Origin of the sequence: Salinibacterium sp. SWN248, from assembly GCF_015864575.1 — a bacterium.
Taxonomy (GTDB): domain Bacteria; phylum Actinomycetota; class Actinomycetes; order Actinomycetales; family Microbacteriaceae; genus Rhodoglobus.
Genome location: NZ_JADYWW010000001.1, coordinates 1,136,901 through 1,193,525 on the forward strand (window position 1 = coordinate 1,136,901; position 56,625 = coordinate 1,193,525).

General features: G+C 61.4%; 55 protein-coding genes and 2 tRNA genes (2 of these 57 running past the window's edge). 35 read left to right on the plus strand and 22 right to left on the minus strand.

Going from position 1 to position 56,625, the window contains the following annotated elements:
* On the plus strand, positions 1–1,009 hold the 3' portion of the coding sequence (locus I6E73_RS05375) for a phosphomannomutase/phosphoglucomutase (protein ID WP_197123679.1). 416 nt of this gene lie to the left of the window's left edge; 1,009 of the gene's 1,425 nt are visible here — the last part of the coding sequence; its start codon lies beyond the left edge, outside the window; its stop codon occupies positions 1,007–1,009.
* Here I6E73_RS05375 and I6E73_RS05380 read toward each other — a convergent pair.
* Positions 1,006–1,866: an RDD family protein gene (locus I6E73_RS05380; protein ID WP_197106174.1), complete on the minus strand. Its 861-nt coding sequence runs from the start codon at positions 1,864–1,866 to the stop codon at positions 1,006–1,008. The genes I6E73_RS05375 and I6E73_RS05380 overlap by 4 nt on opposite strands.
* A gap of 16 nt (positions 1,867–1,882) precedes the next feature.
* Here I6E73_RS05380 and I6E73_RS05385 point away from each other — a divergent pair, with 16 nt between their 5' ends.
* The gene (locus tag I6E73_RS05385; RefSeq protein ID WP_197125155.1) at positions 1,883–2,878 is read left to right on the plus strand and encodes a stage II sporulation protein M; all 996 of its coding nucleotides are present in this window, start codon (positions 1,883–1,885) and stop codon (positions 2,876–2,878) included.
* Between the two features lie 91 nt (positions 2,879–2,969).
* Here the strand turns inward: I6E73_RS05385 and I6E73_RS05390 are convergent, their stop codons facing one another.
* The 5 genes from I6E73_RS05390 to I6E73_RS05410 are packed head-to-tail and all read right to left on the minus strand — an operon-like array spanning position 2,970 to position 8,382.
* The gene (locus I6E73_RS05390; protein WP_197123680.1) at positions 2,970–4,262 is read right to left on the minus strand and encodes a DUF58 domain-containing protein; all 1,293 of its coding nucleotides are present in this window, start codon (positions 4,260–4,262) and stop codon (positions 2,970–2,972) included.
* Positions 4,263–4,264: 2 nt separating this feature from the next.
* Entirely contained in the window at positions 4,265–5,221 is a 957-nt protein-coding gene (locus tag I6E73_RS05395; RefSeq protein ID WP_197106172.1) for a MoxR family ATPase, read from the minus strand.
* Between the two features lie 43 nt (positions 5,222–5,264).
* A complete protein-coding gene (locus I6E73_RS05400) occupies positions 5,265–6,464 on the minus strand; it encodes a DUF4350 domain-containing protein (protein ID WP_197123682.1) in 1,200 nt (399 codons plus the stop codon).
* Entirely contained in the window at positions 6,461–7,159 is a 699-nt protein-coding gene (locus I6E73_RS05405) for a DUF4129 domain-containing protein (RefSeq protein ID WP_197123684.1), read from the minus strand. The genes I6E73_RS05400 and I6E73_RS05405 overlap by 4 nt, the downstream gene beginning before the upstream one ends.
* Positions 7,156–8,382: a hypothetical protein gene (locus I6E73_RS05410; RefSeq protein WP_307784232.1), complete on the minus strand. Its 1,227-nt coding sequence runs from the start codon at positions 8,380–8,382 to the stop codon at positions 7,156–7,158. Before I6E73_RS05410 ends, I6E73_RS05405 begins: the two co-directional genes overlap by 4 nt.
* A 120-nt stretch (positions 8,383–8,502) precedes the next feature.
* On the opposite strand from I6E73_RS05410, the gene mtrA reads away from it, so the two are divergent.
* The 6 genes from mtrA (at position 8,503) to secA (ending at position 17,011) form a co-directional block, all read left to right on the plus strand.
* Complete coding sequence (gene mtrA, locus I6E73_RS05415) at positions 8,503–9,183, plus strand: MtrAB system response regulator MtrA (RefSeq protein WP_197106170.1); 681 nt, start codon at positions 8,503–8,505, stop codon at positions 9,181–9,183.
* A gap of 5 nt (positions 9,184–9,188) precedes the next feature.
* Complete coding sequence (mtrB, locus tag I6E73_RS05420; RefSeq protein ID WP_197123686.1) at positions 9,189–10,802, plus strand: MtrAB system histidine kinase MtrB; 1,614 nt, start codon at positions 9,189–9,191, stop codon at positions 10,800–10,802.
* The gene (locus I6E73_RS05425) at positions 10,795–12,471 is read left to right on the plus strand and encodes an LpqB family beta-propeller domain-containing protein (RefSeq protein WP_197123688.1); all 1,677 of its coding nucleotides are present in this window, start codon (positions 10,795–10,797) and stop codon (positions 12,469–12,471) included. Before mtrB ends, I6E73_RS05425 begins: the two co-directional genes overlap by 8 nt.
* Positions 12,472–12,533: 62 nt before the next feature.
* Entirely contained in the window at positions 12,534–13,304 is a 771-nt protein-coding gene (locus tag I6E73_RS05430) for a ComF family protein (RefSeq protein WP_197123690.1), read from the plus strand.
* Between the two features lie 45 nt (positions 13,305–13,349).
* On the plus strand, positions 13,350–14,048 hold the full coding sequence (hpf, locus tag I6E73_RS05435; protein WP_197106166.1) for a ribosome hibernation-promoting factor, HPF/YfiA family: 699 nt from the start codon (positions 13,350–13,352) through the stop codon (positions 14,046–14,048).
* Between the two features lie 161 nt (positions 14,049–14,209).
* On the plus strand, positions 14,210–17,011 hold the full coding sequence (gene secA, locus I6E73_RS05440; protein WP_197106165.1) for a preprotein translocase subunit SecA: 2,802 nt from the start codon (positions 14,210–14,212) through the stop codon (positions 17,009–17,011).
* A 100-nt stretch (positions 17,012–17,111) separates the two neighbouring features.
* On the opposite strand, the gene I6E73_RS05445 is transcribed toward secA, so the two are convergent.
* Complete coding sequence (locus tag I6E73_RS05445; protein ID WP_197109623.1) at positions 17,112–17,600, minus strand: Rv3235 family protein; 489 nt, start codon at positions 17,598–17,600, stop codon at positions 17,112–17,114.
* Between the two features lie 150 nt (positions 17,601–17,750).
* On the opposite strand from I6E73_RS05445, the gene I6E73_RS05450 reads away from it, so the two are divergent.
* The gene (locus I6E73_RS05450; RefSeq protein WP_197123692.1) at positions 17,751–18,350 is read left to right on the plus strand and encodes a hypothetical protein; all 600 of its coding nucleotides are present in this window, start codon (positions 17,751–17,753) and stop codon (positions 18,348–18,350) included.
* 6 nt (positions 18,351–18,356) lie between these two features.
* Here the strand turns inward: I6E73_RS05450 and I6E73_RS05455 are convergent, their stop codons facing one another.
* On the minus strand, positions 18,357–18,638 hold the full coding sequence (locus I6E73_RS05455; RefSeq protein WP_100388489.1) for a helix-turn-helix domain-containing protein: 282 nt from the start codon (positions 18,636–18,638) through the stop codon (positions 18,357–18,359).
* Between the two features lie 119 nt (positions 18,639–18,757).
* On the opposite strand from I6E73_RS05455, the gene I6E73_RS05460 reads away from it, so the two are divergent.
* From I6E73_RS05460 to I6E73_RS05470, 3 genes are read left to right on the plus strand one after another with little or no spacing between them, the layout of a single operon-like run.
* On the plus strand, positions 18,758–19,405 hold the full coding sequence (locus I6E73_RS05460) for an SAF domain-containing protein (protein ID WP_231600566.1): 648 nt from the start codon (positions 18,758–18,760) through the stop codon (positions 19,403–19,405).
* A 1-nt stretch (position 19,406) separates the two neighbouring features.
* Positions 19,407–20,639, plus strand: a complete 1,233-nt coding sequence (locus tag I6E73_RS05465; protein WP_197123694.1) for a regulator — start codon at positions 19,407–19,409, stop codon at positions 20,637–20,639.
* Between the two features lie 9 nt (positions 20,640–20,648).
* Entirely contained in the window at positions 20,649–22,148 is a 1,500-nt protein-coding gene (locus I6E73_RS05470) for a sensor histidine kinase (RefSeq protein ID WP_197123696.1), read from the plus strand.
* Between the two features lie 138 nt (positions 22,149–22,286).
* Here the strand turns inward: I6E73_RS05470 and I6E73_RS05475 are convergent, their stop codons facing one another.
* Positions 22,287–22,535, minus strand: coding sequence for a WhiB family transcriptional regulator (locus I6E73_RS05475; protein WP_009772809.1), 249 nt, complete (start codon positions 22,533–22,535; stop codon positions 22,287–22,289).
* 184 nt (positions 22,536–22,719) lie between these two features.
* On the opposite strand from I6E73_RS05475, the gene I6E73_RS05480 reads away from it, so the two are divergent.
* Positions 22,720–23,139, plus strand: a complete 420-nt coding sequence (locus tag I6E73_RS05480) for a hypothetical protein (protein ID WP_197109626.1) — start codon at positions 22,720–22,722, stop codon at positions 23,137–23,139.
* Here I6E73_RS05480 and bcp read toward each other — a convergent pair.
* Positions 23,136–23,615: a thioredoxin-dependent thiol peroxidase gene (gene bcp / locus I6E73_RS05485; protein WP_197123699.1), complete on the minus strand. Its 480-nt coding sequence runs from the start codon at positions 23,613–23,615 to the stop codon at positions 23,136–23,138. The two genes, I6E73_RS05480 and bcp, sit on opposite strands and share 4 nt — an antisense overlap.
* A 71-nt stretch (positions 23,616–23,686) precedes the next feature.
* Here bcp and I6E73_RS05490 point away from each other — a divergent pair.
* Together I6E73_RS05490 and I6E73_RS05495 are read left to right on the plus strand one after the other, a co-directional pair.
* Positions 23,687–23,759, plus strand: a tRNA-Lys gene (locus I6E73_RS05490).
* 598 nt (positions 23,760–24,357) lie between these two features.
* A complete protein-coding gene (locus I6E73_RS05495; protein WP_197123701.1) occupies positions 24,358–26,136 on the plus strand; it encodes a hypothetical protein in 1,779 nt (592 codons plus the stop codon).
* A gap of 38 nt (positions 26,137–26,174) precedes the next feature.
* Here the strand turns inward: I6E73_RS05495 and I6E73_RS05500 are convergent, their stop codons facing one another.
* Positions 26,175–26,825 (minus strand): M23 family metallopeptidase, encoded by a 651-nt coding sequence (locus I6E73_RS05500; protein ID WP_231600568.1) that lies wholly within the window; start codon positions 26,823–26,825, stop codon positions 26,175–26,177.
* 288 nt (positions 26,826–27,113) lie between these two features.
* On the opposite strand from I6E73_RS05500, the gene I6E73_RS05505 reads away from it, so the two are divergent.
* Positions 27,114–27,863: a gamma-glutamyl-gamma-aminobutyrate hydrolase family protein gene (locus I6E73_RS05505; protein ID WP_197123703.1), complete on the plus strand. Its 750-nt coding sequence runs from the start codon at positions 27,114–27,116 to the stop codon at positions 27,861–27,863.
* Between the two features lie 62 nt (positions 27,864–27,925).
* Here the strand turns inward: I6E73_RS05505 and I6E73_RS05510 are convergent, their stop codons facing one another.
* Positions 27,926–28,117, minus strand: a complete 192-nt coding sequence (locus tag I6E73_RS05510) for a hypothetical protein (RefSeq protein ID WP_197106156.1) — start codon at positions 28,115–28,117, stop codon at positions 27,926–27,928.
* 160 nt (positions 28,118–28,277) lie between these two features.
* Between I6E73_RS05510 and I6E73_RS05515 the strand changes: the two genes are divergently transcribed.
* From I6E73_RS05515 to I6E73_RS05525, 3 genes are all read left to right on the plus strand, one after another.
* A complete protein-coding gene (locus tag I6E73_RS05515) occupies positions 28,278–28,832 on the plus strand; it encodes a TetR/AcrR family transcriptional regulator (RefSeq protein ID WP_197123705.1) in 555 nt (184 codons plus the stop codon).
* Positions 28,833–28,905: 73 nt separating this feature from the next.
* Positions 28,906–31,809: an MMPL family transporter gene (locus I6E73_RS05520; protein WP_197123707.1), complete on the plus strand. Its 2,904-nt coding sequence runs from the start codon at positions 28,906–28,908 to the stop codon at positions 31,807–31,809.
* The gene (locus I6E73_RS05525) at positions 31,806–33,545 is read left to right on the plus strand and encodes a YhgE/Pip family protein (protein WP_197123709.1); all 1,740 of its coding nucleotides are present in this window, start codon (positions 31,806–31,808) and stop codon (positions 33,543–33,545) included. The genes I6E73_RS05520 and I6E73_RS05525 overlap by 4 nt, the downstream gene beginning before the upstream one ends.
* A gap of 31 nt (positions 33,546–33,576) precedes the next feature.
* Here I6E73_RS05525 and I6E73_RS05530 read toward each other — a convergent pair whose 3' ends face one another.
* A complete protein-coding gene (locus I6E73_RS05530; protein WP_197123711.1) occupies positions 33,577–34,413 on the minus strand; it encodes a hypothetical protein in 837 nt (278 codons plus the stop codon).
* A gap of 200 nt (positions 34,414–34,613) precedes the next feature.
* Between I6E73_RS05530 and otsA the strand changes: the two genes are divergently transcribed.
* From otsA to ilvC, 6 genes are read left to right on the plus strand one after another with little or no spacing between them, the layout of a single operon-like run.
* A complete protein-coding gene (otsA, locus tag I6E73_RS05535) occupies positions 34,614–36,128 on the plus strand; it encodes an alpha,alpha-trehalose-phosphate synthase (UDP-forming) (RefSeq protein ID WP_197123713.1) in 1,515 nt (504 codons plus the stop codon).
* Positions 36,125–36,922: a trehalose-phosphatase gene (gene otsB, locus I6E73_RS05540; protein ID WP_307784233.1), complete on the plus strand. Its 798-nt coding sequence runs from the start codon at positions 36,125–36,127 to the stop codon at positions 36,920–36,922. The genes otsA and otsB overlap by 4 nt, the downstream gene beginning before the upstream one ends.
* 27 nt (positions 36,923–36,949) lie before the next feature.
* Positions 36,950–38,653, plus strand: coding sequence for a dihydroxy-acid dehydratase (gene ilvD, locus I6E73_RS05545; protein ID WP_197123723.1), 1,704 nt, complete (start codon positions 36,950–36,952; stop codon positions 38,651–38,653).
* A gap of 34 nt (positions 38,654–38,687) precedes the next feature.
* On the plus strand, positions 38,688–40,472 hold the full coding sequence (locus tag I6E73_RS05550) for an acetolactate synthase large subunit (RefSeq protein WP_197109633.1): 1,785 nt from the start codon (positions 38,688–38,690) through the stop codon (positions 40,470–40,472).
* A gap of 4 nt (positions 40,473–40,476) precedes the next feature.
* A complete protein-coding gene (gene ilvN, locus I6E73_RS05555; RefSeq protein WP_197106147.1) occupies positions 40,477–40,983 on the plus strand; it encodes an acetolactate synthase small subunit in 507 nt (168 codons plus the stop codon).
* 29 nt (positions 40,984–41,012) lie between these two features.
* Positions 41,013–42,038 (plus strand): ketol-acid reductoisomerase, encoded by a 1,026-nt coding sequence (gene ilvC / locus I6E73_RS05560; RefSeq protein ID WP_197106146.1) that lies wholly within the window; start codon positions 41,013–41,015, stop codon positions 42,036–42,038.
* Positions 42,039–42,145: 107 nt separating this feature from the next.
* Here ilvC and I6E73_RS05565 read toward each other — a convergent pair whose 3' ends face one another.
* Positions 42,146–42,910, minus strand: coding sequence for a DUF1353 domain-containing protein (locus I6E73_RS05565; RefSeq protein ID WP_197123725.1), 765 nt, complete (start codon positions 42,908–42,910; stop codon positions 42,146–42,148).
* A gap of 46 nt (positions 42,911–42,956) precedes the next feature.
* Between I6E73_RS05565 and I6E73_RS05570 the strand changes: the two genes are divergently transcribed.
* Complete coding sequence (locus I6E73_RS05570; RefSeq protein WP_197123727.1) at positions 42,957–43,676, plus strand: Pr6Pr family membrane protein; 720 nt, start codon at positions 42,957–42,959, stop codon at positions 43,674–43,676.
* A gap of 9 nt (positions 43,677–43,685) precedes the next feature.
* On the opposite strand, the gene I6E73_RS05575 is transcribed toward I6E73_RS05570, so the two are convergent.
* The 3 genes from I6E73_RS05575 to I6E73_RS05585 all read right to left on the minus strand — a co-directional run bounded on the left by I6E73_RS05575 (position 43,686) and on the right by I6E73_RS05585 (position 45,563).
* Positions 43,686–44,474, minus strand: a complete 789-nt coding sequence (locus I6E73_RS05575) for a HesA/MoeB/ThiF family protein (protein ID WP_197123729.1) — start codon at positions 44,472–44,474, stop codon at positions 43,686–43,688.
* 115 nt (positions 44,475–44,589) lie between these two features.
* Positions 44,590–45,111 (minus strand): META domain-containing protein, encoded by a 522-nt coding sequence (locus I6E73_RS05580; RefSeq protein ID WP_197123731.1) that lies wholly within the window; start codon positions 45,109–45,111, stop codon positions 44,590–44,592.
* Positions 45,112–45,173: 62 nt separating this feature from the next.
* Positions 45,174–45,563: a DoxX family membrane protein gene (locus I6E73_RS05585; RefSeq protein WP_197123734.1), complete on the minus strand. Its 390-nt coding sequence runs from the start codon at positions 45,561–45,563 to the stop codon at positions 45,174–45,176.
* A 135-nt stretch (positions 45,564–45,698) separates the two neighbouring features.
* Between I6E73_RS05585 and serA the strand changes: the two genes are divergently transcribed.
* Entirely contained in the window at positions 45,699–47,291 is a 1,593-nt protein-coding gene (serA, locus tag I6E73_RS05590; RefSeq protein WP_197106140.1) for a phosphoglycerate dehydrogenase, read from the plus strand.
* A 93-nt stretch (positions 47,292–47,384) separates the two neighbouring features.
* Here the strand turns inward: serA and I6E73_RS05595 are convergent, their stop codons facing one another.
* On the minus strand, positions 47,385–47,642 hold the full coding sequence (locus tag I6E73_RS05595; RefSeq protein ID WP_197106139.1) for a DUF6458 family protein: 258 nt from the start codon (positions 47,640–47,642) through the stop codon (positions 47,385–47,387).
* A 133-nt stretch (positions 47,643–47,775) separates the two neighbouring features.
* Between I6E73_RS05595 and I6E73_RS05600 the strand changes: the two genes are divergently transcribed.
* The 5 genes from I6E73_RS05600 to I6E73_RS05620 all read left to right on the plus strand — a co-directional run bounded on the left by I6E73_RS05600 (position 47,776) and on the right by I6E73_RS05620 (position 53,252).
* Positions 47,776–48,822 (plus strand): 3-isopropylmalate dehydrogenase, encoded by a 1,047-nt coding sequence (locus I6E73_RS05600; RefSeq protein WP_197123736.1) that lies wholly within the window; start codon positions 47,776–47,778, stop codon positions 48,820–48,822.
* Between the two features lie 39 nt (positions 48,823–48,861).
* Positions 48,862–49,968 (plus strand): branched-chain amino acid aminotransferase, encoded by a 1,107-nt coding sequence (locus I6E73_RS05605; protein WP_197123738.1) that lies wholly within the window; start codon positions 48,862–48,864, stop codon positions 49,966–49,968.
* Positions 49,965–50,735, plus strand: a complete 771-nt coding sequence (locus I6E73_RS05610) for a fumarylacetoacetate hydrolase family protein (protein ID WP_197123739.1) — start codon at positions 49,965–49,967, stop codon at positions 50,733–50,735. Before I6E73_RS05605 ends, I6E73_RS05610 begins: the two co-directional genes overlap by 4 nt.
* A 76-nt stretch (positions 50,736–50,811) precedes the next feature.
* Complete coding sequence (gltX, locus tag I6E73_RS05615; protein WP_374189158.1) at positions 50,812–52,302, plus strand: glutamate--tRNA ligase; 1,491 nt, start codon at positions 50,812–50,814, stop codon at positions 52,300–52,302.
* Entirely contained in the window at positions 52,299–53,252 is a 954-nt protein-coding gene (locus I6E73_RS05620; protein WP_197123744.1) for an NAD(P)/FAD-dependent oxidoreductase, read from the plus strand. The genes gltX and I6E73_RS05620 overlap by 4 nt, the downstream gene beginning before the upstream one ends.
* 3 nt (positions 53,253–53,255) lie before the next feature.
* On the opposite strand, the gene I6E73_RS05625 is transcribed toward I6E73_RS05620, so the two are convergent.
* Together I6E73_RS05625 and I6E73_RS05630 are read right to left on the minus strand one after the other, a co-directional pair.
* The gene (locus I6E73_RS05625) at positions 53,256–53,693 is read right to left on the minus strand and encodes a hypothetical protein (protein WP_197123746.1); all 438 of its coding nucleotides are present in this window, start codon (positions 53,691–53,693) and stop codon (positions 53,256–53,258) included.
* Positions 53,690–54,241 (minus strand): PadR family transcriptional regulator, encoded by a 552-nt coding sequence (locus tag I6E73_RS05630; RefSeq protein WP_197123748.1) that lies wholly within the window; start codon positions 54,239–54,241, stop codon positions 53,690–53,692. Before I6E73_RS05630 ends, I6E73_RS05625 begins: the two co-directional genes overlap by 4 nt.
* A gap of 102 nt (positions 54,242–54,343) precedes the next feature.
* Here I6E73_RS05630 and I6E73_RS05635 point away from each other — a divergent pair.
* A tRNA-Gln gene (locus I6E73_RS05635) sits at positions 54,344–54,415 on the plus strand.
* A gap of 127 nt (positions 54,416–54,542) precedes the next feature.
* Here I6E73_RS05635 and I6E73_RS05640 read toward each other — a convergent pair.
* Positions 54,543–55,112, minus strand: a complete 570-nt coding sequence (locus I6E73_RS05640) for a hypothetical protein (protein ID WP_197123750.1) — start codon at positions 55,110–55,112, stop codon at positions 54,543–54,545.
* 10 nt (positions 55,113–55,122) lie between these two features.
* Positions 55,123–55,584 (minus strand): SRPBCC family protein, encoded by a 462-nt coding sequence (locus I6E73_RS05645; protein ID WP_197123752.1) that lies wholly within the window; start codon positions 55,582–55,584, stop codon positions 55,123–55,125.
* 321 nt (positions 55,585–55,905) lie between these two features.
* Between I6E73_RS05645 and I6E73_RS05650 the strand changes: the two genes are divergently transcribed.
* Complete coding sequence (locus I6E73_RS05650; protein WP_197123754.1) at positions 55,906–56,187, plus strand: hypothetical protein; 282 nt, start codon at positions 55,906–55,908, stop codon at positions 56,185–56,187.
* A gap of 77 nt (positions 56,188–56,264) precedes the next feature.
* Positions 56,265–56,625, plus strand: the 5' portion of a protein-coding gene (locus tag I6E73_RS05655; RefSeq protein ID WP_197123756.1) for a MarR family winged helix-turn-helix transcriptional regulator. The gene runs 116 nt beyond the window's last position; the window shows 361 of its 477 coding nt (coding positions 1–361); it begins with the start codon at positions 56,265–56,267; its stop codon lies beyond the right edge, outside the window.

Here is a 56,625-nt window from a genome sequence, read left to right on the forward strand (position 1 = left end):
GTACCTCGCAACAGGGATCGACGCGGTTTCCGCGGTCGGCGCCCAGCGAGAGCTCGATGTGCTTGGCGACTACGCCAGCTACTTGCGTGAACTCGTTGATCTCAGCGGCATCCGCCCCATTCGTGTCGTAGTAGATGCCGGTAACGGCATGGGCGGCATGACAGTTCCGGCTGTGCTCTCGACCGCTGCCGGTTTGCCGGCGCTGCCCATCGAGATCATCCCGATGTATTTCGAACTCGACGGCACCTTCCCGAACCACGAAGCCAACCCGCTTGAGCCCGCCAACATCGTTGACCTGCAAAAAGCGGTGCTCGAACACGGTGCGGATCTCGGGCTCGCGTTCGATGGCGACGCCGACCGCTGCTTCGTGGTCGACGAGCGCGGAAATCCCATGAGTCCCAGTGCTGTTGCCGCGGTCGTGGCCCTGCGGGAAATTCAACGGGTGCGCGCATTGCAGCCGGAGGGCGACATCCGTGTTATCCACAATCTGATCACTTCGCGCATCGTCGCCGAAACGATCGAAGCCGCTGGGGCGATCCCGGTGCGCACCCATGTTGGCCATTCGCTCATCAAGGACCAGATGGCGGTGACCGGCGCGATCTTTGGTGGAGAACACTCGGCGCACTACTACTTCCGCGATTTTTGGGGCGCCGATAACGGGATGCTCGCCGCGATGCATTTGCTTGCCGAGTTTGGTTCGCAGCAGGAGCCCCTCTCGGTGCTCTCCGATCGCTATTCGCCCTATGCGGCGAGCGGCGAAATCAATTCGGTGGTGGACGACGTTCCGGCAGCCACTGCCCGCATCCGTGTGGCCTTCGAGGGTGAGGCCGAGTTCGATGATCTTGATGGCCTCACCGTCACCGGCACCACGGCGGCGGGCGAACCCTTCTGGTGGTTCAACGTGCGTCCTTCGAACACTGAGCCATTGCTGCGACTCAACGCCGAAGCCGGCGATCAGGCAACGCTTGAGATCGTTCGCGATCGCGCGCTTGCGTTGATTCGCGCTTAGCCGCGGTCGCTTGGAAAGCCGCGCGGAACACCCGTCAGCGCGGGGGAGAGGGCGGCAAGCCGTGCTTTCTCGCTGGCAAGCGCGACAGTCTCGCGCTCTCGCCGCACAGCGCTAACGGCGCTGAGCAGCACTTCTGGCTCCACGGCGGGTAGCGGAGACACGTAGGCGGACGCCTCGTGCGCAAGGTTCAGGGCGTGCTGGTGGCGCGTCATCGGCGTATAGCCGGGCGCAGCGACCAGAAAGTGCGAGATGCGCCGGGCCAGAGCATCCGGCATCTTGGCAACATCGGCGGTGCGAGCCCAGTCAGCCAACTGGCCGGGCAGCTGCACCACAGGGTTCGAGAACTTCGACACGCGTTCGTACTGGGCGTAGGTGCCCGCCACAAGGTCGCCGAGGCGCTGTGCGCGAGTGTTGAGCAGCGCCACGATGGCGGCCAAGCCACCCGCGGTCATGAAGATCTCGAGCACACCGATCAGAGCGCGGATGAAGGCATGGCGAAAGCCGATCGCACCGCCATCGTTGCGAACGATGCGGGCTCCGATCGCAAGCTTGCCGAGGGACTTGCCGCGGCTGAGTGTTTCGACGGCGGTGGGGATGACCACGAGGCAGATCACGGTCGCGCTGACGGTAAGCGCCGTGGCGATTGCTTGGTCGAGACCGGCAGCGGTCGCGAAGGCAAATGCGCCGATCAGGAGGCCAATGAGAGCGGCCGCGTAGACCAGAAAATCGATCATGGTACCGGCCGCACGCAAGACAAAACTGGTCGAATGCAGCTCCAACGCAACGGCTTCACCCGTGATGAGCTCATCGGGTTCGTCACCATACGCAAATGTGTTGGTCGTTTGTGGGCTCGGCATGACATCATTTAAGCAGATGGATCTCGACTCTTACTCAGCCGCGCACCGCGAAGAATGGGATCGCCTTGCCGATTTGGGCAAGCAACGACGACTTTCCGGCACTGATGTCGACGAATTGATCGATCTTTACCAGTCCGGCGCCACTCAGCTGTCAGCGATGAAGACGAGTTCGGGCCAGTCTGCGCAGGCTGATCGGCTCTCGCTCACCCTCAGCCGGGCGCGCCTGCGATTCACCGGGGCCTCGGCAAACCTGCTCAGCCAGCTCCCACAATTCTTTGTTGTTCAACTTCCGGCGGCGCTCTACCGGGTGCGCTGGATGTCGCTCATCCTCGCCGCCGCAACCTTCCTTGTTGGTTTCCTTTTCGCGTGGTGGGCAATTTCAAACCCGCAAGTTCTTGCAAACTTCGGAACGCCGGCAGAGCGTGAAGCTCTCGCTCAAGATGACTTCGTCGGGTACTACTCCGAATACTCCGGCGGATCATTCACCGGGTTCGTCTGGACCAACAACGCGTGGATTGCCGCACAATCTGTCGCGTTCGGAATCATCGGCCTCTACGTTCCCTACCTGCTGTTCAACACGGCCCAGCAGCTGGGATTCACCGCGGCAATCATGAACGAGTTCGATCGACTTGACGTGTTCTTTCTCTACATCGCTCCGCACGGCCAGCTTGAGCTCTACGCCATCTTCGTGGCAGGCGCGACCGGAATGATGATCTTCTGGTCGTGGGTCGCCCCAGGGGCACGCACGCGGGCTCAATCGCTCGCACACGCTGGTCGCTCGCTCTTCACGATCGTCGTTGGGCTCATCCTTGCGCTGCTCGTGTCCGGAGTGATCGAGGGCTATGTCACGCGCCAGGACTGGCCGTGGCCCATCAAGATCGGCATCGGCACTGTCGCGCTCGCCGGATTCTTGGCATACCAGTGGATCCTCGGTGGGCGCAGCGCTCGCGCAGGCAACACGGGAGACCTCAGCGAGTTCGACGCGGGGGCTACCCACATCGTCGCCAACTAACGACCAGCCGTACTAACGCCCAGCCGCGCTGTGGCAGCACTGGCGCAGCTCAGATGAGCTCGTAGAGAGGCTCTGCCGTGGTCTCGTGCCGCTACAGCTTTCCGGCGGCCTTGAGCGCGATGTAGTGGTCGGCAAGAGCCAGCGGCAGTTCACTGGGGCGTCTCGAGACGACGGATGCTCCGAGCTGGTTGATCGCGGCGGCAACTCGCGACTGATCGAGGAGAGCGCGCTCGGCCGCCCCGGCGAGATAGACGGCGTCGCGCGTGGAGCGGTCGAGCGTGGCATCCGCAATGGATGGATCGGTGACGGAAGCCACCACAACAGTGTGTTTCGCGGTGAGCTGGGGGAGCATGGCGAGCAGACCGAGGCTTCCGCCCGGCGATTCGGCTGTTGTGGCGAGAACGACGAGCGCGCGTTGGGTGGTGGCCTGACGCACAAGGCCCGGCACCGAGTTCCAATCCATCTCAATGAGTTCCGGCTGCACCGGCGCCATGCTGTTGACCATTTTCGAGAGCAGGTCGGGTCCGCTGGCACCCTGCACTCGTGCGCGAACGCGGCGGTCGTAGATCATGAAGTCGACGTGATCACCGGCACTTGACGCGAGAGCGGCGAGCAGCAACGCTGATTCGAACGCGGTATCGATGCGGGGCTCGTCTTCGATTCGGGCGGCTGAGGTGCGACCGCTGTCGACGACGATGACAACGCGGCGATCACGTTCGGGGCGCCACGTGCGCACCACAAGTTCAGAACGGCGGGCGGTGGCACGCCAGTCAATGGAGCGAACGTCGTCGCCGCGCACGTAGTCGCGCAGGCTGTCGAATTCGGTGCCTTGACCACGGATCATGACGCTCGTTGCGCCATCGAGTTCTCGCAGGCGAGCGAGCCGTGATGGCAAGTGCTTGCGAGAGTTAAACGGGGGAAGCACGGTGAAAGAGCTCGGCACGCTCACCGTGATTTGACGCGCAATCAGTCGCAGCGGGCCGTACGACCGCACCGTGACGTGCGCGGCTTCGCGGGTTCCTCGCCGCACTGGAGTGAGCACGGTGCTGAGTTCTCGACGTTCGCGCGACGGCACGGTCAGCGGAACCCGGTTGGTGTGAGCGCCGGCGGATGGCTGCCAGCCGTCGCGCACGACGGTGCGCAGTCGGCGGCGGGTCGGGTTGGTGATGCGCAGGGTTGAGCTCGTGGTTTCGCCGAGGCGCACCCGGTCGGGCGCGATGCGTTCGAAACGCAGCGACCGCACCGACACCGCCAGCAGCAAATCGATGGCACCGACGACGATGACGAAAAGCAGCCACAGCGTGAGTACAAAGGGCTCGCCAGTCAGGACGATCGGCACAATGCCGAGCGCCAGTAGAGCGACGAACCATCCAGAAAGCGCCATCGTTAGATCGGAACCTGCACTTGCTGCACGATCGATCGCAAAATCACGTCAGACGAAACGCCTTCAAGCTCGGCCTCTGGACGGAGCTGGATGCGGTGGCGAAGCACCGGCAACACCATGCTCTGGATGTGGTCGGGCGTGATCGCGTCGGCGCCGGTGAGCCACGCCCAGGCCTTGGCTGCCGAGATGAGCGCGATCGCACCACGAGGGCTGACGCCGAGCTTCACGGAGGGGCTCTGACGAGTGGCGCGAGCGAGGTCGACGGCGTAGGCAATCACGTCAGGGCTTGCACCGACTTTTGCTACGGCATCCTGAGCGGCGGCGAGCATGGTCGCATCGAGCACGGGGGTCACTCCGGCGGCGGCGAGATCGCGCGGGTTGAAGCCGGCAGCGTGGCGAGTGAGCACTTCGATTTCAGTGTCACGTTCTGGCAGATCGAGCACGAGCTTCAGCAGGAAGCGGTCGAGCTGAGCTTCGGGCAGTGTGTAGGTGCCTTCGTATTCGATGGGGTTCATCGTGGCCGCGACCATGAAAGGTACGGGCAACTTGAGTGTCTTTCCATCGACCGAGACTTGGCGTTCTTCCATCGCTTCAAGCAACGATGACTGAGTCTTCGGGGGTGTGCGGTTGATCTCATCCGCGAGCAGAATGTTGGTGAAGACGGGGCCTTCGCGAAACTCGAACTCGCCAGCCTTGGCGTCGTAGACGAGAGAACCGGTGACGTCACCCGGCATGAGGTCAGGCGTGAACTGCACGCGCTTGGTGTCAAGCTGCAGGGCACGACTGAGGGTGCGCACGAGAAGGGTCTTGGCAACGCCGGGAACACCCTCGAGCAGCACGTGGCCGCCCGTGAGCAGTGCAATGGTGAGGCCGGTAACAGCCGCATCCTGACCAACGACCGCCTTGCCTACTTCGGTGCGGAGTTGAGTGAATGCGTGCCGCAGTTGCTCGTCAGTCATATCTCGATTCTTCTCTATCTCTGGCTCGGTGGGGCTGAGGTTGTTAGGCGGGGCGGATGACAGCGTGAACTCGATCTTCGAGAGCAAGCAATTCATCGGAAAGGGTGATGAGTTCGTGGTCGGAGGCGGGCTCGCGATCGATGAGCAACTGTCGCAACGGCTCGATCGGCTGACCAACAAGAGGTGATACTCGGTTGATGACATCGTTGACGGATGCCGTAGTCGGCATGCCGCACAGTACGGCGAGACGGCGAATTGTTCCGATGCGCAGCGAATCGAGGGTGTGGAGTCTCGCTGTGGAGCGCTCATAGAGCCGCGCCCGCCCCTGCATCGTTTCGCTTGAGCGCACGGTCACGGGCAGTTTTTCGATCACGAGCGGGCCGAATCTGCGACCACGCCAGAGTGCGCCAGCCAGAAGTGTCAGCATCGTAAGCCAGACACCGGGCAAGACCCACCCGGGGGCGAGTTCAGCGGGCGTCTTGGCGTCACCGGAGTTGGCGAGGTCGAGGAAGCTTGGCGTGTACCAGACGAGCGTTTCGTGCTCGCCGAGGAGCCGCAGAGCGAAGGCCGCGTTGTCGGCTGCCGTGATGTCGCCATTGCTGAGCGCATCAGTGGCGCCAAGGATCCGAAGTTCAGTATCACCGCGGTCGAGCACGATCAGCCCGTAGCCATCGTCGTCGTTTCCGTAGCAGGCCGTGATTTCGGCGCTCGGCTCGATCACGCGGTAATTGCTCGGGCCGGCCGTGATATCGGGGGCCTGCGCGACGAGCGGTGCTGAACAGGATGCCGTAACAGCATCCGAATTTTGGCCGGCGTGGGCGACTTCTGGTGCCACCCGCAGAAGTTCGGTGAGGGTCGGATCGGCGAAGACGACGGTCGCCGCGAGTCCGGTTGCCGCGGCTACCTGGTCTTCGCTGAGGTACGCCTCGAAGTTAGTGAAGAACAGCGTGCTGTCGTCGGAAGAGTCGAGCGCCGCGCGAGTGTCATCGAGCGTCGTCGTAACCAGCACGTCGACGCCCTGATCGCGCAATACTTCGGCGAGCGCCTGCGTTCCTGCTTCATAGGCACTGGTGGGGTCGAGCGGTGGGCCTTCGACTGCTGTCCCTGCGAGATTGAGACTCGCGATCGCGACGAGAACCACGAGAATCGAGCCGGCAACCCAGTAGAGGGCGCGCTTGGCTGTGGTGCCGACGCGGGGGGTGAGCACCGTCGTTTCTGACGCGGTTGCTTGTGCGGCGCTCACAGGGTTGCCTCGGCGAGATCAGGTTTGGCCGCACGCACGCGTGCTTCCAGCGTGCGCAGTTCGTCGTACTGTTCTCGTGTTGCTGGTTTGCGCATGTAGCGCACGAGGTCGAAGACGTCGGCACTGTGGCCTAGCTCGCGGGCGAGCTCGGGCAGCGCGCGACTAGCGCGGCTGGCGAAGCCGTGACCGGTGGTGCCGGGCGTCATACTCACGAGAGTGCGTTCCGAGAGCCCGCGGGCGATCGAACGGAACATGTCAGCGATCGCTTCGGCAAAGTCTTCGCGCGCAGCAGCCTGCTCTGCGGATGCCCGCAATTGGGCTGCCGTGCGGTAGTCGGCCTCACCGAAGATGCCCTCTTCGTGGCGGCTCTTGCGGTTGAGGCGGGGGAGTCCGTAGACCACGATCGCAGCGATAATGGCGATCGCGACAAGAGCCAGCAGCACGATCAACACGATGGTCGGGATGCCCGTTCCTTCGCCAATGGTGAGGCTCGCTAACCAATCGCTAAACGCCTTCGAGACTCGGTCGAAGAGTGTGGGGCGGGCTGCCTGATACGGAGCTTTCGAAAGCTCGTCGATCAACCAATTCGTGGCCTGCTCCGAGTCGGGATCGACCGGAACCTCGCTAGAAACCGCGCGCGCCGAGCTGGATAACAGCAAGGCGGGCACGGTGACCGAGAGCGTTGCTAGCGTCATGAAGCCGTGTAAGGAGACGCGTCAGGTGCGCGTCGAGGCGAGCTGTCGAGGGTGAGGTACGGGTCGGGCACCGAGAAGTCGCCAGCGTTCCGAGCCTCGACGAAACGAGTGAGTTCCAGGTCGAACCCTTCTTTTCGCATCCGCATGTCGATGTACAACAGGGCGGGGGCTGCTGATTGGATGACGATCGTGACAGCGCTGATCACGATTGAAACGACGATCGTCACGATGTAGAGCGCGATGAAAGCGACAACGGCGGCATCTTCGTCGCCGGTTGGATTGAGGAGGCCAACGCCGAGACCGCCGATGAAGCTCAGCGGGGCGGTAACCACACTCGACACCGTGTTCACGATGACCATGATGAGCAGCAAGATGCCGAAGGTGCGCCAGAAGCTTCCCTTGACGAGCGACCATGAGCGACGAATCGCTTGGCCGAGCGGCAAGCGCTCGATCATGAGCGCACTCGGAACGAACGCGAAGAAGGTACCGAGCCAGGCTGCGAGGAAGACACTCGCGGCGATGCCGAACAGCGTCACGAGCACTCCAATGACGATGCCAGCCGTGTCACCCCACGTGAACAGCAGCACAGCAATGCCCGCGATGAGAGCGATTCCGATAATGGCGGCGGCAGCAACAAGGGCTGACCAGCCAACGAGAGCCCAAATGCGGCCCTTCGCGGCTGCCCACAGCCCGCGCAGGCGCAGTCGTTCACCGACAGCACCGCGTGCCACCTCGAGCGAGACGATTCCCTGAAGGAGTGCGCCACCGATCAGGGAGAGGACGACGGCAAAGAGTGCCGACAAAATTGTTCCGGCGGTGGCGCCAGCTTCGATGGCAGCGGCATCCGCATCGCTCGCGCTGAGCGTGCGTTCGACGCCGGCAAAGGTCACGACGCCCACGAGTACGAGCGAAGCGATCATGACGATGCTCATGATCAGCAGGGCGAACCCAAATGTGGGGCGGGGGTTGCGGCGAAGCACCATGAGCGATGCCGAAAGAATGGCGCCGAGTCCCAGGGGGGCCAAGGGGATAAGCCCGGGCTTGGGTGGTGGGGTCCACGAGGGAGCTGGAGCACCATACTGGGGCGCTCCCGGCGCGCCGTGAGGGGCTGCGGATGTCGTTCCCGGTGCGTACGCCGCAGACGGGGCAGGGGGTGCAAGCGGCTGGGAACCGTCGACAGGGTTACTGCTATCTGGCGATTGCCACGGACTGTTATCGCTCACGTCTCACCCTCGAATGTTGAACTGCATCTATTCAATCTCACTCATGTTTTCACACTCGACTACTCTTATGCGAAAGCTTCTCACTCTGTTAGCCCGAGAGCTAGAAAGTATCGAGGACACGTGAACCCGCGAATTCTTGTAGTCGATGACGACACTGCCCTGGCAGAAATGATCGGAATCGTTCTACGCACTGAAGGTTATGAACCATTTTTCTGCCAAGACGGCGCCCTAGCGTACGACGCCTTCAAGTCAGCAGCGCCCGATTTGGTGCTGCTTGACCTGATGCTGCCCGGAATGGACGGCATCGAAATTTGTGCCCGCATCCGTGAAGAATCTGGCGTGCCGATCATCATGCTCACGGCCAAGAGCGACACGGCGGATGTCGTGAAGGGGCTCGAGAGCGGCGCCGACGACTATGTCGTCAAACCTTTCAACCCCAAAGAGCTCGTTGCGCGGGTGCGCACCCGGTTGCGCCCAGCCAGCGACGCTGCCACCGGCACGCTGACCGTCGGCGACCTTGAGCTGGATGTCACGGGCCACGAGGTTCGCCGCGGCGACACCAAGATCAACCTGACGCCGCTCGAATTTGAGCTCCTGTTGGCGCTGGCGATGAAGCCTGAGCAGGTCTTCACTCGCGAGATGCTGTTGGAGCAAGTGTGGGGCTACCACTACAAGGCAGACACCCGGCTCGTGAATGTTCACGTGCAGCGGTTGCGCGCCAAGGTTGAAGAAGATCCCGACAACCCGAAGATCGTGATGACGGTTCGCGGGGTTGGCTACCGCGCCGGCGCCAGCGCCTAACTTTCATGCTCGAATTCGACTGGCGCGGCTGGATGCAGCGTATTGCTGCTCTGTGGCGCTCGTCGCTTCAAGTGCGCACGGTGGCGATCACAGTGTTGTTGTCGTCGGTTGTTGTCGCGGTGATCGCGGGCTATATGTCGCTCAGTGTTGGCGCGAATCTTTTTGATGCGAGTCGGGATCAGCTGACGCGCACGTCTTCGAATGCGACGCTTGCGGGTCAGCAGGTGTTCGATGCCGCTGATGAAGACCTGGGCCTTGAAGATCTCGATGACATGATGCGGGATGTTGCTGGCGTGATTGAGAGCGTCGCCTCGAGCACGGGGGGCACGAGTTACGCGATCTTGCGCACGCCTGGTCAAGACGGCCCGCGGGTTCCCGCTGACGTGCAGACTCAGGGGTTGTCGTCGGAGTCACTTATTTCTCAAGAGCTCCGCGACGTGGTGGCGGAATCCACCGAGCAGCGCACCTACTGGCAGTCGGTGGCACTCGAGCAGTCCGAAGATGGGGCCGTGCATCCTGGCCTCATCGTGGGGTCGACCCTCGACATTCGAGGCACGCAGTACGAGCTCTATCTGGTGTACGACATCCAAGACACTCAAGACACTCTCGTTGTAGTGCAGCAAACGCTTGGGCTTGGTGGCTTTGCCCTCTTGGCGCTCATCGGCATTGTCACGTTCGTCGTGGTGCGCCTTGTAGTCGGGCCAGTGAAGTTGGCGGCTGAGACCAGCCAACGCCTTGCCGCCGGTGAACTTGAAGTGCGCATTCCGGTTGAGGGCAACGATGTCATCGCAACATTGGCGCGCTCATTCAACGGCATGGCCACGAGCATGCAGCAGCAGATCACCCGGCTGGCTGCTCTCTCGCAGGTGCAGCAACGCTTTGTGTCGGATGTCTCGCACGAGCTTCGTACGCCACTCACGACTATCCGGCTCGCCGGCGACGTTCTTTACGACCAGCGTGAGTCGTTCCCGCCCGCAACGGCCCGCACGGCTGAACTGCTTCACACTCAAGTGGAACGATTCGAGTTGCTGCTCGCCGACCTGCTCGAAATGAGTCGTTACGACGCGGGTGCCGTCGATATGGAAACCGAGCCAACCAACCTCGTGCGTCTCGTCGAAGACGCCATCGAGAGCCTCACGTCGCTGGCAGCAAGCAAGGGTTCCGAATTGCGACTTGTGGCACCCGGTGGCTACTTTGAAGCGGATGTCGACCCGCGTCGCATCCGTCGCATCCTTCAGAATCTGCTCAGCAACGCCATCGACCACGGCGATGGATTGCCGATTGTGGTGTGGGTTGACAGCGATCAAGACGCGGTCGCTATTGCGGTGCGTGATTATGGCGTCGGCATGAGTCAGGGAGCACTTGAGCGAGTGTTCGACCGCTTTTGGCGCGCCGACCCTTCGCGCCAGCGCACCACAGGCGGCACCGGTCTCGGCCTTGCCATTGCCCTTGAAGATGCTGCACTTCACGGTGGCTGGTTGGAAGTGTGGTCGGATGGGGACAACGGCTCGTGCTTCCGCTTGACCATTCCGAGAGCTCGCGGTTCTGAGTTGCGCTCGTCGCCTCTTGAATTGCCGCCGAATGATGACGTACCGAGTTTGGAGGGACCACATGCCTAAGGTCTCTCTCGCCTACCTCGCCCTTCTGGCTGCCGTTTCGGTGGCGCTCACGGGCTGCGTGGGCGTTCCGCTCTCGAGCGACGTCCAGTCGGGGCCGCTCATCGATGAACAAGACGATACTCAGTACGAAATTGTGGCATCGGGCCCCGTTGCGGGCTCAACCCAAGAACAAATTCTTACTGACTTCATGAGCGCCGTGCGGTCGCCATCGCGTGACTATTCGGTGGCTCGCGAGTTCCTCACGAGTTCGATGAACGAGACGTGGGCCCCCGCGGCAAGCGCAACTGTCCTCGAGCGTGACAAGCTGCCGACAATCGCTCCGGCGCTCGAGGGTGATTCGCTCAGCTACTCGTTCTCCGCGCAAGCAGTGATCGATGAGCGGGGGGTGTACTCCGAGCTGCGGTCTCCCGTCTCGCAAACCCTCGCGTTCGAGTTCGAGCAGGTGGCTGGCGAGTGGCGGATATCTAGCGCTCCACCGGGAATCGTGCTCTCCGACCGTGGTTTCGAAGTGAGTTTCGAAGAACAGGTTCTGTACTATTTCGATCCCAGTTTCGCCTACTTGATTCCGGATGTTCGTTGGTTCGCTGTGCGGCAGTCCTCCCAATCGCGTGCCATCCAGGCGCTGTTGGCCGCAGATTCTGCCTGGGTGCAGCAGGGCGTGCTGCTGACGGCGTTCCCACCATCCACAACGCTCGGCGCTACAAGCAGCCTGACCTCGGGGCGAGCAGTCGTTGACCTGAGTTCAGAAGCGCTCGCCGCGAATACTGTTGCTCGCGAGCGCATGCAGCAGCAATTGTCGGCCACGCTGCACACGCCCATTGTGGTGTTGACGGTCGACGGTCGCGATCTCCAGAGCACCAGCTCAGGGCAGAGCGCTGCTGTGATTGAGCCAGGTTCAGCTGGGCCGCTCGTGGTGGGAACCGGCAGCGAGTTCGGGTTCAGCACGAGCGATGGACTCAGCGAAATCAACGAACTGAGCGCATTTGTGGTCGAGGCAGGCGCGACAACCGCGGCGCTGTCGGCCGACCGGCTTTCTGTGACCTATCGGGCTGCCGACGGAGGTGCCTACTTTGCGACGGTGGGAGTCGCTCCGCGACTGATTGACGAACGACCCGGCCTGGTTGCGCCGTCGCTTGATCCGTTCCGATTCGTTTGGTCAGCGCAAGAGGCCAGTGCGACGTCGCTCTCCACGTTCGAGGTCGACGGCACCGAGCATCCGCTGCAAACGACGCTGCCTGCGGATTCCACAATCGTGTCGCTGGATGTCTCGCGTGACGGTGCGCGACTGCTCGTGTATCTCTCCACGCCGTCTGGGCCGCAGTTGTTGGTGTACGGAATCGTGCGCCAGCAGGGAAATGTGCCCGTGCAACTCGTGGAGCCGGTATCGCTGCCGGTTCGCGCCGGGGAAGCCGTAGACGCCGCCTGGGTCGGTTCCAGTACGGTCGCGACGCTTTCGGGAACCGCTGACTCCACCGAGGTTACTGCCTACGAAATTGGTGGCCCTTCGCGTGAGCTCGGCGATGTCGACGGGGCGACGCAGCTGGTCAGCACGGGAGCAAACACCGATGGGCTGCGGGTGCTGGCCGACGGCGAAGTATGGCGGCCGCAAGGCAGCCAGGCGTGGGTGCTCGCGGGGCTCGACGCCTCCTTCATGGCGTCGCAGCAGTAACAGCTATCCACTGATCACCCGCGATCGTCGTCGTGGGTGATGCCGCCGGGCACGCTCGACTCATGACGCCTTCCGAGCAGCCTCCCGACCAACCTTCCGGCGGTCGTGAGCCCATCGGGTGGAGTGTGCTGGTGCGCGAGGCACTGCGCGACGCTCTCGCACTCATCCTTCCCGTGGAGTGTGCCGGATGCCAACGCCCCGACCGAACGCTGTGCGACGAATGCGCGCGCAGTCTCGTCTCGCACACGAGCATCCACTCGACACCGCAGCACCTGCGCGTGTACGCCGCGCTGAGGTACGAGGGTCGTGTTCGGCGGGTTCTCCTCGCCTTCAAGAATCATCACCGCACCGACCTTGCGCGACCGCTCTCCGTTGCCCTTCTCTCGGCCCTCAGGCGCGCGCTCAGCGAGTCAACGGCGCCCGGGGGAGCATCGGGCCCTATCGAGATCATTGCGGTCCCCAGCAGCAAGACGGCGATGCGCACGCGGGGCTACCATCCCGTCGGGCTCGTGCTGAAAACCGCCGGCGTCCGCCACGCCCGGGCGCTTCGCGTCGCTCAAAAAACTCGAAGCCAGAAAATGCTGAGCGCCGAGGAGCGCGCCGTCAACGTGAAAGGGGCGTTCATTTCGGTGCGTTCGCTCGCCGGCAGCCTTGTAATCATTGTGGATGACGTGCTCACCACAGGAGCGACCCTCGACGAAGCCGCGAGAGCGATTTCAGCCGCGGGCGGAACAGTTATCGCGGCCGCAACCATGGGGTTCACTCCAAGAACGCTGGCGGTTCGTGACATTGCCAGCGGCGAGGGCTACGGTATGGAAAAGGGCGCGAAATAGAAGCTGCCTCACGGGGCAGCCGCGCATTATGGCTAGGAGGTCGCCGTGGAAATCACCGTCAACGGACGAAATGTAGGAGTCACGGATCGTTTCCGTGAGTACGCGATCGAAAAGTCTGAGAAGGTTTCTCACTTGGCCGAGAAGGCAATCGCCTTCGAAGTCAAGGTAACCCGACACCACGAAACCAAAGGTTCCAGTGGAGACGACCGCGTTGAGTTGACGTTGATTGGACCAGGTCCGCTTGTTCGAGCGGAAGCTGCTGGTTCAGATAAGTATGTTGCTTTCGATTTGGCTATGGCCAAGCTCGTCGAGCGAATCCGCCAGTCGAAGGATCGCAAAAAGATTCACCGCGGAAACCACCGCCCCACTTCGCTTCGTGAAGCGAGCGCTGGCGGTTTTGCGGTTGTTGATATCACCCCCGCAAGTCCCGACGTGATCGAAAAGGTCGCGACCGGAGCAATTCCTATTCAGGGAGAAGAGGCGGAACCAGGGGACGAGGACTACTCGCCCGTAGTTATTCGTCGCAAGGTGTTCCCGTCCAGCCACATGACGGTGGAGGAAGCTCTCGATCACATGGAATTGGTCGGCCACGACTTCTTCCTGTTCGTCGATAGCCAGACCGATCGTCCGAGTGTGGTCTACCGCCGCAAGGGCTGGGATTACGGCGTTATTGCTCTCGAAGAAGAGGCAGAAGACGCAGTTCCCAGCGGCCGCTCGCGCAAGCGCAAGGTCGCTAACGGCTAAGTACACCAAGTTTTTGGCTTGGAGTTGATACGATTACGAACCGGTAACGCGGCTGTGCGCTGATCGCACACACCGCGTTACCGTGACGTAAGCGTCTAAAAGACTGCGCTTCGTCGAGCAGTGCCAGCGTCGGACCCGTCCGACAAGAATGGGAGTATTCGGTGGCGAATGTTTTAGAACGCGCTCTTCGCGTAGGTGAGGGTCGACTTCTTCGACGCTTGAAAGGCTACGCGGCGGCCGTTAACCATCTCGAGGATGACTTCAACACCCTCACTGATGATGAGTTGAAGAACGAGACTGTAGAACTGCGCGAACGCTATGCCGGTGGAGAGTCGCTCGACGACTTGCTCCCCGAGGCTTTCGCTGCGGTCCGCGAAGCGGCAAAGCGAACTCTGGGCATGCGTCACTTCGACGTTCAGCTCATGGGTGGTGCAGCACTGCACTTGGGCAACATCGCTGAGATGAAGACCGGCGAGGGCAAGACCCTCGTGGCAACGCTCGCTGCCTACCTCAACGCCATCGCGGCGCAGGGTGTGCACGTCATCACGGTCAACGACTACTTGGCCAGCTACCAATCTGAACTTATGGGCCGCGTTTTCCGCGCCCTCGGCATGACAACTGGATGTATCGTCTCCGGTCAAGCGCCTCCTGAGCGTCGCGAACAGTACGCGGCTGACATCACGTATGGAACCAACAATGAGTTTGGCTTCGACTACCTGCGCGACAACATGGCGTGGCAGGCGAGCGACATGGTTCAGCGCGGACACTATTTCGCTGTCGTTGACGAGGTCGACTCGATCCTCATCGACGAGGCACGTACCCCGCTCATCATCTCGGGTCCTTCGTCGGGGGAGGCGAACCGGTGGTTCACCGAGTTTGCGAACCTCTCCAAGAAGCTCATTCCTGAAGTTGACTTTGAGGTCGACGAGAAGAAGCGCACCGTTGGTGTGCTCGAGCCCGGTATCGAAAAGGTCGAGGACTACCTCGGCATCGACAACCTGTACGAATCGGCGAACACTCCGCTGATTTCGTTCTTGAACAATTCGATCAAGGCTCGTGCGCTGTTCAAGAAAGACAAGGACTACGTCGTCATGAACGGCGAAGTGCTGATCGTTGATGAGCACACCGGCCGTATTCTTCAGGGCCGTCGGTACAACGAAGGCATTCACCAAGCGATTGAGGCCAAAGAGGGCGTTGCGGTTAAGGCCGAGAACCAGACTCTTGCGACCGTCACTCTGCAGAACTACTTCCGTTTGTACAACAAGCTGTCGGGCATGACCGGTACCGCCGAGACTGAGGCGGCAGAGTTCATGTCGACCTACAAGCTTGGCGTGGTCGCTATCCCCACTAACCGTCCGATGCAGCGCATCGACCAGTCCGACCTGATTTACAAGAACGAGCAGTCCAAGTTCGAGCAGGTTGTCGCTGATATCGCTAAGCGCCACGAGCAGGGTCAGCCGGTTCTGGTGGGTACGACAAGTGTTGAGAAGAGCGAACTGCTCTCGCGCATGCTCGCCAAGAAGGGCGTCAAGCACGAGGTGCTGAACGCTAAGAACCACGCTCGCGAAGCAGCAATCGTTGCTCAAGCGGGTCGTCTCGGCTCTGTCACCGTCGCCACAAACATGGCTGGTCGAGGCACCGACGTCATGCTCGGCGGAAACGCCGAGTTCTTGGCCGTCGCCGAGATGAATGCTCGTGGCCTTAACCCCTCGGAAACTCCTGACGAGTACGAAGCCGCCTGGGATGACGTCTTCGCTGAGGTCAAGTCGGGTGTCGAAAAGGAAGCTAAGAAGGTCATCGATGTTGGTGGGCTTTACGTGCTGGGCACCGAGCGCCACGAATCTCGTCGTATCGACAACCAGCTGCGCGGTCGTTCCGGTCGTCAGGGTGACCCGGGCGAGAGCCGTTTCTACCTGTCGTTGCAAGACGACCTCATGCGCTTGTTCAACAGTGGTGCCGCTGAGGCGCTCATGGGGCGTTCGTCGGTTCCCGACGATCTCGCTATTGAGTCCAAGGTCGTCAGCCGCGCCATCCGCAGTGCGCAGTCGCAGGTTGAATCTCGTAACGCGGAGATCCGCAAGAACGTTCTCAAGTACGACGATGTTCTCAACCGTCAGCGTGAAGCAATTTACAGCGACCGCCGTCACATCCTCGAGGGCGATGATCTGAAGGACCGCGTTCAGCGCTTCCTGAAAGACGTCGTGACTGAGGTTGTTGACGTTCACACTGCCGAGGGCCACTCCGAGGAGTGGGACTTCGATGCGTTGTGGGTCGAGCTCAAGACGATGTACCCGGTCGGTATCACTGTCGACGAGGTGCTCACCGAGGGCGGTGCGCGCGGCAAACTGACGAGCGCGTTCGTCGCCAAGGAAGTTCACTCGGATGCCGTTATCGCTTACGAGCGTCGCGAACAGCAGCTGGGCGAGACCGCCATGCGCGAGCTTGAGCGTCGAGTTGTCCTCAGCGTGATCGACCGCCGCTGGCGCGATCACCTCTACGAGATGGACTACCTGAAAGACGGTATTGGTCTGCGGGCTATGGCTCAGCGTGACCCGCTCGTCGAGTACCAGCGTGAAGGTTTCGCTCTCTTCCAGAGCATGATGGGTCAGATTCGCGAAGAAACCGTTGGCTTCCTCTTCAACCTTGATGTCGAAGTCAATGGCGGCGGCGAAGCAACTACGGTTCAGGCGCGTGGTTTGGATGCCCCGGCTGCACCGGCAACTCAACTCAGCTATTCGGCGCCAAGCGCTGATGCGTCGGGTGAGGTTGAGGTTCGCAACGATCGCGGCCAGGTTGAGCGCGCGGCAACGGCTCAGGCGCAGCAGTCGAAGGTTGCTCCTCAGCAGCAGGCGCAGCCCCAGGGCAACGATCGTGGCGCGTTCGGTCAGCGTCCCGAGGGCGCTGCCCCGGAGGCTCCGTTGAACCGTTCCCAGCGCCGAGCGCAGGAGAAGCGTAAGAAGTAGCGAGATCTCACGCCGGCGATTGAACGCCGGCTGCACACAACGAATGCCCCACTCGAGTTTCGAGTGGGGCATTCGTTGCGTGCGCTGTAGGGGTGTGAAACTACAGCACGTTGATGGCGGTCGCTCGCCAGCGCTTGTCGAGGCCTTCGAGGCGCACGGCGACAGCGCGGGTGCGGGCGCGACCGCGCACGATAACGACGGCTTCGATCGCGCCATCGCGGGGCTCGCACAGCCTGATTGACCCCATGCTGAAGCTGGGGCGAGTGACGGGCTGGCCTTTGGCTCGACGGGCGCGTGCGGAGAGCACGGTGCGCTTGAGCAAATGACGGTAGACGTCGTCGGTGACCCACCGAGCGATCTGTTCTAGGTCGCGTGCGCCGGCGAGTACTTCGATCACGCAGCGAGTGAGGTTCTCGACGAGGGGAGCGGGGTCAGGCAGCTCGGCGCTCGGAGTGGGCTGGTGGCCAAAGAACTCGTCGGGAACGAAGCGAGGCCGGATGACCTTCGAGGGAAGGGTTCCAGTGCGCTGGCGCGCCTGTCGGGGTATTTCCACACTCGGTAAGGAGGCGGGAAGGGGCTCGGTACTCATGATCTCCCGGGTAAAAGGTCAAGACGGCGATGTTTACCCCCATAAGGGGGTAGACCACACTTAAGCAGGAAGTAGACCAGTTGTCTATGACCAATCTTCAATTGTGGATAACAATTTGGAGCCGAGAGCCACCGTCAGTACCGTCAACGCATGCGCTGGGACAACCTCTTTGACGACCTCGAGAGCCAGCTCGAGCGCGAAATAACCGCCGATGACCTTGAGATCGATGCAGAAGAGGAACGGTTGCGGTTGGGCCGGCTCAGCATCCGCGACCGCATTGTGGCGCTACACACCCGCAGCAGTGCAGAGTCCCCGCTGACTCTTTCGGTGCTTTTGATCACCGGCACGCGCGTGATCCTTCGCCCCGTCATCATTGGTCGAGATTGGATGTCGGCTGACCTCGTCGACGACAGCGGCCGTCCTGGTCAGTGCATCGTTCCTTTCGCGGCGTTAGCCGGCATTTCGATGGGGGCGTCTCACATCACGCCGAGCCTCGCGACCACGCCTTCCAGCGGACATCCGAGTCTCTCGCAGCGGTTGAGCCTCAGCTATGTATTGCGCGATCTGTGTCGGCGACGACGGGCTGTTTCGCTTGTATTGGTTGCGGGGGAAGTGCACGGCACGATTGACCGCGTTGGCCGTGACCATGTGGATGTTGCGGTGCACGAGCGTGGGGCGGTGCGCCGCGAGACTGCGGTATCGGAGTACCGCTTGGTGCCGTTCACGAGCGTCGTACTCGTTCGGCCGTAACTTTCGTTAGCGCGTGCGCTGCTCGCCAAAGTTGACTTCGGTAACCGTGGCGATGTCGGACTGGTTCCACAGACTCATGCGACGAGTCTCTTCGTAGAGGGCTTCAATATATGACTCAAGAACGGAGTTCTCGATGCGCCATTGACCCTTGCTGCCCACTTTGATCGCGGGTAGTTCGCCGGAACGCACGAGTTCAAGAACCTCATGCGGAGAGACGCTGAGCACTTCGGCAGTGTCAGCCAGGGTGAGAAATCGCCCGAGGCCCTCTGCTGGGTTGATCGCGTTCATGCATCGATTATGCGGCCATGAAGCTGGGAATGGGGTTGATGTGGATAACTATCGCGCCACTTCCGGGCGGTAACGAACCATGGTGCCATGATCAAGACCCGACGTGGAGAGTGCGCGCTATGAGCCGTCGCTCCGGCAGAACTCAGTCCCAAGCGCGTGCGCGAGCGTTCGCTCTCGACCCGCGGTTAGCGATCGGTGTCGTGCTCGTCGTCGCCTCCGTGGCTGGTGTCGTTGCGATCGTTGCGGCGGCTGACGATTCCACTGAGGTTTACGCCGCAGCGTCGTCGTTGACGCCGGGTGATCGAGTCATGAGCTCCGATCTGGTGATCCGCAGCGTCAAGCTCAACGAAGCGACCAACCACTACATCGCTCGGGGAGAGTTGCCAGCTGAAGGCTTTATTGCGACCAGGCCAATTGAGGCAGGGGAGCTGGTGCCCACATCCTCGCTTGGCAGTCATGATGGGCTCTCGCTGACCTCGGTTGTGGTGTTCCCTCAGGGAGGCTTAGCCACCTCGGTGACCACGGGAGCGGCGGTCGACGTCTGGGCCAGCGCTGAGGCAGAAGAGGGCGGCTATGGTGCCCCAGGCGTCATTATCGCGGGAGCCGTCGTCGTGCGCTTGGTCGAGGATGATTCGCTCGTGTCGTCGGCTCAGGGGAGTGCAATTGAGTTGCTGGTGCCGCGCTCGCGTGTAGCCCGCTTGCTTGAGGCGATGGCCAACGGCGATGTTCTGTCGGTCATCCCGGCGAACTTGCCCGCGGAGGGCTGAGATGACCGCGTTCGCTCTCGCAATGCCCGTAAATCTTGAGGATCAGTTCGCGTTCGAGGTAGGGCATCACGGTCACGAGATTGTGCTGCGCGCGGTGAGTGCGCCCGAGCTCGCCTCACGAGTGGCCGGCGCCCACGCTGATATCGCGCTTGTCGCGGCAGAAGCGCGGTACCTCACCGATCGACTTATTGCGTCCTGCGATCAGAGCGGGGTGCGCCTCGTCGCGATCGCCAGTAGTGAGCGTGAACAGCGCTACGCGAGCGACCTCGGGCTCTACGACATCGTGGATGCTGCCGAGGGGTGGGCGGGGCTCGATGCTCTGCTCTCTCAGTCCCCATGGGGTTCAGAGCCTCCGCCACGCGAGCGCAGCGCGCTCGGGCAAGTGATCGCAGTGTGGGGCCCCGGCGGGGCTCCCGGCCGAACATCCATTGCTATTTCCGTTGCAGCCGAACTGGCAGCGCTCGGGTACAGCGTGGCGCTCGCCGATGTGGACACTCACGGGGCATCGGTGGCGCCGGCGCTCGGCATGCTCGATGAAGCCCCGGGCTTTGCGGCAGCTTGTCGGTTGGCAGGCACCGAGACTCTCACCACCGAAGAGCTGGGGCGTATCGGGCAGCGGTATGAGTCGCCGCTCGGGGCTTTTTGGGTACTCACGGGCATCGGGCGACCGAGCCGTTGGCCCGAGCTCTCCTCGGAGCGGGTGGGAACCACGATCGCTCAGTGCCGCCAATGGGTTGATTACACCGTGCTCGATACGAGTTCCAGTTTGGAGAATGACGAAGAAATTACCAGCGACCTTTTCGCCCCGCGTCGCAATGCAGCGGCGGTCACGGCGGTGCGTGCGGCAGATCACGTCATTGCGGTCGGCTCAGCAGATCCCGTGGGCCTGTCGCGGTTTTTGCGCGCCCATGTCGATCTTCTTGAGACCGTGACTACCCGCAGCGTGAGCGTCGTCATGAACAAGATTCGCGTGAGCGCCAGTGGCATGAACCCGCACGGCCAAGTCACCCAAACCCTCTCGCGATTCGGAGGTATCGAGCATCCAATACTGGTTCCTCACGACCTCTCGGGCTTCGATGGGGCCGTGCTCAGTGGCAAGACTCTGGTGGATGCGGCACCGCGATCGCCAGCGCGTGCCGCGATCCGTGACCTCGTGACATCGAGACTCGTGCCCGAGGAGACAGAGTCAGTTCCCCCACGGTCATTGTTCAGCAGGATGGTGGCGCGCAGGTAACCTGTAGGGGTGTCGACTCTCAGTGATCTAGTCCAAGAGCAGGGCCATTCGAGCGAAGCAGATATCGAATGGCTGCACATGCTTGTCGGCGACTGGCAGCTTCTTGCCGATCTTGCGTTCGCGGATATCGTGCTCTGGGTTCCCAGTGACGATGACCAGTTCGTCGCTGTTGCCCACGCTCGCCCCAGCAGTTCAGCCACGCTGTTCTATCGCGACTTCGTTGGTCAGAAGATCAAACCGGAGTGGCATGCGCAGGTAACCGAGGCCTTCGAGACCGCTCGCATCGTCGATACCGCGGCCCCCGCGTGGTACGAAGAGACCCCAACCCGTGTGCGCGCAGTTCCCGTGATGCGTCGGCTCACGGCCACGGGCAACGAGACAACGGCAACGCCGATTGCCGTCATCACGCGGCACACCAATTTGGGCGACGCTCGCACTCCCTCACGTCAAGAGCTCACCTTCAACGGATGTGCGAACGACCTTTTTGCGATGATTGCGGCAGGTGACTTTCCCGATATGGGCGCTCCGGCGGCACCGCGTCGAGGCGCTCCCCGCGCATCCGATGGTCTAATCCGTTTGGATGTCGACGGTCTCGTGACATTTGCAAGCCCCAATGCGCTCTCAGCATTCAACCGCATCGGTTTCTCTGGGGAGCTTGAGGCGGAATCGCTCGCCGAAGTAACGACCACTTTGATCGCAGGCCAGCCCGAAGTGGATGAGTCGCTTCCGCTGGTCGTGACCGGTCGAGCTCCGTGGCGTACCGACATCGAAGCGCGAGGAGTGACGGTGTCGTTGCGGACGATCCCGATTCGCGACCGCGGTGAACGCGTTGGCGCCATCGTGTTGTGCCGCGATGTGACAGAGGTTCGCCACCAAGAGCGTGAACTCATCACGAAGGATGCGACGATCCGGGAGATTCACCACCGGGTGAAGAACAACCTGCAGACGGTCGCATCACTGCTGCGCATTCAGGCGCGTCGAACCCACAGCGAAGTTGCGCGCGAAGCGCTTGGCCAAGCTATGCGCCGGGTAGCAGCAATCGCCGTGGTGCACGACACCCTGTCGGAGGGGCTCAACCAGAACGTTGACTTCGACGTCGTGTTCCACCGGGTATTGAAGCTCATCGCCGAAGTCGCATCGAGCCACAACACGACAGTGCACCCGACATCCGTGGGAAGTTTTGGAGCTCTCCCGAGCGAGTACGCGACACCGTTGGCGCTCGCGCTTACCGAGCTCGTCACCAATGCCGTCGAACACGGTCTAGCCGGTCGGGCTGATGGAACGGTCGAAATTGATGCTCGTCGCACGGCAGACAAGCTCACCGTGCAGGTGCGCGACAACGGTGTGGGGCTGGCCGAAGGGCGAGTCGGCGAAGGTCTCGGTACCCAGATTGTGCGCACGCTCATCCAGGGAGAGCTCAGCGGAACCATCGACTGGCATACCGTCGTAGGCAGCGGCACCGAAGTGACGATTGACATCCCGCTGACCTGGCTGACGCGCGTCAAGTAGGTCAAGGGGCTGCCCGACTAAGGCAGCACCCTGCTGAGCATGGCAGTGGTCTACTCAGGGCGCGACGAATAGCGCAGATTCTAATCTGCAGAGTTGGTCGCGTCGGTAGGCCTCACGGCCTGCGGCGACGAGTGCTGCTTAGGAAGCGCGGCGTGCGCGTGCGGCGCGACGCTTGAGAGCGCGACGCTCGTCTTCGCTGAGTCCGCCCCAGACGCCTGAGTCTTGGTTGGTCTCGAGTGCGTACTGGAGGCACATTTCAGTTACTGAGCAGCGACCGCAGACGGCTTTTGCTTTTTCAATCTGATCAACGGCCGGACCAGTGTTTCCGACCGGGAAGAATAGCTCCGGGTCAGCAGTGAGGCATGCAGCGTTATCGCGCCAGTCCATGTGTAGCTCCTTACAGTGTGTTGCGATGCTCGAGCGCACAAAAAAATTACGCCCTGATCGGCGTCGAGCTTGAGAAATTATGTGGGTCTCGCTCGCAACACTGGGAGCCAGAAATCAACCTCAACTAGAATCGCATATCGTCAAAGGCAAAGCAATGGTCTTTCAGCGATTTAACGGGGAGCGAATGGTAGACGAACTTGTCCCAGAAGAGAAAACGTCACGTCATCATCCGTATTTGATAGCGCTGGCCGTAGTCATCTTCCTTGAGAGCGCCGTATTGTTTGCCGCTCTGGCGTACTTGATCTTCGAGCTGGGAGCAGAAACTCCGCAGTCGTATCCGAGTGCAATTGCGCTGACTGTTCTGACCGCAATCGCGGCAGTGTGGGTAGCGATAATTGGTATCAATGCCCTGCGGCAACAGCCCTGGATCCGCGGCGCCGCCGTCGTCTGGCAGGTGCTACAGATCTCGGTGGCGATCGGCAGTTTCCAAGGGGTGTTTGCGCGGCAAGATATCGGATGGTTGCTGCTGACTCCGGCAATCGTGGTGTTGGTACTGCTCTTCACGAAACCGGTGCTTGCGGCAACCACCCGCCACGAGGGTTAGCCGAGCCCGAGCTTCTTGCGCAACGACGCAACGTGACCGGTCGCCTTCACGGCGTAGAGGGGGAGTGTGATAGCTCCCTGCTCATCGAGCACAAAAGTGGATCGGATGACGCCAACAACCTGCTTGCCGTACAGGTTCTTTTCGCCCCAGGCTCCATACGCTTCGTGCACTGCGTGGTCGGGGTCGCTGAGGAGGGGAAAAGTGAGTGCTTCCTGCTCGCGAAACTTCGTGAGCTTCTCGGGAGTATCGCGAGAAACGCCCAGCACGACATAGCCCTCCGACTGCAGCGAGCCGAGCTGATCACGGAAGTCACAGGCTTGCTTCGTGCATCCGGGAGTCATGGCCGCAGGATAAAAATAAAGAATCACTTTCTTGCCAGAAAAGTCGCTCAAAGACACCGAATTTCCGTCCTGATCAGGCAGTGTGAAGCTCGGTGCGGGGGTGCCGGCGGCAAGTCGTGAGGATTCAGTGGTCATTGTGCTCCTTAGTCGCTTTAACTCATGGTAACGTTGTTCCTCGGTTGCCCTGAGAGGGAAAACCAAGCCACGCACCTCTAGCTCAATTGGCAGAGCAACTGACTCTTAATCAGTGGGTTCCCGGTTCAAGTCCGGGGGGGTGCACAGCAAGAGAAGCCCCGTGATCCTTACGATCATGGGGTTTTTCGTTTAAGACTCGCGTGCGCTCCCGCACACTTATTGCTCGCCGATTTCTGTCTGCAGTGCGCGGCTGCCAAACCCACTCGACATCGCCCGCAGCATGCTCGCTCAGAGCCCACAGGCGATCGCGTGCAGCGCTATTGCTGGCCGTTCGCGGGAGAGGAGCGGCGCGGTCATTTTCGCCGCTATGGACGGCATTCAGCGGTTCGGATCTCGTGGCGGCACGCACGTGGGCGGCGGCGAGCGATTCGGGGGGCCGGAGATTCTCGAGGCTAAGAAGGGATTGGCTCACCCTGCGAAGTGGTATCGCACAATTTTGGCCAACAAACACGTCTACTGTCCACCGAATGGGGGGCGTGCTAACTTGTTGGGCACACCAGACCGGCCCGCTCCGGTCACCCCCGATGGTGACGAAGAAGGTGATACCCGAATCACTCCCCAGCGGCGCAGTTCACCCCCGTGAATGCGCTCGCACTCCCTGTCGTGAGCCAATGGCGGCTCCGATTCTGCAGTTGCGTGCGGATGCGCCGAAACGCATTCCCCCTGCAGAAAGCTGCCACACATGTTCATCAAGAAACTGCTGGCGACAGTTGCCAGCATCACCCTCATGACTGGTGCACTTCTCGGTGTATCCCCACCCGCATTTGCTGACGATGCAGTACCCGCCCACGACCCACCGGTGACCGAAACCATCACCGACACCCCTGCGGCCGCCCAAGAATCTCCGGCCCCCGCATCCTCTCCCGAACCCGCCGTGGCCGCCCAACCTCAGCCTGTGGTGGCGGTTGTACCAGAAACGCCTGCTCCCGAGCCCTCGGCCGCGGCCCCTGTCGAGAACCCTGCTGCCGCGGAACCAGCGGCAGCAGCGGCTCGTTCCTCTCAGCCCGAACAGCAGTCCCGGCCGCAGAACAACGCAAAGGTCTGGGTGTGCAAGTTTGTGTCGAGCGACAATTCTCCATCTGGCTACCAACTCAAGTCAGGAAAGCAGCCGATTCATGTGAGCGTTAACGCCCTCGGTGATGACGTCAATGACACGGGTAGTTTCAACGATCGCCAGCCTTCGTTCGTTGTCGCAAGCGACGATGCGAGTCTCTGCTCGCGCACAGAGGTAGTCGTTGACGAGGAGGTCACGTGCCCGACGTACCAGTACGGCGGAATCGTGAACGTCACGACCTCAACGAAGTTCTTCTATGGCAGCGCTCAGGTGGACTTCACTCAAACGCAGTCCACACGCCCGCTCACCGAGGGCGAATTGCGCGCCTGCGACCCTCCGGCCACTGAGGTGTACGTGTGCCAGTTCGTGCCGAGCGAGAGTCATCCAAGCGGTTGGGTCGTGCAGGAAGGGACACAACCTGTACTCCTAGCGGAGGGCGATCTCGGGCCGGACGTCAACGATACGGGCGACTTTGACCCGCAGGCTCCCTCGTTCATAGTGGCCAGCGACGATAGTTCGTTGTGTGCATCGGTGACGGTCGAGCGTTCAACGGAAGTTAGATGCCCCAGCGTGAGCTCCGATGGATCTGCGACGATCACGACCGTGAGCTCGTTCTTCTATGGCTCGGTCAAGGTCAACGAAAGCAGAGTTGAAGATACCCGCGAGCTGACGGCAGAAGAGCGTTATAGCTGCCCCGAAGTTGGTGGTTCGATGGTGGCAACTGCCGCGGTGAGTTTCGAAGAAGCAACGTGTAACGCACCACAACGCCTCATTCTGGGCCCCGTAGTTAACGCTACGTGGGGCGAGATCACTGACCCTGAGGGACCGGCTGATTACAGTGTTACGGCAACAGCGATAGACGGTGCCGACTTTCCGGCGGCTGGCCCCCAAGTTCGGGCAGTTGGTGGCTCAACGACGGTGACCTTTAGCGGCGTGCTCGATCCTCAGCTCGATCCGTTCAGCCCTGAGTGTGACCTCGTGACGCTGGGCCTCGTGATGCCGGCAGTGACGTTCTCGCAAGCAAGTTGTGACGTCGGGGGCAGCTACACGCTCGGTGTGGCCGCAGGGTATGACCCCGCATTGGTGACGTTCACGGTGAACGGTGTCTCTGGCATCGTGGCTGGAACGTACCCGGTAGCAGCATCCGCTTCGGTCCTCGTGACTGTCCAGGTCGTCGAGCCGAACGGTTTTGAATTCGACTGGAGTGACCCCCCTGCTTTCGAGTTCCAGACCCCGAGCAGTGACGACTGCGTGGCTTCCGAAGTTGTTACCGCACAGCTACCCACCCTTGCCTACACCGGCGGAAGCGGTAGTGCTGGCGCCTGGTGGCTGTTGCCTCTGAGCATGATTGTGCTCGGTGGCGTCGCCATCGTCGTCAGACGCCGTATGGCTGCTGAGCTCCATTAATCAGCGCAGTCCTGCCCCGGCGCGAATTCGCGTCGGGGTTAGGGCAACCACGGTGTCGGATCGACGCGGGTGTCGAACACGTAGACCTCGAAGTGGAGGTGGGGGAACGTCGAGTAGCCGGTGTTTCCGACTGATCCCAGAATGGTGCCCGCTGCTACCCACTGGCCGGCAGTGACGACCTGCGAACCTTCGATCATGTGAGCGTAGAGAGTCTTGATTCCGTTGCCGTGATCGATGATGACATGTCGACCCCAGCCGCCACCGTCGGTGACGCTTTCCACGGTGCCGGGGGATGCGGCGATGATGTCGGATCCTTCGGGCGCCATGATGTCGATGCCGCCATGGAATTCGTTGCCATCCCGGTAGCCGAAGCCGTCGTTGACATCACCGTTGGCGGGGAAAAGTTCGAGGGTGCCGGTAAGACCGGCGGCCGTGACGACGACTTGCTGCTGCACTTGTTCGACGTCGTAGCTGTCGCGCACGACAGGGGCAGAAAGCCCGGTTGCGGGCGAGGCGGAGGTTTGCACGTCGTCAACGGTTGTTTTGCTCGTCGCGGAGGCGGGCGGGGCGGCGAGAGTTGCGGCGTCCGCAAGGAATACGTCTGTGTCGTGCGTCGGGAAGATTGCCGCGGGAACTGTGCCGCCGACGAGGATCGCCCCTACGGCGAGCATGGTAATTGTTCGTTTCAACAGCGTTCCTTAGTTGGGTTCAGCAAGGTGTGGCTGCGTCGGGGAAGGCACAATCTGATTGAGCCTGCCGCTCTCGTTGGTGAGACGTGAGTTAGAGCGAGACAGAGGCTCGATTGGTGCGAACTGCAGCACACTCGCCGAAAGCGCTTCGATGCGGTTAGACAGGCGAGTAAGTCAGCAAAAATACGGGACGAACCTGAGAACGACACTCAGGGAGCAACAATTCATTGCGATCGCCCTATATCCTTTGGGTACAAACGTTCTATTTCTTCGATGGGGAGGAGCCGCATGGGCACCAGTTCGCGACCGATTATTGGTCTCACGTCGTACCTTGAGCAGGCCCAAACCGGTGTCTGGGATCTCCCCGCATCCTTCCTTCCGAAGATCTACTTCGAAGCGGTGACGGATGCCGGTGGCATCGCAGTTCTGCTCCCTCCTCAGCCTGTCGACGACGACATCGCCGCATCCATCGTGCAGGGGCTTGATGGTTTGATCCTCACCGGCGGCAAAGACGTCGACCCGGCGCGCTATGGCCAGGAACCGCATCCGACAACGGACGTTCCCCGCAAGGACCGCGACGCCTTTGAAGTCGCGCTCGTACGCGCCGCTATTAAACAGAACGTGCCATTTCTCGGAATCTGCCGCGGGGCGCAAATTCTGAATGTTGCGCTGGGCGGCACGATCATCCAGCATCTGCCCGACGTTATCGGCTCGACGCGCTACAGCGCAGGTGGGGGAGTGTTCTTGGTCAACGATGTGGCTGTTGAACCTGACACAACTCTCGCGGCTCTACTGGGTGGCGATGATTCGGTAGCGGTGAAGTCGTACCATCACCAAGCGATCGACACCCTCGCTGACGGCCTCGTCGTCACCGGGCGTGGTGACGACGGCGTGATTCAGGCAGTCGAATTGCCGAGCGTTGACTTTTGTGTCGCTGTGCAGTGGCATCCAGAAGAGGATGCCAAGGAAGACGCCCGCTTGTTCCGTGGCGTTGTCGAGGCGGCAGTGCGGCATCGCGGCAAGCGTTCACAGGCTTAGCGCTAGACCGCCGGGCTGATGCTCGGCGCCTCTGCCGACGCTCAGACGTCGCTGCGACGTCGTTAGTTTTCGAGCTCGTAGGAGTCGCTGGCTTCTTTGGCGATCGTTCCGACGGCGATGGCGACGGTGATTCCCCAGCTGATCCACATAAGGATGAGGCGCCAGTCGCGCGGGCCCTGCTTGGTGGTTTGGTAGATGCTCCAGCCGCCGGCGACTGCACTGAGGAGACTGCCGTTGAACAGGTACTTGCGCATGTTTTCCTCCGCGGGTTGGTGTTCTCCCACGCTAGCGCGTGAATCTGATGGAGGCTACTCGGCAGCCTGTGCAGCACAGAAGATCGCCCTGGCGCTGAATTTTCACTGAGAAACCACCCCCGATGTGACTCCTGACCGATCGGTCAGTTAGGCTCTTCGGGTGTCCAGTCAAGAACAGCTTCAACGCATCGCGCTCGCCGAGTTCTCTATTGCCGGCTATACCGGCACGTCGATCAATCGTATCGCCGAGCTCGCCGGCCTCTCCAAGTCGAGCGTTCTCTACCACTTCACCTCGAAAGAGGCGCTCCTCGACGCGGCCGTCTCGCCCGCCATCGACCGACTCGAATCTCTCGTCTCTGACCTTGAAAAGAACGGGATGGAGCCAGAAAAAAGGCAAGCCTTTCTTGCCCAATTCGTCGATTTTCTCTTCGACTGTCGCCAAGAAGTGCACATGTTCATAAACCAGGGACCATCGCTCGTGGGAGTTCCGGTGCTCGATCGTGCGAACGACATTGTGCGTCGGCTCGCCCAAGTCTTCGCCGCGACCGCGTCGAACCCGCACGACGCCATGCGCTTTGGAATCGCGCTCGGTGGCTCTGCGTACATGCTCTGCACGTCAGCGAACCTCTCACTGCCCATCGAATCTGACGACGACACCCGCCAAGCCCTCATCGCGATCATGAGTGATTTACTCGCTCCCGTTCGCAACAACTAACTCACTGGCGCCGAGCCTCACCACTCGGCACCCCTAGACCTCACTCGCGCAGTCCACAAGAACCGGAGCACCCGTGGCCACTCTTCTCTACCGACTCGGTCGATTCTCATATCGGCATCCGTGGCGTGTGCTCGTCGTGTGGTTTCTTCTCGTAGTGGGCACCCTGGGCGGTGGAATCGCCCTCGGCGGGCAAACTGAAGAGTCGTTCGAGATTCCGGGAACTGAGTCGCAAGTTGCGCTCGACCGGCTGGAAGCAGTCTTCCCTTCGGTGGCCGGGGCATCCGCCACCGCCGTGGTTGTCGCCGAAGACGGATCGCGCATCGAGAGTTCCGAAGCCGTCATCGAACGCATTACAGCCGCCATCGATCGCATCGACGGCATCGATTCGGCCGTGAGCCCTTTCGATGAGTACGCCGGAAAAGCGATCTCAGACGACCACAGCATGGCGATCATCCGGGTGCAATTTGACGGGCCAGTCACCGACGTCACCGAAGCAACAGTTGAGGCGCTCGTGGATACCGCCGACATCGGTGAAGATTCCGGGCTGCGCGTCGAATATGGCGGGCTCGTGTTTCAAGACACCTCCTTCGGCATCACCGTTACTGAAGTGGTCGGTGTCGTGTTCGCGGCTCTCGTGCTCGTGATTACCTTCGGGTCGTTGCTCGCGGCGGGGATGCCGCTGCTGAGCGCCCTGATCGGCGTTGGCATCGTGATGGGCCTCATCACGACTCTCTCCGCGTTCACGACGGTGTCGAGTTCTGCACCCCTGCTTGCCCTCATGATTGGGCTCGCCGTCGGAATCGACTACGCCCTCTTCATCGTGTCGCGCCATCGAGCCCAACTGGCGCACGGAGAAGAACCAGAGGAATCGGCCGCGATGGCCGTGGGCACCGCCGGAAGCGCGGTCGTATTCGCCGGCGTCACCGTGATTATTGCCCTGCTTGGCCTTCTCGTGGTCGGCATCCCCTTCTTGAGCGTCATGGGTATCGGTGCGGCGGTCGCCGTGTTCATCGCTATGGGCGTTGCCACAACGTTGCTGCCCGCGCTGCTGGGCTTTGCGGGGCCGCGGATGATCCCCAAGAGTGGATCGCGAGCGCAGCGTCGATTCACGGCATCCGCCGACGAAAGCAAGAGCATGGGCGCCCGTTGGGTGCGTGGCGTCACGAAATACCCATGGTTGGCGGCGATTGCCGTCGTGGCCATATTGGGTACCCTTGCGATTCCCGCCGCCAGCCTGCAGCTGAGCCTGCCAGACGGCGGATCGGAGCCGACCGGCTCGACTCAGCGCGAAGCCTTCGACCTTGTCACCGAAGGCTTCGGCCCCGGCTATAACGGGCCGCTCGTTGTTGCCCTCGACATCACTCAGACCATCGATATTCAGGACGACCTCGAATCGATCGCAGCGGACCTCGAGAAGCTCGACGATGTCGACTTCGTATCGCAAGGTTTTCCCGATGAGGGGCTCGACACCGCGATCATCCAAGTGACGCCATCAAGCGCGCCGGACTCCGCGGAGACCAAAGCGTTGGTGCAGACCATTCGGGATCTTGCTCCGGAGCTTGAACGTAAGTACGACATCCAGAGCTTCGTGACGGGAACCACCGCAATCGGTATCGACATCTCGAACCGACTGAGTAATGCGCTGGTCCCGTTTGGGCTCATTGTGGTCGGACTCTCGGTTGTACTTCTCATGATGGTCTTCCGCTCCGTGTTGGTGCCGCTCAAGGCCGCCGCCGGATTCTTGCTCTCTGTCGTGGCCTCGTTCGGTGTCGTCGTCGCGGTGTTCCAGTGGGGCTGGTTCGCCGACGTGATCGGTGTTGAGAATCCCGGCCCCATCCTGAGCTTCATGCCCATCCTGCTCATGGCGGTCCTGTTTGGGCTCGCGATGGACTACGAAGTGTTCCTCGTGTCGGGAATGCGCGAGGAGTACGTGAAAACTCGCGACGCGATGGGCTCAGTTCGTCACGGTTTTGCGAGCAGTGCCCGCGTGGTCACCGCCGCCGCGCTCATCATGTTCTTCGTCTTCTTCGCCTTCGTGCCGGAAGGCAGCGGAACCATCAAGCCCATCGCCCTCGGGCTCGCTGTGGGAATCGCCTTCGATGCTTTCCTCGTGCGCATGACCCTTGTGCCCGCCCTGATGGCGCTGTTCGGCAACGCCGCGTGGTGGCTGCCCACCTGGCTCAACAAGCTCCTTCCCGACGTGGATATCGAAGGGGAGCAGCTGCGTGAGCACCGCCACGAGCTCGAATGGGCATCCACTCAAACTGAACTCGCTATGAGCGCCGAGTACCTCGTCGCCGGTGACGACCGCCAGCGGCTTGGCCCTATCTCGCTTGCTGTGCCGCGCGGTTCTCTCGTCATCGCGTCAGGAGACCGCCACGACCGGCGCATCATGGGTGCAACCCTTTCTGGCATCCTGCCGCCCCTCTCCGGAATGGTACAGGTTGCCGGTTATCCGCTTCCCTCTCATGCCGACCACGTGAATAAGAGGGTTGCGCTCGCCGAGGTGGCAGGAACGCCCTATAGCGAAGACGCCGCCTCTCTGGGGGCAACTCTGCGCGAGCGTATCGAAATGACACAACGCTGGCAGGATACCCCTCGCACTGCGGCGAAAGTGCGCGACTGGATCGCGCGTGTAAACGACGTTCTTGGTGACGTCACCGCTCGTCGCACCGTTCGGGTCACTGCTGACACCAACGTCAACGCCCTACCGCAACTCGAGCGATCAGTAGCGCTCGCGGCAGTGGGGCTCTCCGAGGGCACCGAGATTGTGTTCTTCGACCGCTTCGATCAATTTGCGGAAGCAGAAGATGAAGCGGCGTTCTTGACCGCGGTAACGCGCCTTGCTGACGCGAGCACCACCCTCCTCTTCGGAACCGGCAGACCCGTTACCCTCGCCAGCTCGATTGACCGCGGAGAACGCAACGTGATCGTCGTTGACCTTTATCTGCTCGCACCGGAAGGACTACTTCGATGAGCGCCTCACAGACTCCAACAATGCCCCGCCAGCGGTGGTTGACCGTCATCGGTTTCGCCGCCGTCGCGCTGCTGCCGCTCGCCTTCACAGGGCTGTTCGTGGCCGCGGCGGGAGACGGAGACAACGCGATCGACAACATCCCGGTCGCTCTCGTGAACAATGACGAACTGCAAACAACGACGACCACCGATGGCGACGAACAGATTGTCTTTGCCGGTCGCCAACTGGTCACCGAGCTCACCGGTGCCGACGGTTTCGAGTGGACAATTACGAACTCTGACGACGCAAAGGATGCTCTTGCCCGTGGAGACGTCTACGCGATCCTCACCGTGCCCACCGAGTTCTCTGAATCGATCCTGTCGCTGTCTACTGAGGACCCCACTCAGGCACAGATCTCGATCCACACCGATGACTCCCACAGTTATCTCACCGGATCTGTGGCCCAAGTCGTTGGCCAATCCATGACAGATACCTTCGGTCGCGCGATTACATCGCAATACATCGATGGGATTTATGCCAGCGTTGGCGAGCTCGGGGGAGCACTGGCCGAGGCTGCTGACGGCGCAACCGAACTTTCGGATGGTGCCAGCGACTTCTCACGCGGCCTCGGCAGCTATACGGCAGGGGTCGACTCGCTCTCGTCGGGTCTTGCAGACCTCAACTATGGGGCGGGCAATCTCTCGGGTCTGACCACAGGCGTTAGCGACTACACCTCGGGTGTCTCGCAGCTCGCCTCCACGCTCGCGGCGATCAACCCCGCTATTCAGGCGCAACTCACCGACCCACAACTCAAGGGCACGCTTCAAGCCGTTGTCGACGGGCTCAACGAGGCGGCCGCAGGCGGGGGAACCCTGAGAACCCAGACTGCGGATGCCGTTGGCGGCATTCAGTACGGAATCTCTCAGAGCGCGGCGGGGGCTTCCGATCTCTCCGACGGATCTGGCGCACTCACCGAGGGAGCCGAAGGCCTAGCTTTGGGTGCCGGCGAGCTCGCAACCGGGTTGAGCGAGGGTGCAGCTCTCGTTCCGAGCGCCGATGAGACTACTGACACGACGACCAATGCTGATATCGCTGCCGAGCCGATCACGCTCTCTGTCACGACCGACAACGAGGTAACCGAACCGGCCCAGGCAATCGCGACCTTCTTCATCCCCTTGGGTTTGTGGTTGGGAGCGCTTGCGGTGTTCTTAGTGTTGAGCCTGCCCTCGTATCGCTCGCTGTCGTCGACGGCCCGCGACGGCCGAATCGTTGCTTCAACCCTGATTCGGGCATCCATCGTGACGGTTATTCAGGCGGTGCTGCTCGTGTTGCTTCTGCACGTGGTGGTGGGAGTCGATTGGGCTTTGGCGCCGGCAACGGCTGGCTTCGCGCTTCTGATGGCGTTGTCGTTCGCTGCTTTCCACTACTTCTTGATCGCCGCGCTCGGCAAGGGAGGGCTCGTGATCTCTCTGTTCCTGCTGGCGATTCAATTGGTATCGACGGGTGGGGTGTATCCGATTGAGGCCCTTGCCGCGCCGTTCCAGGCGGTGAGCCCGTTCCTGCCGCTGACTTATGCGGTTGAGGGAATGTACTCGATTCTTTCGGGGGGAAGCGCGCAATCTGCGGTAGCGGCGGCGTTCGCGCTACTCGCTTTGGGAGTGGTCAGCGTTGCGCTGTCAGTGCTCTCGGTGAAGCGGATACGAAAATCGACCGCGACAGGAGCGATCCTGTCGGCGGCCGATTCTCGAGCGCTCTAGCGGGAGAGCAAATGCTGCATTCGCGTTGTGACTAGCTGAAGAGACCCTCACGAATGGTGTCGCGTAGCTCAACGAGCTCGGGGTAGTCCTCGAAGAAGCGAAGCTTCTGCTCGACGATGCTGTCGCTGGCAGGAAGGTCGTCAGCGAGTACCCACTCGGCGAAAACCTCGGCGGCATCTTCGCTCGGGATGGTGGCGGCGTAGTCGGTCACGAATTCTTCTGGCGTGTAGCGCTCTTCTTTGTCTTCCTCGGTTTCAGCTTCGAGGTCGTCGAGGCTGAAATTGGGCCAGAACTCGGTGTAGTAAGCGAAGAGGTAGGAGTCGTCGAACGGGCATCCGTCAATTTCGGAGTAGACGGGGCAGGCGTCGACCGTGGACTTGTCCTGGGGAATCTGGTCTTCGCGCAGCGTGATGAGGTGGGCAAATTCGTGAATCATGGTGCGGTCGAGCACATCGGCATCGACTCCTCCGGTGGTGTCGAGCGCGAGATACGTTTCGCCTTCCCGAACGCCGTTGGGCTGCATCGCACCATCGGTACCGCCGGACTGCTCAACGTCGATCGCCACGAACATCGTGATCTCGGGGTGGAGCTCTGCGGGGAAGAGTTCGTTGAAGCGATCCCACACGGCGGCCTGATCGGCGGGAACGTCACCCAGAATTTCGTCACCGTCAACGTCGTAGGTTCCCAGAACGAACAGGGTGTCGTCGTTGACCGCGTCGAGGTCTATCGCTGCGCTGGCGGTCGCGTCGTCGGTGACGTCAGCGGTGGGCTCTGTTGCGGTGCACCCGCTGAGGGCTAAAGCGAACAGGGCGGCCGCGCTCACCAACAGGGTGGTGGGAGTTGCGCGAGCGGAAGATAGGAAGGTCACGAGGGGCCTCTTTCGATTCGGGTTATTCGCGCACCTCCTGGTGTGGACGCGCGCACCCGCGGAGCCGCGGGCAAGAAGGAGCCTAGCGGGGGCCAGCATCCGGGCCGCGGCGGAATGTGTCTCAGTTTTGTCACAAGAAAGAATTGGTTCGGAAACGTCATCTCCCGCCACTCTCCAAGCCTCGCTGGTAACGTAACTACATGATGGAAGCCAAGAATGATACTTCCCCGTCCGAGTACGACTTCGTTGTCGTTTCGAACCGACTTCCAGTGGATTGCACTGTCGAAGAGGATGGGTCACTGAGCTGGAAGCGTTCTCCAGGTGGTCTCGTTACGGCTCTCGAGCCGATCATGCAGAAGGCTGACGGCGCCTGGGTGGGGTGGGCTGGTCGCCCCGATCTTGAGATCGAACCGTTCCATCAAGACGGCATCCAAATCATTCCCGTGCCTCTGAGCTCCCAAGATATTGAGGAGTATTACGAGGGCTTTAGCAACGACACTCTCTGGCCGCTTTACCACGACGTGATTGCACCACCGGCCTATCACCGCGAGTGGTGGGACGACTACGTCACTGTCAATAAGCGATTCGCGGATGCCGCAGCCGCCAACAGTGCCGAAGGTGCTGTCGTGTGGGTTCAGGACTACCAACTTCAGCTCGTGCCGCGCATGCTGCGCGAGATGCGTCCCGATCTGACGATCGGTTTCTTCAATCACATCCCGTTCCCGCCCTACGGAATTTTCGCGCAGCTCCCGTGGCGCACCCAGATCATCGAGGGCATGCTCGGAGCCGATGTTGTCGGCTTCCAACGCTCGTCTGATGCCTCGAACTTCTCATCCGCCGTTCGGCGTCTCACTAATCACCCGACCAAGAATCCGGCCATTGAGGTCACGATTGAGGGGCAGCCGACTCGTCGTGTTGTCGCGAAAGCGTTCCCGATTTCCATTGATTCGCGCAGCTTTGAACAACTGGCGCGCGACCCCGCGATTCAGCAACGTGCTCGCGACATTCGCAAGGGGCTCGGCAACCCGAAGACGGTGATGTTCGGTGTTGACCGTCTCGACTACACCAAGGGCATCCGTCACCGCCTGAAGGCCTATGGCGAACTGTTGCGCGATGGATCGATCGAGGTGGGCGATGTTGCGCTCATTCAAGTCGCGAGCCCGAGTCGTGAACGCGTTGAGGCCTACATGCACCTGCGCGACGAGATTGAGCTAACCGTTGGCCGCATCAACGGTGAATTCAGCACGCTGAGCCATGCACCCATCAACTATTTGCATCAGGGTTTCCCTCGCGAAGAGATGGTTGCGCTGTATCTCGCCGCAGACGTGCTGCTTGTGACGGCGCTTCGTGATGGCATGAACCTGGTGGCCAAGGAGTACGTTGCGGCCAGATTCGATAACGATGGTGTGCTCATTCTGAGCGAATTTGCGGGAGCGTCAGAAGAGCTTCGCAAGGCACTCCTTGTTAATCCGCATGACATCGACGGTTTGAAAGACGCGATGATGAAGGCCATCACTATGCCCAAGGCTGATCGAGCACTGCGGATGCGTTCCATGCGCAAGCGTGTGCTCGAACACGATGTGGAGCGCTGGTCGAATGCGTTTTTGAAGAACTTGGCGGCGACGCGCTCGGATCGTCACCGCCGCATTGCCCCACTCGAAATGGCCGAAGAGGTCGAGTGGACCATCGAACGAAAGCGAGTGAAACGCCCGTGAACTACTCGACTGCCTCCGAAATAGAGGCGGCCATTGACCAACTCGTTTCGGCGCAAACACTCCTGATTGCTCTCGACTTTGACGGCACTTTGGCACCAGAAGTCGATGACCCGCTGGATTCACGCGCCATCCCGGCTGCCCAAGAGCAGTTGGTGCGGATGCTCGACCTCGCCGACACCCGCTTGGCTCTCGTTTCTGGTCGCGCGCTCGACAGCCTCGAGCACGTCGCGCATCTGGGCGATCGCGTGCTGTTCGGTGGCTCGCACGGGTTGGAGTACCGCCTCGACGAGGGCGACTCGCACTTGCCGATGAGCGCAGAGAACACGGCCGCTCTTGAGCGCCTTGATGCGCTTACGCACGAGTTGGCCGATAGCGCTGAGGGCGCGTGGGTGGAAATCAAGCCAGCCGGGCGGGCTGTACACGTTCGGATGACGTCGGCAGAAGACGCGGAACGGCTCACGGCCGAGTCGGTGGCGCGGGTCGAAGCAGAGATCCCGGGCCTCACCACTCGCTTCGGCAAGAACATTATCGAGTTTGCTATCCACGATGCCAACAAGGGCGATGCCATTACGCGCCTGCGGGACTACGTGGGGGCGGATGCCGTCTTCTTTGCCGGTGATGACACGACTGACGAGGATGCGCTGGTGGTTCTCGGGCCAGATGACCTCGGAGTGCGCGTCGGCGATGCGCCATCCGTTGCCCGGCTGCGGGTGGCCGGAACAGCCGAAATCGCACAACTTTTGGCTGTATTGGCCGACAAGCGTCACGCCGTGGTATCGGCGCGCGCAAACTGATGTAGCGGTACGCCCTAAACTCGAAGCATGTCTGAGAGTGATTCGATCGATATCAAACCACGTTCCCGCACAGTCACCGACGGGATTGAAGCCACTACATCGCGCGGAATGCTTCGCGCTGTCGGCATGGGTGATGCCGACTGGGATAAGCCCCAAATTGGTATTGCAAGCTCGTGGAACGAGATCACGCCGTGCAACCTCTCGCTCGACCGTCTTGCTCAGGGCGCCAAGGAAGGCGTTCATGCTGCAGGGGGATACCCACTGCAGTTCGGCACGATCAGTGTCTCTGACGGCATCTCGATGGGCCACGAGGGAATGCACTTCTCGCTCGTGAGCCGCGAGGTCATTGCTGACTCCGTTGAGGTAGTCATGGAGGCCGAGCGCCTGGATGGCTCTGTCACGCTCGCGGGTTGCGATAAGTCGCTGCCCGGAATGCTGATGGCTGCGGCACGCCTCAACCTCGCGTCCGTCTTCCTGTACGCCGGCTCGATCGCTCCGGGCTGGGTCAAGCTCAGCGACGGCACCGAAAAAGACATCACGATCATTGACTCCTTTGAGGCCGTCGGCGCCGTGAAAGCGGGCCGGATGAGCGAGGCTGACGCCAAGCGCATCGAGTGTGCCTTCGCTCCTGGCGAGGGTGCTTGTGGCGGTATGTACACCGCCAACACGATGGCGAGCGTCGCGGAAGCGCTGGGAATGAGCCTTCCCGGCTCAGCAAGCCCCGCATCCGCTGACCGTCGTCGCGACTACTTCGCGCACCGTTCGGGCGAAGCCGTCGTCAACTTGCTGCGCAAGGGCATCACCTCGCGCGACATCATGACGAAGAAGGCGTTCGAAAACGCCATCACCGTTGCCATGGCTCTCGGTGGTTCCACCAACGTTGTGCTGCACATTCTGGCGATCGCCAGTGAGGCCGAAGTTGAGCTCACGCTCGACGACTTCAACCGCATCGGTGACAAGGTCCCGCACCTTGCCGACCTCAAGCCGTTCGGCCAGTACGTCATGAACGACGTCGACCGTCACGGCGGACTTCCCGTGCTCATGAAGGCGCTCCTCGAGGAGGGCCTCCTTCACGGAGACGCTCTCACCGTGACCGGCAAGACCGTTGCCGAGAACCTCGCCGAGATGGACATTGATCCTCTCGACGGCAAGGTGTTGCGCACCTTCGATAACCCGATTCACCCCACCGGTGGCCTCACGATCCTCAAGGGTTCGTTGGCTCCCGAGGGTGCTGTCGTCAAGACGGCCGGCTTCGACCTCTCAGAGTTTGAGGGCCCCGCACGGGTCTTCGAACGCGAGCGTGAAGCTCTGGATGCTCTCACCGCTGGCACGATCGAGGCTGGTTCGGTTGTCGTCATCCGCTATGAAGGCCCCAAGGGTGGACCGGGTATGCGCGAGATGCTCGCGATCACTGCAGCCATCAAGGGTGCTGGACTCGGTAAAGATGTACTACTCTTGACGGACGGACGATTCTCAGGCGGCACAACCGGGCTGTGCATCGGCCACATAGCTCCCGAAGCAGTAGACGCAGGTCCTATTGCCTTCGTGCGCGATGGTGATCTGATACGGGTCAATATCGCAGCTCGCTCGCTCGACTTACTTGTCGACTCCGCTGAGCTCGAAGCCCGCCGAAAAGGCTGGGCCCCTCTCCCTCCGCGTTACACGCGAGGCGTTCTTGCCAAGTATTCGAAGCTTGTGCAATCCGCCGCTCGCGGTGCGGTCACCAGTTAGCGCCAGCTCACCATTCAACTAAAAGGATTTACACATGTCCTCTGAACCCGCACCGCGGCCGAAGAGCACGACACCGGACATCTTGACCGGTTCAGGTGCCATTCTGCGCAGTCTGGAAAAGCTGGGCGTGAAAGACGTTTTCGGCTTGCCCGGCGGCGCCATCATGCCCTTCTACGACGAACTCATGGCATCCACTGCTATCCGTCACATTCTGGTTCGCCACGAGCAGGGTGCTGGTCACGCTGCTGAGGGCTACGCCTCGTCATCCGGAAAGCTCGGTGTCTGCATTGCGACGTCGGGTCCGGGAGCAACGAACCTTGTCACGGCAATCGCGGATGCCCACATGGACTCCGTGCCGATGCTGGCGATCACCGGCCAGGTGTTTTCGACCTCGATGGGAACCGACGCGTTCCAAGAGGTCGACATCTCGGGAATCACGATGCCGATCACGAAGCACTCCTTCCTCGTCACGAAGCCGGAAGACATTCCGGCAACCATCGCGGCGGCGTACCACATTGCGACAACGGGCCGCCCTGGTCCGGTGCTCGTTGATGTCACGAAGGACTGCCAGCAAGCATCCGCCCCGTTCATTTGGCCGCCGAAGGTTGACCTGCCCGGCTACCGCCCGGTTATGAAGGCGCACGGCAAGCAGGTTCAGGCCGCAGCGCAGATGCTGGCCGAGGCCGAGCGCCCCGTGTTCTATGTCGGTGGCGGCGTTGTTCGCTCCGGCGCTTCTGCAGAGCTGCTTGAGCTGGCAACCCTCGTGGGTGCGCCCATCGTCACCACTTTGATGGCTCGCGGTGCGTTCCCCGACTCCAACGAATTGAACCTCGGGATGCCGGGAATGCACGGCTCTGTGCCCGCTGTTCTCGCCATCCAAGAGTCCGATCTCCTTATCTCGCTCGGCGCTCGTTTCGACGACCGCGTCACGGGCAAGCCGAGTGAGTTCGCGCCTCTCGCGAAGGTTATTCACGTTGATATCGACCCGGCTGAGATCGGCAAGATTCGCGCGGCCGAGGTTCCTATCGTTGGCGATGCAAAAGACGTCATCATCGACCTCACGGCAGCGTTTACTGACGCGAGCGTGTCGACGAAGCCTGACTACACCGCGTGGTGGGAGCGACTCAACTCGCTTCGCAACCAGTTCCCGCTTGGGTTCACCGAACCTGACGACGGTCTGCTGTCGCCGCAATATGTGATCCAGCGCATCGGTGAAATCACCGGGCCGGAAGGCATTTTCGCCGCCGGTGTTGGCCAGCACCAGATGTGGTCTGCACAGTTCATCAAGCATGAACGCCCCAACTCGTGGCTCAACTCTGGTGGTGCCGGAACGATGGGTTACGGCGTGCCCGCTGCCATGGGCGCGAAGGTAGCGAACCCCGATCGTCCCGTGTGGGCGATCGATGGTGATGGATGCTTCCAGATGACCAACCAAGAGCTTGCCACCTGCACGATCAATAAGATTCCGATCAAGGTCGCGATCATCAACAACTCGAGCCTCGGCATGGTTCGTCAGTGGCAGACGCTGTTCTATGACGGACGCCACTCCTTCACCGACCTCAACACCGGGCACGACACGGTGATGATTCCGGACTTCGTGAAGCTGGCGGATGCCTACGGGTGCCTCGCCATCCGTGTCACAAAGAAGGAAGAAATCGACGCAGCCATCCAACTTGCGCTCGACACGAACGATCGCCCCGTGGTGATCGACTTCGTCGTCAGTCGTGACGCGATGGTGTGGCCGATGGTGCCGCAGGGCGTCGGAAACTCAAGCGTGCAATATGCCCGCGATCATGCCCCCGAGTGGGAAGAGGAGTAGAGCGATGGGTCACGTACTTTCCCTGCTGGTAGAAGACAAACCAGGTCTGCTCACTCGCGTCGCTGGGCTTTTTGCCCGTCGCGGGTTCAACATCCAGTCGCTGGCTGTTGGCTCGAGCGAAATCGAAGGACTCTCGCGCATCACCGTTGTGGTGGATGTCGACGAGCTTCCCCTCGAGCAAGTCACGAAGCAGCTCAACAAGCTCATCAACGTGATCAAGATCGTGGAACTCGACCCTGACCAGTCGGTAACCCGCGAGCACTTGCTCATCAAGGTGCGTGTAGACAACACGACGCGCTCACAAATTCTCGAAGCGGTAAACCTGTTCCGTGCCCGTGTGGTCGATGTCGCATCCGATGCGCTCATCATCGAAACCACGGGGGACTCGGGCAAAATTCAAGCATTCCTCCGAGTGCTCGAGCCCTACGGGATCAAAGAAATTGCTCAGAGCGGACTGCTGGCCATGGGCCGCGGTTCGAAGAGCATCACCGACCGAGTTTTCAAGAACTAACAGAACAACAACAAAGGAGAATCACTACTGTGACCGAGATCTTTTACGACAAAGACGCTGACCTCGCCCTCATCCAGAGCAAGAAGGTTGCCGTTATTGGTTATGGCTCGCAGGGCCACGCCCACGCGCTGAACCTGCGCGACTCAGGCGTTCAGGTCAAGATTGGCCTCAAGGAGGGCTCGAAGAGCATCCAGAAGGCAACCGACGCCGGCTTTGACGTGCTCACCAGCGCCGAAGCAGCCAAGTGGGCTGACGTTGTTGTCATCCTCGCTCCCGACCAGCACCAGCGTGGCCTCTATGCCGCCGACATCAAGGACAACCTTGTTGCGGGCGACACCCTCGTCTTCGGACACGGCTTCAACATCCGTTTCGGCTACATCGACGCCCCTGCTGACGTCGACGTCATCCTCGTTGCTCCCAAGGGACCGGGTCACACCGTTCGCCGCGAGTACGAAGCAGGCCGTGGCGTTCCCGTCATCGTTGCTGTTGAGAACGACGCCACCGGTACCGCTTGGGACATGGCCTGGTCGTACTCCAAGGCAATCGGTGGACTTCGCGCCGGTGGCATCAAGACCACATTCACCGAAGAGACTGAGACCGACCTGTTCGGTGAGCAGGCTGTTCTTTGTGGTGGAACCTCGCAGCTCGTTCAGTACGGCTTCGAAACCCTCATCGAGGCTGGCTACCAGCCGCAAATCGCCTACTTCGAGGTACTCCACGAGCTCAAGCTCATCGTTGACCTCATGTGGGAGGGCGGCATCGCTAAGCAGCGTTGGAGCGTTTCTGACACCGCTGAATACGGCGACTACGTTTCGGGCCCCCGCGTCATCGACGAATCGGTCAAGGAAAACATGAAGGCTGTTCTCGCAGACATCCAGTCGGGTGCCTTCGCCGACCGCTTCATCAAGGACCAGGATGCTGGCGGAGCCGAGTTCCTCGCCCTGCGTGAAAAGGGCCAGAACCACCCCATCGAAGCAACCGGCAAGGAGCTTCGCGCTCTCTTCGCTTGGAAGCAGCAAGACTCCGACTACACCGACGGTTCAGCAGCACGCTAAATTTCGCCAGTCACACCACCGGCCGTTCCGCATCTGCGGGGCGGCCGTTGGTCGTTTAACGCTGCGGCGTACCGATGGCGGAATTTCCGTGGGGATCAGCAGAGCGATCAGGCGGGTGGAAGCGTCGTGCCGTGGTCGGGCCAGCGCAGGGTCGGCTCGGCCTTGGGTATGGGGCCGGGTGTTCCCGAGGCAACCCAGATGATGAATGCCAAGAGCTGTTCGAGCCGTGAGCCAATGAAGGCGGCGGCGACTAGGGGAGCGTAGAGCGCACCCAGGTAGGTTGACGCGAGCATGAGATTGGCGTCCTTGCCCCAGACAACGGCGAGTGCAGCGGGGGCTGCGGCGAGCAACAACCAGAGTGGATGCACGGCAACGCCCAGCGCGACCGCAGCAACGAGCGCCGCGATTCCAAGCGCGAGTTGAGCGACGATGAGCCAGCCGAGCACACCGCCATGGTGAACGTACCGTTCGATGCCGACTGCAGCCCACATGACGCGGGCACGCAATTGGTGAACCCCACTATCAGCGAGGGCTACCCGGAATGTTTCATCAGCTACCCGACGGAGCGCGAGACGGTCGTCGGCGGGAGCGAGCCGGGTTTGGTGCGTGAGGTGGTCGTGCAGAATCGCGGCGAGCGTCTGTTTGCCATAACTGGCAATGAGGCCCCAGAGAAACGGCGGCACGGAGGCGAAGTCTGTGCTGTTGCCTTCCGTGGGTGGCAGAGCGGGGTCGTGTGCAGGCACTTCGATAACGCCGCCGCCAGGGCGAGGGTCTTGCCAACAAAACGGCTCCGCGACCTGAAAATCGCGATCCAGTCGGTAGATCAGAGGCAGGCTGCGCAGTTCATTCCCGTGGCAATCGGTGAACGGCATGCTGAACTCCTCTGTCGGACTGGCGTCTGCAGACTAGTCTGTCGGAGTGACGACGAATGTGCAGCGCAAGTTCCCCCGATCCCGCGACTTCGCCTTCGTTGGCGGCCCGCCGAAAGTGCTGCGGCTCGTCGGTGTGCTGCGGCTCATCGCGGCGGCGCTGGTTCTCGCAAGTATCGCCACCCAGGTGATCGACGAGTCGATTCACAATGACTTCGTGGCCGTGGAGTACTACAGCTACTTCACGATCCAGTCGAGCCTGATCAACGTCGTGATTCTTGCGCTGAGCGGGCTGGTGGCCGTGCGCCGGAGACCCGAGTCGAGCCTATTGGGCGTGCTTCGGGCATCCGTCGTCTCCTATGCGGTCGTGACCGCCGTCGTCTACAACGTGCTGCTGCGCGGGCTGCCCGACGAAGGGTACGTGGGAATTCAGTGGCCCAACGAAGTCATTCACGTGTGGGTGCCGCTGTTCTTGCTGCTCGACTGGCTGTTCTCGCCGTCACGACCAGTGTTGCGGATGCGCGACGTGCGCATTGTCGTCATCTACCCGGTTGCGTGGTTGGCCTTCACGATCGTGCGCGGGTTGCTCGACGGCTGGTTTCCGTACCCCTTCTTGGAGCCCAATGGCCCCGACGGCTGGGGTGGAGTGCTCGTCTACGTGCTCGGGATCGCCGCGTTTATCATCGCGATCGCGGTGGGGCTAATTGCGATCAGTCGGGCTCAGTGGGCGCGCTGGGCGATCAGTGATCGCGTCACTGCAAACCGGTAGCCCAGAGCGTTAGCTAGTCGGCCACTCGTCAACCGGGGAGTAGGCGAAGAGGTGGCGGTAGTCCGCGAGTTCAGTAATAGGTGCCGCGTCGGCCGCGCGCTCGAACGGCTCAGTGGAGAATTCGCCAGCGAGAGCGTCGTAGTTTGTGGCTCGGTTGAGCAGTGTTGTGCCGATCTGAGCTGCGATCTTGATCGCCTCGCTCGTCACGATGGAGGCCACCACGCTCACGGCGCCGGGGAAGATGCCATGCATCACGTTGGTGTCTACCGTCGCGGTCTCGGGTGGCAGCGGGTAGAGGTCGCGGAACCCCGCGCCGCGCGCAGGCCACGAAACGCCGGCCTGAGCCCAGAACTCGCAGGCAACACCCCACACGAGCGGGATGCCGGTAATCTCCGCGGCATCCGCGGCAAGGTAGTGAGTGGCATAGTTGTCGCTGCCATCGACCACAAGGTCGTAGTCCGCAAACAGCTCAAGAGCGTTGTGCGGAGTCAACTTGGCATCGATCGCAATAACGGTTGTTGCGGGGCTGAGATCAGCCACCCGCTCAACAGCAGACACAACCTTTTTGTAGCCGACATCCAAGAGCCGGTGGATGTGTTGGCGGTGCAAGTTGCTGAGCTCAACACGGTCATCATCAATGACGCCAACGGTTCCGACGCCGGCCGCAGCGAGCGACGGAATGACCGTGCTGCCGACGCCACCTGCGCCAATCACGAGCACGCGAGAGCGCGCCAAATTCTTTTGCGCCGTCTCGCCAAAGTGGGTTAGCGCGAGCTGGCGGCTAAACCGCTGATCCATAAATTGATTGTTCCACCGCGATCCTGAAAGCAGCCGAGAAAATGGCAACGGCGCACCGCTCTGCCCGTGAACTGGGGGTTCTGGGAACGTGCACCTAGCCCGTTAGGGGTGAGTTTTAGCCCAACGGAGATGATGACGACGGCAAGAAGTTGAGATTCACGCCGTTGCCCTGCAACACGAGGCTGCCACCAGTGGGGATGGCTGTTGTCGTTGCGGCGAGCGCAGCAAAGTAGCGCGACTCGAAGTCCATGAGGGCGTTGTCAGTGCAGGCACGTTTAGTCGAAGCGACGGGGCCAACGGTGAGGTCGCTCGGTTCGCCTGTGAAGGTGGCGTTGTAGTTGTTGCAGGCCGATTCGCCGGCGATTTCGATTCCGGCGATGGTGAGCGTCACGGTCACCGCCTCGTCGAGGGTTAGTGCGCCCGAGGGGTCGCTGCCGTCCGCATAGATCCAGGTGCCGTCGATGCCTTCGATGGGAATCGCGTCGCCCGGAGTTTCTTCCACGCCCAGGCCGGGGCCGCTATCGATGGGGGGTTCGTCAGAGCCGATCGGCGTTGCGGGGCCAGCGCACGCTGCTAGGGCGAGCACGCTAACAGCGAGCAGCGGGATGACTCTTGCGAACACTGATTTCTTGATCATTGTTTCCTCCTACCTAGGTAGACGAAGGGGTGCCCGGTTTCGTTGTGCCGTGCCCGAAACTTTTACAGCGCGGCGAGCACGACCAGCACGATGAGCCCCAGCTGCCCGAAGTACCGTGGCCAGAACGGTAGGGCTGCTTTGCCAAAGCGATCCGGATGCTCGGCCGCATAGGCATTGGCCGGGAACACGGCAATCAGAAACAGTACAAGAGCGATTCCGGTGATTAATCGCACCGGTTCCCACAAAAGCCCCAGACCGCCAGCGATCTCACAGAGTCCGGTGATGGTTACGAGGGCGCTGGGGGAGGGCATCCACTTCTGGCGCAGTGCTGGTGGGATCATGGCTCGCATCGTGCGGGCAGGGGCGGCCACAAAGTGGCTAACGCCCATCGCGATAAAAGCCAGCGCGAGGGCAATTCGCAACGCCCACTGGGCGATCTCAACGGCATCCATGATGGCTCTATCGTCGCACTGAGTTGTCACATGGCAACGAGGGCTTCCCGTCGCCGCTAAAGTTGCAGTAGTTGTCTACTCAAGCAGCCTTCGTTGTGTTAGCGCGAAGTCCCCGCGAATTGAAGGATCAGATCTGTGGCTAAGCCGATCGTTGTGATCGCTGAAGAACTTTCCCCCGCAACAGTTGACGCCCTCGGGCCCGACTTTGAGATTCGAAACGTTGACGGCACTGACCGTGACGCGTTGAAGTCTGCGCTCTCTGATGCGCAGGCCGTTCTCATCCGTTCAGCAACCCAAATGGATGCCGATGCTCTCGCTGCCGCGCCTGGCCTGAAGGTCATCGCGCGCGCCGGTGTTGGCCTCGACAACGTGGACATCAAGGCGGCTACCGCTGCCGGTGTCATGGTTGTGAACGCCCCTACTTCCAACATCATCTCGGCTGCCGAGCTGACCGTCGGGCACATCTTGAGCCTCGCGCGTCACATTCCGGCTGCCTCCAGCGCTCTCGCGCAGGGGCAGTGGAAGCGCTCGCAGTACTCGGGTACCGAACTCTTTGAGAAGACGATCGGCATCATCGGCCTCGGCCGTATCGGTGGTCTCATTACTGAGCGGATGCAGGCCTTCGGCACCAGCATCATCGCGTATGACCCCTACGTCACGGCCGCTCGCGCGCAGCAGATGGGTGTCACGCTCGTCTCGCTCGACGAGCTGTTGGAGCGTTCGGACTTCATTACCATCCACATGCCCAAGACTCCTGAGACCACGGGCATGATCTCGACTGAGCAGTTTGCTCGCATGAAGTCGAGCGCGTACATCGTGAACGTGGCCCGTGGTGGCCTCATCGACGAAGACGCTCTCTACACGGCACTCAAGTCGCGTCGCATTGCCGGCGCCGGTCTTGACGTGTTCGTCAGCGAGCCGCCCACGGGGTCGCCGCTGCTCTCGCTCGAGAACGTCATTGTCACCCCTCACCTGGGTGCTTCGACTTCTGAAGCGCAAGAGAAAGCTGGCGTTTCGGTAGCCAAGTCGGTTCGACTCGCCCTCGGTGGCGAGCTGGTGCCTGACGCCGTGAACGTTGCTGGTGGCGTTATCGACCAGAGCGTGCGCCCCGGCATCCCGCTCATGGAAAAGCTTGGCCAGGTCTTCTCTGGTCTGTCCGACAGCCCGCTCACCAGTGTCGATATTGAGGTTCGCGGCGAGATCGTCGAATTCGATGTCAACGTACTCAAGCTTGCTGCTCTGAAGGGCATCTTCACGAACGTTGTCTCCGAGACGGTCAGCTACGTCAACGCTCCGGTTCTTGCCGAGCAGCGTGGCCTCACGGTTCGTTTGATTACGGATGTCGTGAGCTCCGAATACCGCAACCTGCTGACCATTCGTGGTTCGCTTGCTGACGGCTCGCAGGTTTCTGTTTCGGGAACCCTGGTCGGTAACAAGCAGCTCGAGAAGATCGTCGAGATCAACGGCTACGACATCGAGGTTCCGCTCGCGGATCACCTCATTGTGATGATGTACGAAGACCGCACCGGAATCGTCGCCGTCTTCGGCAAGGAATTCGGCGAGGCCAACATCAACATCGCTGGCATGCAGATCGCGCGCGAAAGCGAAGGCGGCAACGCACTCTCCGTGCTCACGGTTGACTCGCAGGCATCCGCTGATGTTCTCGCCACCGTTGCCGAGCGCATTGACGCTCGCTACGTGCACGCGATCGACATCGTCGACGCTTAGTCACTTCGTTCGCGCCCTCGTGGTGTGAGCAACACACAAGGCGCGCCCCGACTGTCGGGACGCGCCTTTTGTGTGTGTTGAACGTGGTGGTCGTTAGATGGTTTCGTCGGGGGTTGTGGTGGTGCGGCGCTCGCTGACCGAGCCATTCGCGCCGTCTGTTCCGTTGTGCACGGTGGTAACAGAGGTGCGCTTACGCATCATTAGTACAAGCCCGATGATGAAAGTTACAGCTCCCGCTGCCATCAGGATGTAGCCGATGAGGTCGATGTTGACGCCTTCGACTTGGAAATCGAGCGCGAAAGTAAGAATCGCGCCGATCACGACAAGGACAATTCCGGTTCCAATACTCATGAGCCCAATTTTAGCGCGCCTGATCCAGCGCGCAATCAGGTTACGTTCAGGAAAGGCATAGCGAGCCCGCATCCGGCCCTCCAAAGCTGCTGCCTCGACGCCGGGAGTTGCCCCGCAGCGGTACTGTATTTACATGCCTTCTCAGATCAAGCTTGCAGTCATTCCCGGTGATGGTATTGGGCCCGAAGTTGTGGCCGAGGCCCTCAAGGTTCTGAAAGCAACGGGGGTGGATGTCGCCCCCACCGAGTTCCCCTTCGGAGCCAGCCACTACCTCGAGTCGGGCACTATTCTCGAAGACTCCGACATCACAGAGCTCGCGAAGCACGACGCGATCCTGCTGGGGGCTGTCGGGGGAGACCCGCGCGATCCTCGCCTCACGGGCGGCATCATCGAACGAGGTCTGCTGCTCAAGTTGCGGTTCGCGCTCGATCACCACGTAAACCTGCGCCCCACCACGATCTTCCCCGGTGTCACGTCGCCGCTGGCCAATCCGGGCGCCGTCGACTTTGTCGTTGTGCGGGAGGGCACCGAGGGCCCCTACGTCGGCAATGGTGGGCGCATCCGTGTCGGCACTCCGCACGAGATTGCGACCGAGGTGTCGATCAATACAGCGTTCGGTGTCGAGCGCGTTGTTCGCTTCGCTTTTGCTCACGCAATGGGGCGCGACCGCAAGAAGGTCACGCTCGTGCACAAGACCAACGTGCTCGTGCACGCGGGCGGTTTGTGGCAGACGACGGTCGACCGGGTTGCGGCAGAGTTCCCCGAGGTTGAGGTCGACTACATGCATGTCGACGCGGCGACGATTTACATGGTCACAAATCCGAGTAGATTTGACGTTATCGTCACCGACAACCTTTTCGGCGACATCCTCACAGACCTCGCAGCAGCCATCAGCGGCGGCATTGGTTTGGCCGCCTCCGGCAACTTGAACCCGAGCGGGGAATTCCCCTCCATGTTCGAGCCGGTTCATGGCTCAGCGCCCGACATTGCGGGCAAACAACTCGCTGATCCCACGGCGGCGATCCTGTCGATTGCATTGCTGCTGTCACAGTTCGGCGAATCGGATGCCGCGGCCCGCGTCACTGCGGCCGTTGAAGCCGATCTCAGCACCCGTGGCGACACGGCACGGTCCACGTCTGAGATTGGCAGTGCAATTGCCGACGCTGTAGCGCAGAATTAACCCACCGCCATTATGGCTGTACGTCATTAAGGACATTTGATGAAGAATCTGCTGGCTGATCGCCCTCTCACTTTCATGGTGAAGAAGAACCAAGAACCTCGCTCGGTCGAAGAGCGCGACGCGATTCTGGCTAACCCCGGCTTCGGCGTGAACTTCACCGACCACATGGTCGACGTGTGTTGGTCAGAGATGGGCGGGTGGCACCGGCCGCGCGTGCAGCCGTATGGCCCCATCCAGCTCGATCCCTCTGCGGCGGTCTTGCACTACGGTCAAGAGATTTTCGAAGGCCTCAAGGCATTCCGGCACGAAGACGGTTCCATCTGGTCGTTCCGCCCTGAGGCGAACGGTGCGCGGTTGCAGCGTTCCGCACGCCGCATGGCGCTGCCCGAGTTGCCTATTCCCGCCTTCATCGACTCGCTCAAGCAGCTCATCGCGGTTGATGCTGACTGGGTGCCGAGCGCTCCGGAGACGAGCCTTTACTTGCGCCCCTTCATGTTCGCGAAAGAGGCATTCCTCGGTGTGCGCGCGGCCAAGAAGGTCAACTATTACGTGATCGCGAGCCCTGCTGGCGCCTACTTCACCGGTGGCGTCGCTCCCGTGTCGATCTGGATTTCCACGAACTTCACGCGCGCAGGCAAGGGTGGAACGGGTGCGGCCAAGACGGGCGGCAACTACGCCTCGTCGCTCATCGCGCAGCAAGAAGCGGCAGAGCAGGGGTGCGCCCAGGTTCTGTTCTTGGATGCCGAAGAGGGCAAGTACATCGAAGAACTTGGCGGCATGAACGTTGTTCTCGTCAAGAAAGACGGAACGCTCATCACGCCGCACTCCGACTCGATTCTCGAGGGCATCACGCGCGACTCGGTGCTTCAGCTTGCTGAAGACCGCGGCCACAAGGTAGAGCGCCGCCGCGTCACGCTCGAAGAATGGCGCGAGGGTGTTGAGTCTGGCGACATCACCGAAATGTTTGCGTGCGGTACCGCTGCGGTTATCACGCCGATCGCTCTGCTCAAGGGTGATGGCGTTGAATTTGGGGCGGCGGATGCGCCGGCCGGTGAACTGACGATGTCGCTGCGCGAAGAGCTCACCGACATCCAATATGGCCGTCGCGAAGACAAGCACGGCTGGATGATGAGGCTCGACGCATGAAGGTAGCTCGTTTCAGTGCTGGCCAAGGCGCCCGCTACGGGATCATCGATGGCGACGACATTGTTGTGCTTACCGGTGACCCGATGTTCAACGGCTTTGAGCCCACCGAGGAGCGTTTGCCGCTCTCGGACATCAAGCTGTTGGCGCCGGTCATCCCGCGCTCGAAGGTTGTGGCGTTCGGTCGCAACTATGCCGAGCACGCCAAGGAACTCGGCAACGAGGTTCCGGATGCTCCCATGATGTTCATCAAGCCGAACACGTCTGTCGTGGGCCCCGGCGATGCGATCATGCTGCCTACGCAGTCGGAAGAAGTTGCGTTCGAGGGTGAGCTTGCCGTGATCATCGGCAGCATCGCTAAGAACGTGGCCGAGGCCGACTTTGAGAGCGTCATCTTTGGCTACACGATTGCCAACGATGTCACCGCTCGCGACCTTCAGAAGAAGGATGGCCAGTGGTCACGCGCTAAGGGCTTCGACACGTTCTGCCCGCTCGGGCCCGTGATCGAGACCGAATTCGTGGTGGGTTCGCAGAGCATCCGCACCACGGTGAATGGTGACCTCAAGCAAGACGGAACCGTCGACCAGATGATTCATTCTGTTGCTGCGCAGATCGCTTATGCATCGGCGGCATTCACGCTGTTGCCTGGCGACATTATTCTCACGGGCACGCCGGCTGGCGTTGGCCCGCTCGTGCACGGCGACACTGTCGACATCACGATCGAGGGCATCGGCACGCTGAGCAACCCGGTGCGCCGAGCTTCGCGCTAGAGCGCACAATTCTGGGTGCAGAGGCTGCTTTCGGCAGCCTCTGCCACGCAGGCTCGTCTCGCATAGAATGGTGGCAATGTCTGCGCCATTTTCTACTGCAACCGCTTCCGACGTTCGCGTTCGGTTTTGTCCGTCACCTACCGGTACGCCCCACGTTGGGCTGATCCGCACTGCCCTGTTCAACTGGGCTTATGCGCGTCACACCGGCGGCAAGATGGTGTTCCGTATTGAAGATACGGATGCCGCTCGCGATAGCGAAGAGAGCTATCTGCAGCTTCTCGACGCCATGCGCTGGTTGGGGCTTGACTGGGACGAAGGCGTCGAGACGGGTGGCCCGAATGAGCCCTACCGCCAGTCGCAGCGCACCGATATCTACCTCGAGGTCATCGAGAAGCTGAAGGCGTCCGGTCACCTCTACGAGTCATTTGCGACGGGCGAAGAGATCGAGGCCCGCAACGTGGCCAACGGTCGCGACCCCAAGCAGGGCTACGACAACTTTGAGCGTGACCTCACCGCTGAGCAGATCACCGCATTCAAAGAAGAGGGCCGCAAGCCGGCGCTGCGTTTGCGCGTTCCGGACTCCGACTTGAGCTTTGACGACCTCGTTCGGGGCGACATCACGTTCCCCGCCGGTTCGTTCTCTGACTTCGTGGTGGTGCGCCCGAACGGTGCTCCGCTGTATACGTTCGTGAACCCGGTGGATGACGCGCTCATGGGTATCACGCACGTGCTGCGCGGTGAAGACCTGCTCTCGAGCACCCCGCGCCAGATCGCTCTCTACACGGCGCTCATCGAGATCGGCCTCACGGATGCCATCCCGCGCTTCGGCCACCTTCCTTACGTGATGGGCGAGGGCAACAAGAAGCTCTCCAAGCGTGACCCGGAGGCGAGCCTCTTCCACCACCGTGACCGCGGGTTCATCCCCGAGGGTCTGCTCAACTACCTGTCGCTTCTTGGCTGGTCGCTTGCTCCTGACCGCGACGTCTTCTCGGCGGAAGAAATGATTGCGGCGTTCGACGTGGAGAATGTTACGCCGAGCCCGGCCCGTTTCGACGTGAAGAAGGCGGAGTCGCTGAATGGCGACCACATCCGTCTGCTGTCGGCAGAAGAGTTTGCGGGCCGTCTGGTGCCGTATCTCGTTGCTGCTGACGTGATTTCGGCGGAGCCGACGGAGGCTGAGCTCGCGACGCTGACAGCTGCCGCACCGCTCGTACAGGAACGCATGCAGTTGCTGGGCGATGCGCCGGCGCTGTTGCAGTTCTTGTTCACTCCGGATGCTGAGCTCACGGTTGACGCCGATGCTATGCCGAAGTCCGAGGGCCCCGAAGTTCTGGATGCATCAATTGCGGTGCTCACGGATCTTGACGAGTGGACGCACGATGCAATCGAAGCGGCCCTGCGCGCCGAACTTATTGACGTGAAGGAAATGAAGCCGCGTCTTGCGTTTGGTCCGTTGCGTAGTGCGATCGCTGGTCGCCGCATCAGCCCGCCGCTATTCGAGTCAATGGAGCTGCTGGGCAAAGAGTCCACGCTGGTTCGCCTGAAGGCGTTGCGCGCCCAACTATGAGTGAGCAGTTCGACTGGGATGTTGTCATTGTCGGCGGCGGACCGGCCGGACTCAGCGCTGCCCTGAACCTGGCGCGGGCGCGTCGACGCACTCTCGTGCTCGACAGCAATCGCCCCCGCAACTCGGCGACGTTCCACTCTCACGGCTTTTTGAGCCGCGATGGTATTTCTCCTCTCGAGCTTCGCAAGTTGGGCCGTGAGGAGCTGGAGCAGTATCCGAACGTGGCGTTCGAGCGCACGATTGTCGAGGGCATCGAGCCGCTCGGTGCTGTTGGCGGGCTGGGTGCTGCTGATGCTGCAGGCGGCGCCTCTGCGGCTATCGGTGCCGGCTTCACCGTCACGCATCGCGGGGGAGCGGTCACGACCCGCACCGTGCTCATCGCGACGGGGTTGCGCGAAGTGCTGCCGAAGTTGCCGCTGCTGCGCGCGTTCTATGGCACGAGCATCCACTCGTGCATGGAATGTGACGGCTACGAGTATGCGGATAAGCCCATTGCGCTCATTGGGCACACGGATGACCTGGCGGAGCGAGCGCTGTTGCTCTCGCAGTGGAGCCGCGACCTGATTGTCTTCACGCAGGGCTTAGGCCACGTGAGTGAGGCTGACGAGGCGATGCTCGCCGAGCGCGGCATCCCAGTGGATCGTCGTGAAGTGGCGGATGTCGCGGGCGACCGTGATGGCCTGACCGGCGTTGTGCTGGCCGACGGCGAAACTATTGCGCGCGAGGCCGCCTTTGTGCGCCCCGACTATGAGACCGCGCTCGACTTTGCGGCGGGCTTGCAACTCGCACTCGACGCGGAGGGGCTGATCGTCGTGGACGCTGCCGGCCGCACCAGCACGGCGGGAGCCTATGCGATCGGAGACGCCACCCCGCCCGGCCCCCAGCAGCTCATCGTTGCCGCCGGTGACGGCGCCGAGGTTGCCGCGGTCATCAACCGCGACTTGCTCTAAGAATTACTCCGCTGCCCGGCCCCGCGTCTTCAGCATGGTGACGAGGCACGCGGCGAACATCACCGCGGTGATGGGGGCCCAGACTGCTCGTTCGACGGCGCTGGGGGTGATGAGGTTCAGGATGACGCCCACGCCCGCATAGGCGGTGGTGAACCACGCGAGCACCGTAATGAGTCGGCGTGGGGCGAGCCTGAGAGGGCCGCGTTCGGTGCGGGCGAGGATCGCTGCCGCCATCACGAGAACGAGGGCAGTAGAGACGCCGGCGAAGATGCGACTCTGGGCGGGGAGCGTGCCTTTGTTCGCCCCGCCTTGCGTGTATTCGCCGAGGGGAGCTCCGAGAACGACGGCGAGTTGGAAGAGCGCGACGAGCGTGAAGAGCACGGCGGCGATGGTGGCGCCGATGCGCGCGGCGCGGGGGATGGGGCTGGTGATCTTATTCATCGGGCGGACTCCTTGTGGTCGGCGAGTTGGGAGCGAAGTTCATCGAGCCAGGTGATCTCGGCGCGCGCGTGGGCGCGCCCCGATTCGAGCGTGCCGTATTGCAGCTGAGCGGCGAGCGTGGCTTTCGAGAGTTGTGGGGGTGCGCTCGCTGAGAGTGAGTCGAGCGTAGTGAGCAGTTCGACAGCAGAGGAGCGACGTTGATCGAGCAGCTCGATCACGCCCGCAGTGCCGAGCGAGGCGGCGAAAAATAGCCGAAGCAGAAAAGGTTCGCGGGAGGTGTCTGGTTCGAGGGGTGAGGCCAGCCACGCCTCCAGTGCTTCACGGCCAGGTTCGAGCAGTGTGTACAAGCGGCGGTCGGGTCGTGTTGCCTGCTCGACGGTGGTGCTTTCAACGAGGCCGTCGGCCTCGGCGCGGTGGAGGGTGCGGTAGAGCTGCGACTGATCTGCGGGCCAAAAGTGTGCGGCGGTGGTCGAGAACGCCTTGCCGAGTTCGTAGCCAGTCATCGGCTGAATCGCGACGAAGCCAAGCACGGCGTGGAGGAGGGACATGTTCTGAATATAGGACAAGTCCTATATCACGTCAAGGAGTGAACCACAACGCTCTAAAGATGCGCTAAAGTAGTAAATCGGTTCGGCTACGGCTGAATCCTGTGGGGTATGGTGTAATTGGCAACACGGAAGATTCTGATTCTTTTGTTCTTGGTTCGAGTCCAGGTACCCCAGCAAAACAACTAGGGAGCAACTCCCGCTCAGCCCGGCTCACGCCGGGCTTTTTCTTTGCCGGTGCCGTGCGGGGCCTGTTTCGCTCTTAGCCACCCAAGACTTGCCGCTAGCTCGCGCACGTTGAGCGCTAGTTCAGGCCCATCGTGCTGCGGAAGTCGTGGCCGAGATCGCCCCATGGTGGCTCGATCTCGACGAACTGCGTTTCGCTATCCCACGACACGTGTTGTGCGACGAACCCGCCCCACTTGCGGAGTAGAGCTGCGAGCGAATCGGCGATGGCGATCTTCTCTAAGCCCCAGAAGTAATAGAGAAGAGCATCCCCTTCGATGAGATCGACCATCATCAGGTCACCGGCGCCTGCGCGACTGAGGATCGGGAAGTGAGGGTTGTGTTCCCCGCGTGACCCTTCGATGCCGGGCAGTAGTCGATAGGAGAAGGTTGTGATCGCTTCATCGAGGGGGATCGGGTCGTAGTCAAGGAAGAAGCCGGAACGAATCCTTCCGACATCCTTCACTCCGTTGTGCCACGAAAACCAATCGACCAGCGCCGCCGGCGCGCTCCCCGTCGCTGCGAGTAGGCGTTCTCTGATCTGTGCCCTTGTGTAAATCGGGGGTTCAACTGCTTCTTCAAAGGGAATGCCCCGAGTTTTGAGTATTTCGCGGTAGGCAGCCACGGGTGAATGGTCGTTGTGGGGCATGTGATGCACGTTACCGCTGCTCTGGGCGCAGGGAGCTGATCAGCGCAGCGTTGCGCTCCTCGAGCAGCGTCTGCATGTAGCGACGCAGGAACAGCTTCTCCACGAGGCGCGCGAGCGGCCCGAAGGGAGCCGCGAAGGTGAGTCGATCCTGCATGTGGGTGCGGCCGTCGATCTCTTCGAAGAGATGCTCGTGGTGGTAGGCGGCGAAAGGGCCGCGAACTTGTTCATCCGCAAACCGGTGCGGAGCATCCACATCAAAAATTCGCACAGTCAGGCGTAGCGGCAGGCCGAAGTGTCGAGCCGACCAGGTGACGACGTCACCCTCGACGAAGTGGCCAGTGGTGCGGCCGGCGATGACCTTTTCGCGGTGGTGCGTCATCGAATCAAGGTGCAGGTTCACGCTCAGCGATAGTGCGCACACCTCAGCGATCGGGGCATCGAATACGGTATCGAGCACGATCAACTGGGTCATAAGTTGAGCATACGTTCACCAACGCAAGTCTGGCGGACGCGGTTCGCATCGCTGGTGCCGATTCAACAGATCTCGAAGGCCGCCGAGTTCTGGGAAAAAACTATCGCGCATCGGCGTGGGGCCGAGTACGATCAGCGCAGTGATTCAGCACCAACAAGGGAGTTGAAGTGAGCAGTACGTCCCGCCTTCGTCCACCGGTCTCAACGCCGATCGGCGTCCCTGTTGTTGTCTAGAAGACAGGCGCACCGCAGGGGAGTGCGGAAAGTAGGCTTCGGGGTCGCCAGTATTTCTCTAGCCATCAGCCTGAACTCCTGTGCTGAGGTGCCCCCGCAGTACGGCACTGTCATCGGGATGACGCTCCTTGAAGCCACGCCATTGCTCCCGGGGGACCTCTCCATCTACGACCTGTCGATACCGCTTCTCGATGTCGAGCCCAGCTATGACGGTGGTGAGCCTGCGGGGCGTTGGGTGATCGTGGCGCAGTGCGCTGAAATCCACGCCGGGGCACTCGGCATAGTCCCGCTCGACGCCTACGCGGGTGATATCAAAGCCACCGCCGAGCGTGAGGGGTGGAATTACGCGCTGCTGGAGTGCACTGAGTAGGCGGTGCGGGGACGGCGTCGGCTTACCGCACAATCGCGGCGGATCATTTGCATAGCCCGGCTATGTATAGTGGAGGAATGCCATCCTCACTTCTCTCGCTGCTGGGCGACCTTGTCTCGGTTAACCAGCGCCTTACCCGGTTGGCCGCGCGCGCCACCGGCAGTTCCGAATCGCCCGCAGTCTGGCGCACCCTCAGCGTGCTCAACTCCGGCGGGCCCATGCGCCTCGGCGAACTCGCCGAACTCAGCCGCGTCGCCCAGCCGACCGCCACGAAGCTTGTCAGCAACCTCACCGAACGCGGCTGGGTCGATCGCCTCGCCGATCCGGACGACGCCCGCGCCTCTCAGATCGCCGTCACCACCGCCGGTGCGGATGCCCTCATCGCTTGGCGCGACGAACTCGCCGGAGCCATGCTCCCGCTCTTCGCCGACCTCGACA

Coding starts and splice junctions, on each gene's coding strand:
- I6E73_RS05600 (WP_197123736.1), top strand. CDS start 47,776: ATGCCTTCTCAGATCAAGCTTGCAGTCATTCCCGGTGATGGTATTGGG.
- I6E73_RS05580 (WP_197123731.1), bottom strand. CDS start 45,111: ATGATCAAGAAATCAGTGTTCGCAAGAGTCATCCCGCTGCTCGCTGTT.
- I6E73_RS05465 (WP_197123694.1), top strand. CDS start 19,407: ATGACCGCGTTCGCTCTCGCAATGCCCGTAAATCTTGAGGATCAGTTC.
- I6E73_RS05550 (WP_197109633.1), top strand. CDS start 38,688: ATGTCCTCTGAACCCGCACCGCGGCCGAAGAGCACGACACCGGACATC.
- I6E73_RS05455 (WP_100388489.1), bottom strand. CDS start 18,638: ATGAACGCGATCAACCCAGCAGAGGGCCTCGGGCGATTTCTCACCCTG.
- I6E73_RS05595 (WP_197106139.1), bottom strand. CDS start 47,642: ATGAGTATTGGAACCGGAATTGTCCTTGTCGTGATCGGCGCGATTCTT.
- I6E73_RS05620 (WP_197123744.1), top strand. CDS start 52,299: ATGAGTGAGCAGTTCGACTGGGATGTTGTCATTGTCGGCGGCGGACCG.
- I6E73_RS05425 (WP_197123688.1), top strand. CDS start 10,795: ATGCCTAAGGTCTCTCTCGCCTACCTCGCCCTTCTGGCTGCCGTTTCG.
- I6E73_RS05480 (WP_197109626.1), top strand. CDS start 22,720: ATGGTAGACGAACTTGTCCCAGAAGAGAAAACGTCACGTCATCATCCG.
- I6E73_RS05445 (WP_197109623.1), bottom strand. CDS start 17,600: ATGAGTACCGAGCCCCTTCCCGCCTCCTTACCGAGTGTGGAAATACCC.
- I6E73_RS05380 (WP_197106174.1), bottom strand. CDS start 1,866: ATGCCGAGCCCACAAACGACCAACACATTTGCGTATGGTGACGAACCC.
- I6E73_RS05630 (WP_197123748.1), bottom strand. CDS start 54,241: ATGTCCCTCCTCCACGCCGTGCTTGGCTTCGTCGCGATTCAGCCGATG.
- bcp (WP_197123699.1), bottom strand. CDS start 23,615: ATGACCACTGAATCCTCACGACTTGCCGCCGGCACCCCCGCACCGAGC.
- I6E73_RS05385 (WP_197125155.1), top strand. CDS start 1,883: ATGGATCTCGACTCTTACTCAGCCGCGCACCGCGAAGAATGGGATCGC.
- I6E73_RS05505 (WP_197123703.1), top strand. CDS start 27,114: ATGGGCACCAGTTCGCGACCGATTATTGGTCTCACGTCGTACCTTGAG.
- I6E73_RS05605 (WP_197123738.1), top strand. CDS start 48,862: ATGAAGAATCTGCTGGCTGATCGCCCTCTCACTTTCATGGTGAAGAAG.
- I6E73_RS05575 (WP_197123729.1), bottom strand. CDS start 44,474: ATGGATCAGCGGTTTAGCCGCCAGCTCGCGCTAACCCACTTTGGCGAG.
- I6E73_RS05460 (WP_231600566.1), top strand. CDS start 18,758: ATGAGCCGTCGCTCCGGCAGAACTCAGTCCCAAGCGCGTGCGCGAGCG.
- mtrB (WP_197123686.1), top strand. CDS start 9,189: ATGCTCGAATTCGACTGGCGCGGCTGGATGCAGCGTATTGCTGCTCTG.
- I6E73_RS05475 (WP_009772809.1), bottom strand. CDS start 22,535: ATGGACTGGCGCGATAACGCTGCATGCCTCACTGCTGACCCGGAGCTA.
- I6E73_RS05565 (WP_197123725.1), bottom strand. CDS start 42,910: ATGCCGTTCACCGATTGCCACGGGAATGAACTGCGCAGCCTGCCTCTG.
- I6E73_RS05495 (WP_197123701.1), top strand. CDS start 24,358: ATGTTCATCAAGAAACTGCTGGCGACAGTTGCCAGCATCACCCTCATG.
- I6E73_RS05395 (WP_197106172.1), bottom strand. CDS start 5,221: ATGACTGACGAGCAACTGCGGCACGCATTCACTCAACTCCGCACCGAA.
- gltX (WP_374189158.1), top strand. CDS start 50,812: ATGTCTGCGCCATTTTCTACTGCAACCGCTTCCGACGTTCGCGTTCGG.
- I6E73_RS05625 (WP_197123746.1), bottom strand. CDS start 53,693: ATGAATAAGATCACCAGCCCCATCCCCCGCGCCGCGCGCATCGGCGCC.
- I6E73_RS05610 (WP_197123739.1), top strand. CDS start 49,965: ATGAAGGTAGCTCGTTTCAGTGCTGGCCAAGGCGCCCGCTACGGGATC.
- I6E73_RS05405 (WP_197123684.1), bottom strand. CDS start 7,159: ATGACGCTAGCAACGCTCTCGGTCACCGTGCCCGCCTTGCTGTTATCC.
- ilvD (WP_197123723.1), top strand. CDS start 36,950: ATGTCTGAGAGTGATTCGATCGATATCAAACCACGTTCCCGCACAGTC.
- I6E73_RS05430 (WP_197123690.1), top strand. CDS start 12,534: ATGACGCCTTCCGAGCAGCCTCCCGACCAACCTTCCGGCGGTCGTGAG.
- I6E73_RS05525 (WP_197123709.1), top strand. CDS start 31,806: ATGAGCGCCTCACAGACTCCAACAATGCCCCGCCAGCGGTGGTTGACC.
- I6E73_RS05640 (WP_197123750.1), bottom strand. CDS start 55,112: ATGCCCCACAACGACCATTCACCCGTGGCTGCCTACCGCGAAATACTC.
- ilvN (WP_197106147.1), top strand. CDS start 40,477: ATGGGTCACGTACTTTCCCTGCTGGTAGAAGACAAACCAGGTCTGCTC.
- I6E73_RS05450 (WP_197123692.1), top strand. CDS start 17,751: ATGCGCTGGGACAACCTCTTTGACGACCTCGAGAGCCAGCTCGAGCGC.
- otsA (WP_197123713.1), top strand. CDS start 34,614: ATGATGGAAGCCAAGAATGATACTTCCCCGTCCGAGTACGACTTCGTT.
- I6E73_RS05510 (WP_197106156.1), bottom strand. CDS start 28,117: ATGCGCAAGTACCTGTTCAACGGCAGTCTCCTCAGTGCAGTCGCCGGC.
- I6E73_RS05585 (WP_197123734.1), bottom strand. CDS start 45,563: ATGGATGCCGTTGAGATCGCCCAGTGGGCGTTGCGAATTGCCCTCGCG.
- I6E73_RS05645 (WP_197123752.1), bottom strand. CDS start 55,584: ATGACCCAGTTGATCGTGCTCGATACCGTATTCGATGCCCCGATCGCT.
- I6E73_RS05390 (WP_197123680.1), bottom strand. CDS start 4,262: ATGGCGCTTTCTGGATGGTTCGTCGCTCTACTGGCGCTCGGCATTGTG.